Source organism: Candidatus Dependentiae bacterium (genome assembly GCA_020431705.1).
Lineage (GTDB): Bacteria > Babelota > Babeliae > Babelales > Vermiphilaceae > JAGQHQ01.
In genome coordinates this window covers 1-57,671 of the sequence record JAGQHQ010000001.1, presented here as the reverse complement: position 1 = coordinate 57,671, position 57,671 = coordinate 1, and the positions used below count along the sequence as shown (strand labels likewise).

Here is a 57,671-nt window from a genome sequence, read left to right as displayed (position 1 = left end):
AAGTGGTTTGAGTGCGGTAATATGCAAACAAAGGTCGTGCGCAAATGCTTTTACATCATCAGTATTTGCAACAAAATCCGTTTCGCAATTAATTTCAACCATAACGCCAATTTGACTACCAGGATGAATATATGCGTGTATAATACCTTGTGTTGTTTCTTTACCAGAACGTTTTGCTGCAACAAGAGCACCTTTTTTGCGAAGCAAATCGATTGCCTTTTCAATATCGCCACCAGTTTCTTCAAGTGCTTTTTTACAGTCCATCATACCAAGGCCGGTAATTTCGCGTAATTTCTGCAACGCGGTCATATCGATCTTTGCCATAGCTTTCCTATACTAGATTATTATAATGATTGTTTCCTACTGTCTAGTCTGCCATAATGAACGTTTTTATCAATAAAAATCCCCGGCAGGCTAACAACCTTGCTGGGGATTTTTATAAGATTATTACGGTGGAATATTATTTCATGTTGAGTGGTGCAAATGTTCCGCCAGGACCAGCCGGACCAATAACACATGGTCTATTATGTTTTATACGATCAATGGTAACTACAGTGTTACAGTCAATAGGCTGTATCACTTCTTCTCCACCACGAGCAATATTTACTTTTTCACAAAAAATTCGATAGTGTGATTGTGGCCTGAAGGCCATACCCCATCGGTAGGTAGTTCGTATACCTTCTGGGCCTAAAATCATTCTACCTACCTCTTTTTTTGGAGAATATTCTGAGCTATAAATTACGGCGCGTAATTGTAATCTTGCGTTGTCAAAACCCTCATCAGCTTCAATATTGGCTGCAATGGGTCTGATAAGTAGTCCGCCACAAAGGCCCCAAGTACTTGCCATTTTTATGTAGCCTTCAGTTGGATCAATGAAAGGCTCTATGTTTTTTGCAGCTGTAGAACCAACTACTGCTAAAGCGATAAGTGCAATAAGAGTAAAAGGTTTTTGTTTCATAATTTATTCCTTTTTTACTATTTCATGTTAAGTGGTTTCCATTCGCCACCAGCTGCGCCGGGGAGAAAATTCAACCCACAGTGGCCATGCATTTTAATTCGCTCGAGTGTTACTACATCTTGACATTTAACAGGGGTGACTACTTTTTTGTTACCACGTGCGATATTTACTTTTTCGCAATATACACGATAATGAGAGAATTTTTTGAATGGTGTCCCCCATCCAAAGCGAGCATGAATACCTTCTGCCATAAGAGGTGCAGAACCAAGTGTTTCATGCGGTGTATATTTAGTGCTAAATGGTACCGAGCGTACCTGTAGGTACGCATCGGTATATCCTTCGTCAACACCAATATTTGCCACAATAGGTTTTATCAAAACACTACCACAACTAAATGCGCGAGCAGATATTTTGATATACTGACCATCTTCACTAAATTGTGGAGAAAACCACTTAGTATGACCAGTACTTACCCATAAAAGCGTAGAAATAAATATGGTAAATATTTTATTGTGTTGTTTCATTATTTTCCTTGCTTGTTATATTTATTTCATTTTTTCAAGCAATGTCTCATGCTTTTCAATTGTTTTTTCTAGATGATCTTTAATTGTTGCATATTTTTTCTGTATTTCTTGCAATTTATTTGTTTGTGCCTGATTTAATTGTTCATCATTTCGTTCAATAAAATTGCTGTACGACTCATGTTGATTTTCAATTTGCTTGAGCTTTCTTTTTAGGAAGCTGACAATTTTTTTATTAACCGCTTTTTGATCTTTGAGCATTACATCATTTTCTTTTGTTGTAGACATTTTTTCTTTTGCTTTTGATTCCATTCTTTTTATGGTGCTTTTTCCTTTAGCTGCCATTGATGTTTCTTTTGTTTTTATTCTTTCTCCATAGTCATTAAATGCTGCATTAGTTCCAAATATTGAACATAAACTAACCAAAATACCTACTGTTACTTGTGATAACTGTTTCTTCATAATAGTTCTCCCTTCTTCTTTAAATAGGGTTATTGATTGTGAACTTTGCCTTGAATTACAATTATAATTGTAATAAATGTGACCTAAAAAAATCAATATTTTTCTATAAATTTTTTTTTTGAATAAGCTGATTTAGAGGAAGTATTGATATTTTTTGGCATTTGGTGGGGAAAAATTATGCAGTTTAAACTAAAAAAACTTACATTTTTTCAGGTTTACTGATGCCCAATAGATCAAAAATAGTAGAAAAGGTATTTTTTAATATATATAAAAGAAGCAATCGAGCGCGGCTTTGATCGATATTATCTGCGTTAATAATGCGGTGATGTGCGTAATAATAATGAAAGATATCTGCAAGCTCTACAACATAATAGGTGAGCAAGTGTGTCTGATAATTATTGCTTATATTTTCTAAAAGTTCTTTGAGTGAAGTAATTTTTTTAATGAGAAGAGCTTCATCTGTACCAAGACGTGCACTGTCGGCGGCTGTAATGTTTTCTAGATCCTTAATTTTTTTAGCATTTGAAAGAACACTGTTAATACGGACATATGCATATTGTACGTAATATACAGGATTTTCATCTGTTTTTTTAAGCGCTAAATCAAGGTCAAATTCAAGCTGTGCATCAGCTTTGCGATGTAGGTAGAAAAATCGGGCAACATCAGTGCCAACAGCTTCAATAACTTCTGAAAGTGTGACCATTGTACCCGTACGTTTTGACATCTGTACTAATTGTCCTTGAGATTTCATTTTAACTAGCTGATATAAAATGACGTTAAGTGGCACATGCTCAAACCCAAGTGCTGTGCGAACGCATTCTAGGCGCATCATATAGCTATGGTGATCGTGCCCCAAAATCATAATCAAATGGTTCGCACCGCGTTTAATTTTATTACGCATATACGCAATATCGGCAGCAACATAGGTCAATTGGCCATCAGCCTTTCTAATTACACGGTCTTTGTCATCGCCAAAATCAGTTGCGCGGAACCATTGAGCACCATCTTGCTCAAACACATAGCCTTTTTTATCTAAAAAGGTAATAGCTTTATCTATAGCATGGGATGTATGTAACGTTTTTTCAGAAAACCATGTATCAAATTCGATACCATATTGTTCAAGAGTTCCTTTGATTGTTGCGAGTAAATGTTCCTTTGCAAAGTTTTCGAAAAAGTGTTCTGATTGTTTCCATAATTGTGTTAGATTATCCTCGTATTCTTTAATGCATTCTTGTGCTAAATCTGCTAGATATTGGCCATGATACGCATCTGCAGGCAATACAGCATCAATGCCAGCGGCTTGTTGACAGCGAATTTTGAATGATATACCTAGTTTTTTTATCTGTTCTCCAGCATCATTGATATAAAACTCTTTATTTACTTGATATCCTAAAAAACGTAAAATGTTACCAAGTACATCACCAATGATACCACCTCTTCCATGCCCTAGATGAAGGGGGCCCGTTGGATTTGCACTTACAAACTCAATTGAGTAATTTTTTTCTTTATATTCATGATCGTTGGCAAAGAATTTTTGTTTGTGCTGAAAAATATCGGCTATAAGCTTATGAAATGCTAATGGAGTAAGCGTTGCATTTAAAAAACATGGGCTAGCAATTTTTAATTTTTCCACGTATTCGTGATAAAATGTGTCAATAATCTCCTGAGCAAGTTCTTGTGGATTGCGTTTTAATACTTTAGCCAAAACCATTGGAGCATTACTGTTTAAATCACCAAATTGCTGTTTATTGGGATTTGCATTGATAGTAAATGTCCCCCTTTGAGCAAGAATATTGTCTATACCGTATTTTTGCTTCAAAAAAGCCGAAAATGTATGTTGTATCTGTTCTATAGTATTATCCATGTCTTAGAGTATAGCGGTAATTGTGGTCTTATACAAATAAATGAGCTAACTGTGCGAGATAATTTTTAACTTAGAATCCTATCGGAATAATGATGAAGGATATGTCATCAATTTTTGATGCAGTCTCGCGGTTTTGATGTATAAGGGTATTAACAATATTGTTCATAGTGTTTGTTTTATTTTTTCTATATTCCAGTAAGACATTTATTAAGCAATCTCCAAGTTTGCATGCTACATCGTTATTTTGAATTGCTTTATGGTTAAATGGATCTTTACGGCCTCTATTAACCAAATTTTCAAAGCCATCAGATGTTAAAATGAGATAACCTTTATTTGTATTATTTGGTATTGAAAATCCGTTGGGTGCACCACGAAGAAAAATGCCATCAAATAATTGAATTGTTTGTACTGTATTTTTGAAATCAAGCGCTCCACTTCCTAGTCCGCCGCATACAAGTGCGGCACCGTTTTTAATGCAATCAGAGCTGAATAGTGCAGATCTTAAATGATCATTAATTGGGTGTCCAAGCAATATTATTTTATTGTTATTTGTATCTAAAAACGAGGTAGTTTTTTCAGTTATTTGACTGTTTGATTTAAATTTTTCATCTATGTTAAATACATCTTTATTGTCGGGAATGAAATAAGCAAGTGCATCACCATGATTAAAGCAGTAGAAATTATTATTACTATTTTTGAGCGCAAAGACTATATTACTACCGCTACACCAAAAACCATCACCATTTTTTTTGTATATGTTATTCATATATTGTTGTACTAGTGGCATAACATCTTGTATAGATTCTACGCTATTACTTTTTGCTAATTTTTTATTTAGAAAATAAGCAAGCGCAAGCGAGCCTATTACGCTTGAAGATGTAAGTGACTTTGCTTCATTATATCCATCAAATATACTGTAGAGTGTATAGTTAGCATTTGGGAGATAAATTGTAGAAATAAAATCTTCGTTTTCATGTGTGCCTCCCGTTCTTGTATATGCCGAGTATTGACATGATGGCTGTTGACTTGTTTTTGAGATTCCTTTTCCTGCATATGGCTGGTTATGCACTTGTGGCAACCTAGTGTACTGTTCTGTAAATGTAGTAAATGAATGATCAATATAACGAGCTTTGTATAAAATAAACCAGGGAATTAATGTATCTAATCCATACAATTTTAAACATGTTGTATTTTTAATAATATCCGCTGTGCTTATAAAAAATTTTTTTATAGATGTGTAAATAGAATCAGGTGACTTTTGTAAGCTATCTTTTAATATTAATAGTGCCTGACTTAGTTTATCATAATGTTTTTTTGTATCACAATAAAAGTATTTGTTATTATTTACTGCGTTTATAACCTTTTGATTAAATTGATTTTGAAACTGCTGTATATTTATACTAATGGGATTAGTGATATTAATATTACTCTTTTCGAGTTGTTCAAGCGTAAGTTTGTTTGCTGCAAGTGCAAGATCATATCCTGAAAGTTTATCTAATTTTTTTTTAAAAAGTGCTTGCATGGGTGTAGAGAAACTAGTTCTAATAGTGTTATCTATATTATCATTTGTAGTATCGTATTTTTTATAACATTTATTTAACTTATTCAAATATGTATAACAGTTATTAGAAGTATTCATATTTTTTATTATGCTAAATATTGATTTTGCAATTCTAATGCCCAATGGAATAAGGTTTGCATATTGAGAAGCAAGCGTATTCATATAGAATACGTAATTTGAGTATGATTGGCGTAAAATACCTATCTTCTTATTCGGCTTTGTTTTTTTTGTTATTGTTATTATCGTCTGTATTTTTTTTTTTATACTATTTATGTATTCTGTTTTTATACTATTTATTTCTTTTCTTAATTCCGTAATTGTTTTACCTGTTGTTTGAAGATTATTACGCAATAATTCATTGATAGATAGATGCACGCTTAGGCGTTCACCAGTGTTTTGACGAATACGATTAGACAGCTCTACGCTTTGGTTATTAAAACTAGTTATATAGGAAAGATTCCTTGTATAAATATTATTACATATAAAGATCTTTGATTCTTTAAGGTGTGTATTATGTATGATACAATCGGCGTGAGTAGAAAAACAATTATATAAATTTGTTATATTTTCAAAATCGAACGTTATTACTGTATTTTCAAGCTCAGACCAGGTACTTGTTGTGTTGTTTTGTTGTATTTCTTTTTCAAAATAATCAAGTGTTTTGGGTATATCACCATAAACACGTTCATGTAAATTACTTAGTTCTGCAGCATTATGTTTTGCTATCGTTATGTTTAATGTTTCAGCCTCGGCATTAATCTTTTTAGTATTATTATAAATATTAGAGGTATTATTAGTAATATGAGTAGTATTATCATCAATACATTTAATACTCTTGTTAATATCAGTATCTTCAGATTCAAATTTCTCTTTGCAAGATTCAAATTCCTTTTTGCAAGATTCAAATTCCTTTTTGCACTGATATAATGAAGAATCTATATTATTTACGAGTCTATTTATTGTTTTCAAACTATTAGTGAGGTCTTTTTCTGTTGAAGCAATGTCGCTTTTTCTAGCAAATACACCCGGTGATATACTGCCTAGTGTAAATAGCATGCCAATACCAGAGGCAACTGCAGCATATACATTATGATTTTTTAATGAATAGTAGGCGCCAACTGTAGAAGCAACTGCGCTTGCACCAAGAATACTTGTGTAGGCTATTGGGTGTTTATAAAGCGTTCTACCAATTGCGATACCAGTTTCTTGTAGTTTATTATAGATTGAGTTGTTAGATTGTGGTGCATAGAAGTCTGTATTGAAATTAACTGTGGTGTCAGGCGCATCATATTTATCTTCTTTCATGCCATGAGCACAGGTTACGTGTGATAATGAAAATAATAAAAGTAAGCTGATTAACATATTTTTTTTCATTTTTTTTCTACCGATACTACAATTAATACAATGTTTTCAATTAGCAAATTATCTTGGCGCATACGTGCAGTCGCATAACGACTAGTAAAATATTATTTATTATATATGAAAATAAAAAAAAGCATAGCGGTTGTGCTCGTTTAGTATATAGGAGACTTTTGAGCGAATTGTGAAATTAAAAAATAAGTAAAAATAGAGAAGGAAAAAGTAAAGAAACGCGAGTTTTGAGATAGCCAAAAACGGTTTCAATAACTTTTCTTTTCTGTAAATCTTTTTTGTAGTATTGATTTAAATAAGGATCCATGTTTTTTCTTTGTTTAGCCAAAAAAAGCCCTGTTGATAGAAGAAAAATTGGAACGAAGCGATGATGTATGCTTACCGATGCCAATGGAATTCCAATAGCTGTTGCATTTTCTGGTGCGAATATTCCCGATATGAACCTCCTTGAAAAAACATTATCGGCAAAACCGTCAATTTTTCGGGAAGAATAAAACTCAAAACTTTGTCTTGATAAAGGTTTTGATTCTGAAAAGAATCGAGATATTGCCGTTAAATTTGGATATATTCCATACGGTCGATCTAGGTATACGTGTGAGAATGCTTGCAACTTGCAGTTCAGATGGCAAGTTGAACGATCGCATTCATGGATAAATCGCTTTCGAAGTCTTTTTGTGGCGCGAGGAGAAAAAACTAAAAAATTTTGAAGTAAAGGTCTTTTATGCCTTTGTTAAAGTAATTTCTTCAAAAATACGACTTTTGGGATAGGCTTTAAAACACTTGAATCCAGAATAATGAAAATAAATTGTTATCATCATTACTTCACTCGCAGTCAATTTTTTTTCTGCCAACATTTTTTACTTGTGCCAGAAGTTTTTTTGCTTCTGTTTGTTTTAAAAACTTGCAAAAATCATCACAACTTCGCAGAAAATAGTTACTAACATTACGGTATCTCCCTTTGGTTTTTACTTATTCCTGGGAGATTACCGTAAATCTTTTTTTCATCAAGTTTCTTTAATAATCGAACTCGCGTTATTTTAGAGTTTTTTCTTCTGCAGGTTTTCCAAATAGCGATATATGGACAACTGCATAAGTATACTTTATGGGTGGATTTTCACCACTTATATAAAAATGACGGTTATTATTGTCAATAAAGCATAATTTGCACCAGTCATCTGACAGGGTATATGTTTTTGACACAAATTCTTGTAGGCAATCAGTTTTGTTTCCAAGGGGAATGAGCCACAGTGCTTTATTATTATTGGAAACGTATCTTTCTTTGGGGGTCACGAGTAGTTGGTTTAATTCTTTTTTTGTTAGTGTTTTAATATTATATCTTTTGTTTAATTCAATCAATTTCTCAGTGTCTTCCTTTTCTTCTTTATACCTAATGTTATTTTTTTTTGATCTTTCTATGTGATCGCTTCGCCTTTCATTTTCTCTCCAATAATCAATGGTATCTTGCATTGTTGCTTCAGGCCTATTCTGTTCACTGTACGGATTGTGCCATATGATGTGATCATTGCAAGTTGTTGGTGTATCTAAATGAGCAGTAGTGCTATATAGCGGTGTTCGAGGAGTTTCCTCCATGCAAAAAACTGCGAAGGTTCCACTAAAAAGTAATGAAAGCGAAATAAAATATATTTTCATGAGATCCCCAACCTATATTTATACATTAAAGAATAAAAATAAAAAATACAATACTATTGTATATATAATAAAAATTTTTAATAAAAGTCAAGTAGTTAAATGGCTTTTGGGGTTGTATTAAGCCAAGTTCCTTGTGTCGATATCTAATTACTTTAAATGAGATCTTTTGCTTAAAATATGTTAAGATAAGCACCATGAAGATAGCTGTTTTAGTTTCTGGTGGGGTGGATAGTTCTGTTGCTTTAGCTTTACTTAGAGAGCAAGGGCATGACTTGACCGCCTTTTATTTAAAAATTTGGCTCGAGGATGAGCTTTCTTATTTGGGGCATTGCCCATGGCAGCAAGATGTGCAGTATGTAGAAAGCGTCTGCAAGCAGTTTAACGTGCCGTTACGTATAGTGTCTCTTCAAAAGGAATATTGGGATCAAGTGGTGACCTATACAGTGAACGAAGTCAAATCTGGCCGTACACCAAATCCAGATGTTTTATGTAATCAGCGGATAAAATTCGGCACATTTTTGAATCATATTGATGATAGTTTTGATAAAATTGCCAGTGGTCATTACGCACAAATAAAAGAAAAAAATGGAGTGGTGGAGTTAGTTCGTGCGCCAGATCCAATAAAAGATCAGACCTATTTTTTAAGTTATTTAACGCAAAAACAGTTAACACGTATATTCTTTCCTATTGGACACTTGGAAAAAAAAGCGGTGCGTAGTCTGGCGCAAAAGCTTAATTTGCCAAATAAAGACCGTAAGGACAGCCAAGGAATTTGCTTTTTAGGAAAATTAAAGTTTAATGATTTTATTAATCATTATCTCGGGCAACAGCCAGGTGACATTATAGAATTTGAAACGGGAAAAAGATTGGGAGAGCATAAAGGCTTTTGGTATCATACTATTGGTCAGCGACGTGGTTCTGGGCTTGCTCATGGGCCATGGTATGTTGTGGCAAAAGATACTCAAAAAAATCGTGTGTATATGTCTAGAGAGTATCATACAACTGAAAAATCGCGTGATTTTTTTGTGGCAGTGCAGTGTAATTGGATTGCAGGTATGTCACCATCGAAAAAGAATATCCAAGTTAAGTTACGTCATGGTGCTAGTATGTATGATGCCATTGTTGATGTTGTTGGTAGTACAGTTGCAGTAAAGCTTGCACAGCATGATCAAGGTATTGCGCCCGGGCAGTTTGCCGTATTTTATGATGATCAGGTGTGTCTTGGTGCAGGAATTATTCATGAAAAAATTTAGTTTTCGACTTTTAAAAAAATTGCCCGCACATGAAAAAAAAATAACGCTTTCCACGTTTATTACATTGGTCCGTATCATATTAACACCTGTTATTGTTGTAGCGATGAGTTTGGGATATTGGTCAGTTGCATTTTTGATGTTTGGTGTTGCAGCATGGTCAGATGTGGTGGATGGTGCATTGGCTCGTTGGCTTAACGAACAAACATTTTTAGGCGCTTGTTTAGATGCTCTTGCAGACAAGCTTCTTACGCTTTCTATTTTTTTTACACTTGCTTTTGTGCAATCTCCCTTGTTTTCATTGCCGTGTTGGTTTGTGTGGCTTGTTCTTATAAAAGAGCTTATTCTAATTGGTGGTGCTACAGTGATTTATAGTGTTCGTGGCAATCTGATGATCGCGCCAACCAAGCTGGGTAAGGCAACTACATTTTTACAACTCCTTTTTATTTTTTGGTTATTTGCGTGCTACTTTTTTAAATGGGTGCCTATTAAAACATATTATGCAATGCTTTGCCTTATGATGATTTTAGTTATACTAACCTTGTTTGATTATGTCCGCATTGGGTTAAAACAATTTCGTTTGCTAATATAGGACGATATGTATAAGAAATGTATCTTTTATTTTATTGCCACAGGTAGTGTGTACTTATTAACTGCTAATAATTTTATTATTAAAAAGGCAAAACGTGTTGTTGTTCCATATAAAGATCAGTGTTTAGAAGCGCTAGGCGATTATTTAAAAAAATGTCCTGCAGTTATTTCTGAAATTGGTTTATTGTTAAAAAAGTATGGCAATGTGCAAAATACTTTAACTACTGTTGTTACTGCAGAATTTGATGGCAAACAGCATGAGCTTTCACAATGCTCGGATAAAAGATATAAAAAAATTTGTGATATGACATACAAAATAAATGAACGGGTATATGAGCTGCAAAAAACTATTATGCAACTCCATAGCGAGTTGGGTCAATATGCTGTGTTACTACACGACAATCAGAACAGTAAAAAAAATAAAAAAAGAGTATAGCAGTTGGTTTGGCAAAATAATTTTTTCTGTTACAGTGAATTTATTTAATAGCATTTTTTAATTGATTTAACGGAGTATTATTATGGCAGCAGGATATAATCGCGTTGTAATGATTGGTAATCTAACACGTGATCCAGATTATAAACAATTAGCTTCAGGCCAAGCAGTTGTTCGTTTAGGGCTGGCATCAAATCGTCAATATAGAAATAGGCAAACGGGAGATATGGTACAAGAAGTATGCTTTGTTGATGTTGATGTATGGGGTGCGCAAGCAGAAAGTTGCCGCCAATATTTAGAAAAAGGGCGCCCAGTGTTGGTGGAGGGACGTTTAAAATTTGATCAATGGGAAGACCAAAGTGGGCAAAATCGCAGTAAGCATTCGATAGTTGCTGATCGAGTTGTATTTTTGTCTGGTTCATCAGATTCTCAATTTGAAGGGCAAGATAAAGCAACTGCAGATAATAATAATAACGAGCAAACTGAGTCAGAAAATGAGATGGAGCGTGAATTAATGGCGCAAATCAAGCGTATTAAAGATCGTGAGGTTCAGCCAACATTGCAAGCAGCTGCAAGGCCTTCAAAGCAAGGGGGAGATACTACAAGCGCGGTAGTTAGTGGCGCAAAACGAGCTGCAACTACTACTGCTAGAAATGTTGAAGAGAATCAGTCAATGTCTTTATCTGAAACTTCTTTTGATTTTGAGGATCAGCCTCCATTTCAAGATGATCTGCCTTTTTAAATGCTCTATAGTATTTAATTTTTATAGCCACTCTTATTTTGGGTGGCATTTTATTTGTTTACAGCATTGACAAATAGAAATATTTTATTCGATAATTAAAGTGAGGCAAGTGGCTATTAGGGGGGGCGTATATATGAAATTTCAGCATTCGATTCGATTGAGTGCCATTACTGTTTTGATGGTATTGCTTGGAAATTTTTTTCTCAGTGCCATACAAAAAACAGATGGAGCTGATTTTTTTGATAGCCTGTTTCCCTCAACTGCGTATAAACAGGTATTGGATACTATCATGCTTGTATGGGAGGATATACGACTATTTAATAGTGGTAGAAGTGGTCTTGATCAGCAAGCATGCGAAGATTTAATTGTTGGTAGATTAGTTCGCTTGAATGAGTATTGTGCTTTGCTTGTACAAGAACGGAGTAAATATACTGTATTGCTAGAAGATGTTGATTATCTGGTACGAGTGCTTAAAGCAACAATGAATGAGTATGATGGTGTAAATCAGACTATTAAGCAATTTTTGAATGAGGCGTTAAAAAAGTGTATGGGTTATTAATAAGTGTATAAAAATTGAGGGGCTCATTAGAGCCCCTTGAAATTGCTTACGTGGCTATTTTATTTTTTGCAAAACAGTTATAGAACTTTTTTATAGCATAACCAACAAAGCCCATACTTATTGCTGTCGTGAAAAAGCCAAGAGCTCCTATCATAGCCGTAGTATCTACTGATTCTAAACTGTCTGGTTTAGTAACTGTTCCGATTAAATGCAAACCAAGCATAGTTCCAGCCAAACCACCTGAAAGACTTGCAAAGACCTCAATTGTATTTTGAGTTTGCTGGCTTAGTTGGTTATATTTTTTTTCTATTTTTTCTGTAAGATTTTCAATTCTTTTTTCAATAGCTTCAACTTGCTTTTCTCCATAACGGTTTTCTGCAAGAAAATTATCCAAGGCATCAAGAGAATCTATGACAGTTACAAGGCCAAACAAAGCTGAAAGAATACCTGTAATTTGAGCAAAGTTACAAGCACCTATAGTGATTGTTGAGGTAGCAAAATTGTTCTTAAGCACATCAATTGATACTTTTACGATTGCAAAACCAGCTGCCGTTAACGTTGTCCCAGTTAAAAATCGCTTAGCAGCTTTTGTGCCAAAAGAATCGTTTTGTTTACCAAATATTGGTACCGAAATCGCTACAAGTCCTGTAAATAAAACAACGCTTAATGTTCTTTTTAAAGATGTATTCATAACCCCCTATACTGTATTTTAATTATGATAATTTTTTTGTTTTTAAATTTTAATTTTGTGATAGATTCTTAGTTTCTTTATCTTCTAAAAATTGAATGTGTCTTTCTGCTTCTTGAAAAGCATCTGGTATGCTTTTTATACATCCAGCAGTTGCTTTAAGGAGAACGCCAGTCAATAGTGCACAACTACATGCTAGTCCTAATCCAACAGCTGCGCCTGTAAATGAATTAGCTATTCCAATGAACCCTGTAGAAAAAAGGAATTCGAGAGATTTTTCTATTGAATATATAGTTCCATGTACTCCAAGCACTGTTGCTATTGCAAGAAAAGGAATGAATGTAAACGCTAGTCCTGCCTCATTTTCGAAAAAAGCACGATCAAATACAGCAAGAGCTCGCTTCACTTTTTTAGATATTGTTGTTTTTTGTTTGGGCGCAATAGTTTCTTTCGTGAATATTGGCGCTGAAATTGCTACAAGTCCTGTAAATAAAACAACGTTTAATGTTCTTTTTAAAAATGTATTCATATAAATATCCTCCAATTTATTTTTGATATTGTGTAACTATTATTAATAATAGTCATTTTTAATTTTATTTCAACTTAAATTAATTGTGTAATTAAATTATTTCATATAGAATCTTTAAGCTGTATGAGACTGGTATTGTGATAATTGAAAATAGGTATTATTACACATAGAAATGTTTTTATTCCAAGGCAATAATACCATTATTTGTTCCGGCCAAGATAACACCGGTCATCCCAATATGCTGTACCCAGTTAAATACTTGTATTTGAGTCAACACTGGGTCAAATAACGATTGCATACTCAAATCGTATACATTCCATCGTATGGTATCAAATGGCAGAACAAGTAATCGATTCTGATTACTAGAGGTTTCTGGCAAATAAACGATAAAGAATCGTCTACCACCATCAGACCAAAATTTAAACGTACGTGGCAGGGTGGTAAAATTATTATCTGTAGTATCAATGCTATTAAAGAACGTAGAGACAAAATTAAATGGTCCAGCATCAGTTGTTCCATTTAATTGATGAACGCTATTGCGTGTGAATGTTTTTAGATTATGTTCATCACGTAAGCTAACTGGCCACACGGTAGAGCGGCTAGTAACATCACTACCACCAATAGTTGCGGCCCATGCATTATCAATACCAGTAATACTTGTATAAAATGCTGGATCAATTTGTACCCAACCTGCATCTGTTTGTGACGTAGCATCTTGTACACCGCCAGCACGAGAAGATCTGTATAATCCGCAGTTAGTGCCAAGTATAAGTTGTTCATCAGTGCCGTCATTATTTGTAGAAACTATTTGCATGCTTGTGAAAAATGGTGTTGCGGTAAAAATTGGTGTGACGTTTGTTTCTGCAATAATGCGGAGTGGTAGCGCAAACATAGTAGCTGTTGTAGTTGCAAATGGAATGCTGTATAAAATAGTTTTAAATGGTGTTGCTGCAGTTGATTTAAATACTAATATATACAATCTGTTACCAGATGTTTTGATATCAATAACTGAACCATCGATGGTGGTAATTTTGTGCCACGTACGCGTAGTAAATGGTGCAGCATTAAGTGTGCCCAAATTTTCTTCGTTAAAACCGTTGCCACCGGCATCGGTAAAGACAAATAATCCCTGTTCAGTTCCAGCAAAAAAATAATTATTATTTTGTCCGCTGTTTTGCCGTGAGTATTCAAGTGCTTTGACTGATCCAGAATTTGCAGGTAAAAATGCAAGCAAATAATTTTCTTGCACTGAAAAATCATTAAATGTTGTTTGTGGTGTTTGTAATGTTGGATTGGTTGTAGTTGCCTGGCTAATTCGTGTAAATACCGTGCGGGTAGCACCGCCAAAAAGTGCGTACCGATTCTGTGTTTTATTGTCTCCAGTAAAGCCACGTGTTGATTGATCCAAATCTAATACTGAGCAACAATCAGATAGTCTTTTATTTAACTGTGCTACTAAACCAATCTGATATTCACCAGTACTCCAGGCAGTAGTGTGTATTTTTTTATTACTTTCTGAATCTATAGCCCATATGTCACCAGTAACTGCATCAACATCAAATAATGAAACACCTGAGTTTCCACCCTTAAAAACATTCAGTGGAAATGCACGCTTTGACCATGGTGTCCATCTAATAATTTTTCCATCTTGATCAAATAATGCCTGTGAATACCAGACGCCAAGATCATTGTTTGCATCAAGTGTTCCACCACGAGAAGCATATACTGCATCGCCAACAACAACTATATCAGAGGTATGTTTATCAACTTGAAATGGTAGCGGTCCAGCCCCAACAAGAGCAGCTGCATCGGTATTTTTTGTTAGATCAGCATTGGCTGCAGCAGCGATTTCAAAGCGTTTTGTTGTTGCATTAAAAGCATTTTTGTTTGCTAAAATGCCTTGGTCTACATGAGTCGCATCACCTTTATCGACAAGTGGTAATGCATATACATTGTTGCCAGCGCCAACTGGTGCTTCGCCATCCGCATCATATACACCACCATTAACAATTAAATAACTCGGGCCGGTGCTTGTATGTAACGTACGAACTTTAAAAATATCGATGGTGCGTTGTGCATTTATTTCTTGTTTCACGCCAACAATTTTGTCATCTTCTCCATTGACTAACGCTCCATCTGGTAAAAAGCTATTAAGCGTACAAATGCTATCTGTCTCATTTCCAACAACAATCGCTTTTGCACCATCATCAGCATTAGTATTAGCTGTTTGTAAGCGCAAACCAACATAAAAACGCTGTAGTTTATCATCCCAGTGCATATCAACAGCGTTTTCTTGGCCGCTTGCAGATACTGGCGGATTAGCAATCATAATTTGTGCCGAATCAACATCAAGTTTCTGTGCTTTGTTTCCAACAAGGCCTGTTGTTGCATCTTTTATTTCTAAAGATAGCGGGTTTTTATGTATTTGAATCAGTGCAATACCGCTATTGGTTGCAGGAAAGTTTCCACCATTTGGCTTGACTGCAGCAAAAATAAAATTATTGTTTGCTGTGATACCAACAATGCCATCAGATGCGTTTTCATCTGTGTCATGTAATGTATCGCTTGCTATACCACTATTACCATCATGTGGAGCAATAATATTGACGGTTGCTAAATCAGCATCAGTAACATATGCAAGGTGTGGGTTTTCATCATTTTCTCGTGCAGCAAGTGCCAAAAATTGTATAGCGCTACCTTCATTTCCAACAATTAAAGATGAAGGGCGTCTGTTTGCAAAGGGACGTAATACACGCGTAAGAGAAGATTGTTCGCTTGAACCTGCAAGGCTGATACTGGATGAAAGGCCAATGTATAAGGTGCCGGTGACAACATCAAAAATTTTTGTTGTGACTGCTGTTGAAAAAGTATCTGTTGTATTTGATGCGTTACCTTTGACTAAAACAGTACCGACTATTTTTTTGGATGAACATAGACAAAGAAATAATAATAAGATAGAAATAAGGTGATTGTGTTTCATATATTTTCCCCGCTGTCTTATGAGAGTGGCTTATGTTTAGGTACCAGTATCAAATAAAGGGAAAATGTTTTGCAATAAAATATCTAATGCATTCAAAAAAGATTAATCAAAGAACCAACTCATATCTATACCAAAGTTGCTGCCACCAGTATGTGTTTTAAATACGCGTGTACCGCCAACTTGCCAATTGAAAAATCCACCAATGCGCGGGCCAATATGATGGCGATTGGTAGAAAAGTCGTATTCAATAAAAAGATGGAATGTGTGGTTTTTCCACTCTTTAAACAAGCAGTCGCTGTTTACGATGCACTTATCAAATATATCTAAATCGCATGGGCAGACAAAATCATCTCTTTTATATGAGAATGAATAACCCACAGTTGCAGAAAAACCATGTAAAACATGATCAGCTTTTAGATACATATGTGCCCCCCACAAAGAACCTTTATCAATGGTTGCAGTGTCTTTTGCAAGCGTAATAAAACCATTCTGTGCAGTGCTTGTTTTCATGCGGATTTCTTTTGTTTTTTTGGCAAATACAGTTCCGTGTACGTGTGCGCCAACAGTAAGCCATTCGTATGCACCAAGTGCAGCTGCAGCATTAAATGGTATCCCCATATGGCCGCCATAACCATGGTCAATACTAAAGGCTTTATTTTGATCTTTTTGTTTACCAGTTCCTATTAAAACACCAACACGTAGCGTAACATCAAAAAAATCTAAAATTTCAGTGTCTTCATAGTGATAAGCGTAACCAAGAAAAAGTGTTGTATCACCAATTGCGGTTTCTTTAAAATCTGTAATATCAAGATTATATCGCGTTAAAATATCATCAAATATATTCAAAAATGTCTGCCACTCTGGGGTGTTGATGTTTGGACATTCAGAATCAGTTGGTGATTGATCTGTAAAGGTAATACAGTTAATTTCTAAATGTCTGATAGGTAGATGTGCTTGTATGAATAAACCACGTGCTAAATTTTGTGTGAAAAAAAGATATGCTTCTGTGATATTAAACTCGCCTCCAAATAGTAATTTACCAAAGCAATCTCGCCCAGGAAGTGCTTCTAAATTAATAAGTGCTAGATCGGCAGGATTAGTAGGATCTTTGTCGGGTACACCTTCGCCAAGCTTATGCATGTTGTGTAAACCACAGATATTTAAAAGTAATAAGTCACAACAATCTTTTTTGGTGCATTTATCTTTTTTTAAATCGTCTTGGTGAGCACGTGCTTTTCGTGTTGAACCATGGGATACAAAAATATCAAAAGAGGTTAGGCCTTTTTCGGCAAAGTGCGGTTCATGGTAAATAGGTAAAAAATTGGTTGCACGGTAGAAATGAGTGTCATCAATTGCGATAGTGCTTTGCAAACAAAAAATTGTTAAACAGGCTGCCAGCAAGAATTTTGAATCAAAGTTTTTCATGGCTACGGTCCTTTTGTTTACTATATGAGTGACTGTTACAGGTATAGAAAAAATACCCGTAAAAATAAAGATTTTTCTGTAAATTTTTGCTATACTAACTCACCAATGCTACAGTATACTACATTTTGATTATGATGTTATAAAGGACATAAAAATGGCCGAAGAATGTGTTACAAAAAATAAAAAAAAGCAGTGTATCCAAATCGATTGTGATATGCCGCAGGAAAAAGCAGATGGTTCAGTGAAAGCCCGAAATTATGATGAAGTTGAGTCTAATAATGAAGTATTGGATGATGATGCGTGTTGCGTGCAACTAGAGCAAATAAAAAATACATTAGTACATGTGACTGCTGATTTTGAAAACTTTAAAAAACGTACAGAAAAAGAAAAAATTGAATGGATTGTTGCTGGTAAAAAACAATTCATTCTTGATGTGTTAGAAATTGTAGATGATTTTGATCGTGCACTTCAAGAACACAAAAAAAAGAAAGATTCGAACTTGGACGCATGGTTGCAAGGATTTGAATTAATTGGCTCTGCGCTTTATAAATTATTAGAAAAACATAATGTGTACGAGATTAAAAACACAACAACATTTGATCCGGAATTGCACGAAGCATTAACACAAGTTGAATCAGATGAACATACATCTGGTAATATTGTAATGGTTCTACAAAAAGGATTTATGTTTGATGATGTTGTCTTACGCCCAGCAAAAGTAAGTGTTGCAAAATAATACGCGCTCTTTATTGCATCAGTAATATGTTTTTTTTCTGGTGTGCAACAACGTGTATTGTTGAGCGCATAAAACATCTTATTTTGAGCCGTAGTATAATACGGCTCATGTGTGTGATGCTTATCGTTACTTATGCGTAACAAGTGCAACAAGTAACTCTATAAAAATTAAAATAATAATTAACACTGTAAGCATATCTTCACGTACAGAGTCTATCTTTTTTTGTAGGACAAGACTAATCTCTTTGATAATATTTAATTTATTATTTACGGTTTTTTTCCAATCATCAAGACCAAGCTTTTCTACTAATAGTTCATACAGCTCAGAAAAATAAGGTTCGCCGACAACTTTAATACTTCCTTCTAATCGTTCAGTTATAACTGAAATTTCCACTTTTAATTTACCTAAATCATCAATTGGACTGCGAGTTAATGTACCAATAAAAGGAAGATATGCTTTGAGTTGTACCTTACGTGCTTTTTCTTCATAGAGCATATTGAGTTGTTGATCCAGTATTCTATCGAAATAATGAAGTTCTAATTGCTGAATGTTTGCAAATTCAAAAAAATCCAAAATTTCTTCGTGTGCTGGATCATATACAAATGCTGCACCGGGATCGATAACAATCAAATCACCTCTAAAATAACCAATTGCATCTTCTAAAATTTCGTTCTTTTGATATTCAGAAAGGGTTTCTGTTTCAAATCTTAATGTAGAGGCAATTACACCGCCATATTGTTTTTTGAGTGTTGGTAGGTCGATTACCTCTGGCTGTGGATTTACTTGCAACACAACATAGGAAGAACGAGTATAAAAAAATTTCGGCTTACTGATAAATCCTTTTATTCGTCTAAAAAGTAAACCTAAATCGGTAACACTTTGTTCTTGAAATTGATTATCAAGCGCCTCAAGTTCTTTATGAATGTCTTGTAAGCTATTATTAAAAGGAATTTTATAAATGAGAGAAATAGCCCCAAAATTATGAATTTTTACGCCAATACAGTGGATGCTCTCATTTGGCTCTGGCAAATCGATGCTTAATGGTATGTGATAGTTTTTAAAATATTTTGGCAATGCGAGCGGGCGTGATGTAATTACTGACGATGATCTAATTTTTTCTAAATTAATATCATCACCAACATCAAAGGCATGGAAAATATAAATATTTCCTGAAAACTGGTGGCTTTTGTGCTTTGTTTTTTTTTCTTGTTCCGGCACTGTAAAATTCCTAATTTATGAGTTGTATTAGCCGTACTTTACCAAAAATGATGATGCTAAATCAAATCAATTTCTTGCAAAAGGCGGTTTATCAACTTTCGATTGCTTATTGTACAATCATGAATCTTTTTATTCACAGTATTTTTATTTGTTAATATCATTAAGTTTACTTAAAGTAGATTATCTGTTGCAACAAAGTTGTTTTTAATTACATTTCGGTTTGTTGAAACAATGCCCAGTTAATTATTATATTTGCTTGTTTTTTATCGAGACTATTTTTTTTATATGGACCAGACAGAAGAGATACTATTTTTTTGTTCTCTTGTTTGTTTAATTTATTAATCACACTTCTTAAATCGTTATCATCTATATTTTTAGTTAAATTGAAAAAAGCAGATCGAAGTTCGTGTTGATCTTTATTTATTTTTTGTTTTTTATCTACAGCACTTTCCAGCTCAAATTCTTTACATTTTTTGCTTGATAGTTTTTGAATAAAATTATAAACTTCATCACTTTCTTTGACCCAATTGTCCTCTATATAATGTTCTTCATTGCTACTTGTTGAGAGACTGTCTTCATCGTCTGACTCAAACTCAGCTGCAAAATTTTCTTCAAAAGAAAAAGAGAATTTTGCTAATTCTCTTTTTTCTTTTCTTCTCTTAGAGCGTGAAGTACTGATATGAGTAAAGATAGCGTTTATAAAACTTTTTCCAATTTTGGGGAATTGTTTACTAGCTTCTTTATGGAGATCCGGTGCAGGGTTAGTGTACTCTCTATTCAAAACAGAACGAGCAGACTGCGATTTTACCTCTTTTTTTTTCATACAAAAAGAGGTGTTTGAAAATAATAAAACTACAAGAACACTTACTACGGTGGTTGTTTTATAAATAGAAGAGTAAGCCATCTCGTTCTCCTAGCTTAAATGTGAAGGTTTGTAAAAAGTTATTGGCGCTTTAAAATTGCTAAAAATGCTTCTTGTGGAATTTCTACAGAACCAACTTGCTTCATTTTCTTTTTTCCCGCTTTTTGTTTTTCAAGTAATTTACGTTTGCGTGTAATATCACCACCATAGCATTTGGCAATAACATCTTTACGCAACGGCGCTAAACGTTCTCGCGCTAAAATTTTTGCACCAACTGCGGCTTGAATAACGACTTCAAATAGTTGGCGTGGAATAGCTTCACGCAAACGCTGTGCCAAATCTCGGCCAATGTAATATGCTTTGTCTGCATGGACAATGCATGAAAGCGCATCGATTGCTTTACCGTTTAACAAAATATCCATTTTGACTAATTTGCCAGCTTGATATCCAGCTTGATCATAATCGAAGCTTGCATAGCCGGAACTAAGTGATTTTAACTGATCATAAAAGTCAGTTGCAACTTCTGCCAAAGGTAAACGATATTTTAATATAGCACGCTCATCGTCAAGATAATTGAGTTCTTTTTGCTCGCCGCGCTTTTCTACACATAGTGTCATGATGGTACCCATATATTGTTTTGGTAGAATAATGGTAGCATCAATCATTGGCTCTTCGATCATTTCGATTTGGCCTGCATCAGGAAATTCTGATGGATTTTCAATTGTGAGTATTGTATCTTTGTATTGTAATTTCACCTTGTATCGTACGCTTGGTGCAGTTATTATAACATTTAATCCGTATTCTTGCTCAAGTCGTTGCTTGAAAACATCCATGTGTAGCAAACCAAGAAAACCGCAGCGGAACCCAAGGCCGAGAGCAGGAGATGATTTTTTTTCAACCGTTACACTCGCATCATTTAATGTAAGCTTTTCAATTGCATCGCGCAATAAATCAAAATCAACATTATCAATAGGAAAAATACCAGCAAATACAACAGGCTGTGCAGGTTTGAAGCCAGTAAATGGTTTAACTTCTTTTTTGGTGTGGTAAATAGTATCACCAACACGTGCTTCTTTGACTGTTTTCATTCCAGCAATGATATAGCCAACTTGTCCAGCATACAGGGCATTGAGTGGAGTCATATCAGGGTACATCAAGCCAATTTCTAGTACTTCATATGAGTTACCGGTTTGTGCCAAACTGATATTGTCTCCTTTCTTTATGGCGCCATTTTTAATTGCCATTAAACAGACAACACCACGATATTCGTCAAACCATGAATCGAAAAGTAATGCTTTTAATGGGTCATCTACAGAGCTTATCGGTGCAGGAACTTTAGTAACAACCGCATCTAAAACGTCGGTAATACCAATGCCAGATTTTGCAGAAGCCAAAACCAAATCGCTATCTTCAAAATCAAAAAGATTATGCATTTGGAGTGCAACACGCTCAGGATCGGCTGCAGCCATATCAATTTTGTTAATAACAGGAACAATAGCCAAATTTTGTTCAAATGCTAAATAAAAATTTGCCATTGTTTGCGCTTCAATACCTTGTGCAGCATCGACTAAAAGCAGTGCGCCCTGGCATGCATAGAGTGATCGTGAAACCTCGTAACTGAAGTCAACATGGCCCGGTGTATCAATTAAATTGAGTAGATAGGTTATTCCGTTATATTTATAGAACATGGAAGCGGTCTGAGCCTTTACTGTAATGCCACGCTCTCTTTCCACTTGTAGCTTGTCTAAAAACTGTTCATTTTTTATACGATTAGTAATAGTACCTGTGTATTCTAATAGTCTATCTGAAAGAGTAGATTTGCCATGATCAATATGGGCGATTATAGAAAAATTGCGGACTCTGTCTGGGGTAAAATCTTTAAGATTTATTTTTTTTAGATCCATAATACCTTAATTGTACGGCAAATGGTTTTTTTCCGCAATATATCTATTTAACAATACACCGAAAAAACTTATCGGGAGAACAATACAACAATATGCTATGTCGTTGTGATACTATTAATTGTTGTGTACATGCTGTTTACTGGTGAACTTACATATTCGATGCATGTATCGATACTAATATCACGATGATCAGAAACCTTTTGTCCAAGATTTATGACATCTTTAAATAGTTGATTAATCTGCGCTGATACAAGCGATACAGGTAGTGTTATGGTACAAAATAAGATAATAAGTAATTTTTTCATAAGCATCCCTAAAGTCCCGCATGGTAATTGTTTGCTAATAGCAATTACTCTTTGATTTTTATCAAGGTAAAAACAATATAATTATATTATCATATATACTACAGGCCAAATTTTTGTGTTTTTTTGATAATATATTTTATATGTTTATTTTCGCGCAAATAAAACCTAAAATAAAAGGATATTGTTAGTGCTGAATTTGTGTAATCTTGCAATTCTCGGTATACTATTAATACGATTTTCTTGTCTTGTATAAAAATACTGGTCGTTGTTATCAAAGAGGGTTAAGTCTATGGCGTCGGCAGATAATCAAAGAAGCAACACACATAAAAATATTCAACCTGTTTTAATTGAAAAAGAATTAAAGGATTCGTTTCTTGATTACGCCATGTCGGTGGTTGTCAGTCGCGCATTACCAGATATTCGTGACGGTCTAAAGCCCGTGCATCGAAGAATTTTATATACTATGCATCAGCTGGGTTTCCATTATAACAAGCCATACCACAAATCAGTTCGTGTTGTTGGTGATGTACTTGGTAAATATCATCCACATGGTGACCAAGCGCTATATAATGCAATGGTTGGTCTTGCTCAAGATTTTTCAAAGCGATATCCACTTTTAGATGGCCAGGGTAACTGGGGATCTATTGATGGTGATAATGCAGCGGCAATGCGTTATACCGAAGTTCGTATGGCAAAAATTGCGCAAGAAATTTTAGCCGATCTAGAAAAAAATACGGTATTGTTTGTACCCAACTTTGATGATTCAACAACTGAACCAGTTGTATTACCAAGCAAGCTACCAAATTTGTTGGTAAATGGCACAACGGGTATTGCTGTGGGTATGGCAACATCTATTCCGCCACACAATTTGCGTGAAGTGGTTGATGCATGTTTGGCATTATTGCAGAATCCGCAGATAGCTGAAGAGGAGTTATTTAAATTGATACCAGCACCAGATTTTCCAACTGGTGGTGTTATCTGTGGCAGAGCTGGTGTTGTAAGGGCATACAAGACTGGGCGTGGTAAGGTTATTGTGCGCGCCGTTGTTGATGTGCATGAGGAAAAAAAAGGTACGCGTATTATTGTCAGTGAGTTGCCATATATGGTGAATAAAGCTGACTTAATTATGAAAATCGCAGATTTAGTGCGTGATAAAGTTATTGAAGGTATTAGCAATATTAGAGATGAGTCAGATAGGCGTGGTATGCGTTTGGTGATCGACTTAAAACGTGGTGAAATTCCACAAGTTGTACTCAACCAGTTATACAAACACACAGCAATGCAATCATCTATTTCTATTTTGATGTTATGTTTGCTTGATAATCGCCCACTTATTTTTACACTACGCCAACTTCTTGAACAATTTTTATTCCACAGAAAACAAGTTGTTTATAATCGCACAGTATTTGATTTAGAAAGAGCACAAGCACGTGAGCACGTGTTGGTTGGTTTCATTATTGGGCTAGATAACATTGATGCAGTTGTTGAAACGATTAAGCAGTCAAGTGGACCGCAAGAAGCAGTGGAAAAACTACATCAACGTTTTAAGCTAACGGCTATTCAGGGTAAAGCGCTTTTGGAGATGCGCTTGCAAAAACTTACTGGTCTTGAGCGAGAAAAGATTCGTCAGGAAATGGACGAAGTCAAAAAGACGATTGCGTACCTTACACTGATTTTAGAAGACGAGAGTGTTTTGCGTCGAGAAATTATCAAAGAGTTACAAGAAGTGCGTGAGGCATATGGTGATGATCGCCGTTCTCGTATTGAAGGATCGGTGGATGTATTGACTGAAGCTGATCTAATTCCAGATGAAGAAGTGGTAGTTACGTTGACGCGAAAAGGATACGTAAAGCGCGTACTGCTTTCCACGTATGGCGTGCAGCATCGTGGCGGTAAGGGCAAAATGGGTATGGCGGCGCTTGAAGATGACTTGATTCAAGATTTATTTGTTGCAAAGAATCATGATGAATTATTGTTCTTTACCAACTTGGGGCGTGTGTATAGCTTAAATGTATTTGAAGTGCCAGAAGCATCTCGTATTGCAAAAGGTCGTGCAATTGTAAACTTGCTTCCGCTTGCACACGGAGAAAAAGTAGTGAAATTACTCTGTACAAGAGAGTTAGAAGATAACTATGTTGTATTGCTTACCAAAAGCGGTATTATCAAGCGAACTGAAGGTGATAAATTTACAAAAATTCGCTCAACGGGTATTCGTGCAGTAACGCTTAAAGATGAAGATGAGCTAGTATTTTGTTCACTTAGTTCAGGCGATGATACAATTATTATTGCAACAGCTCATGGACAAGGTATCCGCTTCAAAGAAGGAGAAGTACGTTCAATGGGACGTCAGGCAGCTGGTGTTATTGGTATTAGATTGAAAGACAATGATGTTGTTGTTGGTATGGAGATCATTGGTGCTGATTCTGGGGATATTCTGTTTGCAACGCAGCGTGGCTATGGTAAACGTGTACAAGCAGATGATTTTCGCATTGCACATCGTGGCGGTGTTGGCGTACGTACAATTCCGGTTGATACGCGCAACGGGCAAGTTATTGGTTTGGCAATTGTTACTGATAAATCGAACTTATTATTGATTGATCAATCTGGTAAGATTATTCGTCTTCCTTCAAAAGAAATTCGTACTATGGGGCGTCAGGCAAAAGGTGTGCGACTGATTAAGCTTGATAAAGACCAACTACTTTCTTCTGTTGTAGCATTTGAAGAAGTTGAAGAAGTACCAGCACCGGGAAGTACAAGTGAGGGAAGTGGTGTTATTCGTTTGGAAGAAGAAGATGCATCTGCACCAATGACAATGCCAGGTGTGATTACGCCTGCTCAACCAACTGAAGGATTGCTGGTTGAAGGAGAAGGTCTTTCTGATGATATCCTACCTGTGCAAGAAGATATTGACGAAATGGCTCAAGAGCAACTTTCTTATGATCAAATAAATCCAATCATATCGCCGCAGCAAGAACCTGAAGAGGTTGAAATGTCGGCATTAGAAAAAGCAATGATTATTAGCGATGAAGATGATATTTTGCATATGATGCCGCAAGGAATTGATGATGATTCTGATGATCCATTGATGCAGTTTTAATGCAGAGCATTTATCTTAAAGTAAAACATGGATAACTGTTATATTATTCTTCATCTCTCATTAATAGAAGGTATTGGTCCGGCGGTTGTTAATGCTGTGCTTAAAAAAATACCAAAAAAATTTGAGTTGATTGATTTATACAAAGTTAAGTTGATTGATTTTGTTAATCAATTTGGTTTGTCGTTGAAGCAAGCTCAAAAGATAGTTAACGGTTTACGTGATACAAAAATACTTGAGGAAGAAGTTAGACTTATCAGAAAATATAATATTAACTGGACTACGTGTTACGATGCAGCATATCCAGAATTACTTAAAGAAATTCATCGACCGCCAATTGTGATTTATTGGCAGGGTAAAAATCTAGATTATTACAAAAAAACAATTGCAATTGTTGGTGCGCGTACAGCAAACCATTATGGTAAGCGAGTTATTGATAGCTTAGTTAGAGATCTTATTTTACATGGCTATGCAATTGTGAGTGGTGGTGCGTTGGGTGCTGATACAATGGCACATCAGGCTGCTTTGGATAATAAAGGGTATACTGTCGCTATTATTGGCTCTGGTCTATTAAAGCCGTATCCACGATCAAATAATAGATTATTTCAAGATATTGTTGCCAGTGGAGGTACCGTTGCTAGTCCATTTCCATTATCATTTGATGCATTTCCTGCAAATTTTCCTGCTCGTAATCGAATTATTTCTGGATTGAGTTCTGGTTGTATTATTATTCAAGCAACAGAAAAAAGCGGCTCAAAAATTACTGCACAATGTGCGTTGGAGCAGGGTAGAGAAGTTTTTGCTGTACCAGGTCAGGTTGATGATTTATTAAGTGTTGGATGTCATCAACTTATTCAACAGGGTGCAAAGCTTGTTAGTTGTGCTGGCGATATTTTGCAGGAATTTGAAGAAAATTATAGATCAAATGCAAAGTATATGCCTTTAGAGCGCGTATTATTGTCTCCTGCTACTCAAGCAAAAAAGAACTTTGCTGAAACTATTGTTGAACAAGTGAACATAGTATGTGCAGAGCAAATAAATATAACCACTTTTCAAGAAAAAATTCTAGTAGCATGTAAAAATGAAGCACTTTCAGTAGATGATTTGCTAGAAAGAACAAATATTTCTTTGAAGGAGTTGAATGGTCTTTTATTTGCTTTGCAGATTGAAGGCAAAATTGCACAAAATATAATTGGTTTGTGGCAGACTCTTTAGTTAAAATATATGGCTACAATAAAAAAGATAATATATAACACTTTTCTATAAACAAATAAAAAACTTTAGTGGTAACCAGTACATTTGTTACCATATACAATAGCTGTGACTTCTTTTGGATACTGTTTTCTAGGGGGGAATAAATCATGAAAAAAGTAATCAAAATGTTTTTTGTAATCGTAATCATCGGTGTAAGTGGATTTTGGTTTATAGTGTATGGTAATAAATATGGAGGACTTACAAGTTTTATTACACAGCAGCTATATTATGCAAAACAGAAGTGGCGAAAAGAATCGGTTTCTCCTGTCGTTAGAATAAAAAAGGATTATATTAGTTTTGTTGATTGGCAACGAAAGTGTAATAATTTACCGTTAACTGATCATATAAAAAATCAAACAAATCAAACAGCACTGACAAAAAAGCAATTTGAAGAAATACTCGATGATTTCATTATCCTAGAAAAAAAACAAACAGAACATGATGATCTTTGGGTAGGCAAAAAAAGACTTGTGCTACATGAAGAGCAAAAATCAAAAAGTGGATGGTGGCAAATAATTATTTCGTGGTTTAGCGCGACTCCATCTTTACCTGAGCAACCGTTTGAACCAGTTGCGCAAAAATTGATTGTTCCGGCAGGTTCTATTATCGCGTTTCATGGTGATTTGCATGGTGATGTTCATTCTGTAATTGAGTTCATTGAGCATCTCAAAGATAAAAAGTATATGGATGCAGATGATCCATTCAAAATTGCCAAAGACAATTTTTATATGATTTTTTTGGGTGATTATGTTGATCGTGGATGGCATGGCTCTGAAGTTATGTATACTATTACAAGACTAAAGGTAGAAAATCCAAACCAAGTATTTTTGGTGCGTGGTAATCACGAGGATAAAGACCTGTATCGGCTCTATGGTTTTAATGATGAATTGCACAATAAATTTGATGTAGGGCAGAGTGATTCTCTTGTTAAAAAAATTAATCAAATGCAAGAATTACTTCCGGTAGTTTTATATATCGGATGCACAGATAGTGACGGTGTGACAAATTTTTTGCAGTGCTGTCACGGTGGGATGGAGCTTGGATATAACCCACAATGGTTATTTAATTTTAATCGATCAATAGCATATCAAACATTAGGTAAACTTGAACGCAAAAGTAATAATAACAAGCTTGAAAGTACAGTGAAAAATGCAGTGAGCGCTCTGGCTGAAAAGTATAATTTTGACCCTCATTATAAAATTAGTATTTATGATTTAAATCCAGAAGAGCTGCAAGATTTTTTACCGGAAAAACCGGTACAGTTGTGGCATTTGTGGGGTGATTTTATTGTTGAGAGTGATGAGGTAGTTGTTGCAAGTAGTGGGCGAGGGACAGGGCTTGCGTGTGGTAAACCATTTACTGATGCAGTGAGAGAGCAACATAGTTCTAATAATTACAAAGTTCGTGGTGTTTTTCGTGCTCACCAACATGGCGATCCAGGTTCAAATCCAATGATGGCTCGTATTTTTAATGACGATAAAAAAGGTGCACGGGAGGATGCAGGAGTAGGTAAATTATGGATACCAAAAGGTACCAAAAAAGGCGGATTATGGGATGGTATTGTATGTACCTTTGCGGTGACACCAAAGAGTGGATATGGATCTGCATATAAAAGAATTAAAGAATTTGGCGATGCATATGGCATATTAACTGTTGCTCAAGATTTTGATGATTGGGTTTTAGAGGTTATTCGTTTGAAGGATAATCAAAAATAGGTATATGCATCAAAAGTAATTTATATATAAGTTGAAAGATATATTATTTTTTATAAACTATAATCCATATATAAATTCAGATTTAATATTCACATTTATAGAATTTTTTATAAAAAATATGCTATTACAAATAAAAAAATTACCATTTCTACTGTTAGTAATTTTTTTTCCTTGTAGTTTTTTTGGTATGAATCGTAAAGTGGAGCCACCAAGTTATTTTGATGAGGGACTAAAAGTTGCTGGTGGATTAGGCAGTATACTAGCCGGTGCCAGTGTGGTTAGGAAAAGCTTCGAACATATGCAGACTATTCCTGTAACATGGACTGTAGAGGGTATAAAGCATAGCGCTAAAATTTTCAAAGACCAGTTTTTTGAGCTCGATAACAAAACACGACTTATGATTTATGGCGGTGCAGCATGTATAGGAATTGGTCTTAGTTTAATGGTATGGGGGTCTGTCAAATCCGGAAGGCTTTTGAAAAGCAAAAAAGAAAATCTGTTTAATACTACAAATCAGACAGACGGTGAAAAACGTTCAATAACTACCACAACTACCTTGCAGCTTTTTGCACAAAAAGACTGTGTTAATGAAAGTTCTAAGAAAATTAATTATAATGTAGAAAACGATACACGATCTATGATTTATGACGGTGCAGCATTATATACAGGAATTAAATTTGGTTTTTTAGTGTCATTGATATCTGTCAAATCCGAAAGGCTTTTGAAAAGCAAAAAAGAAAATCTGTTTAATGCTACAAATCAGACAGACGGTGAAAAACGTTCAATAACTACCACAACTACCTTGCAGCTTGTTACGCAAAAAGACCGTGTTAATGAAAGTTCTAAAAAAATTAATTATAATGTAGAAAACGCTAATAATGAGGCTGAGATCGGCTCAATTATTCAACAAAAGTATAATATTTCTTCTATTTTTACTAGAAGAAAAAAAAATAAATACATGTTTGACATGTTAGTTCCTTTTATAGGAAGGGTTAATAAAAAACAAAAAAGGAGATATACAAGAGAATTTAAAAATATTAGAAAAAAATATAAAATTCTTTCATATTCTTCGGTGCTAGTTTTTCCTGATAATATACAAATAATCTATGATCAAGATACTAAGTGGATCCCACTTCAACCAAGATTTGGAAAGAAACCAATAGAACTGGGAGTTCCTAAATATTATGATCCTGATTACATTGGAGTTCCTAAATATTATGATTCTAAATACAATGTTGCTATTTATAATAGCTGGCATAAAGTAGAAGATATTATTATAAATATGGCAATTAGGGGTTTTCAAAATTTTAGTGAAGATGATTGCTATAAGTATAGTTTACAGCTTCTTGCTGATTATAATATGAAAAAATGTCTAACAAAGGAGGGTGAAAAGGACAATGATTTTGCCAAATTGCGAGAAAAAATATTGCGAGAAGAAATATATTTCAGAACGTTCCCAGCTCCTGGAAACAACAAATTTTATATTGAAGAAGATGTAGATATTCAAAGGGCGCCAGGTGCTTTTTATTTTAACGGAGGTGTTCATTTTAACGGAGGTGTTTATTTTGACGGAAAAGATGTTAAAGCGAATCAATTAAAAGCATTTGAACTATTTAAATATGAGCTTTTTAAAAACATTAAAAATGAAATAAAATTAAAAAAAAGAAAACCCTGTGTTTTTATAAATTATAAAAATGAAAATAATGAAATACAGGAGTATATGGTTATTAAGATGAGTAACAACGAATATAAAATTAAAGCATATAATAGCCGTTTTATGATAATAGAATCGGGTGGTAGTTATGTTTTTACCATTAGGGATGGAGAAAATATACAGGATAGAACGTTGCAAGCAATCAAAATATTACAAGAGAACCTTAAAAGTAAAAAGGCCTGCTCTTATTGTTAAGATGTTCTTTAGATAAAAATGTGGTAATTTTTTGCCTTTTTTTGTACTTATTGTACACTAAGACATAATAATTATAAAAACGTGTGATAATCGTACAAATAGAGCATATAATTGGTTTATTTTAAAAATCATCAAGGATGTTGTCATGCCAGTACCAAAGCGTAAGACTTCCCGATCGCGCAGGGATAAGCGCCATGCCAATAAGGGCATAAAGCAACAAGCATTTACTCAGTGTCATAATTGTCAGGAATTTATTGCGCCACATGTGATTTGTAAAGCGTGTGGATACTATAAAGGTACAAAAATTCTTGCAACTAAATCAGAACGTGCGCTTAAACGCTCTGAGAGTCGTCAGGCGCAGCAAGCTCGTCGGCAAGCAACGCAGCAGGCAATGCAGGCAGCAGCGGAAGAGCACAAAGCGTCGGCTTCAGTGGCGGAGCAGTCTAAAGAAGAAGAGCAATAGTTTTTAAGGGGACATTTCATGATAGCACTAGATGCCATGGGCGGTGATTATGCGCCACGTGAAACAGTTATTGGTGCTATTAATGCCTCCAAAAAAGGTGTGTATGTTTCTTTGTTTGGTGATGAAGCACAAATTATTCCGATTTTAAATACCTTCTATCCCGCGTGGCGGAAGAAGCTTCCTATAAAAGTTGTTCATTGTGCTGGACAAATTAGAATGGATGATGTGCCAACTACAAGTATTATCAAGCAAAAAGATGCTTCGCTTGTTCGAGCTTTGCACGCAGTGCGCAATGGGGAAGTTTATGCAGTAGTAACTGCTGGTAATTCTGGCGCAGCGCTTATTGGTGGTACGCTCATTTTGCAACGAGTTTCAGGAGTTTATCGTCCGGCGTTGGGGGAGTTTTTGCCAACAAAAAATGGATCTCTTTTTTGTCTTGATTTGGGTGCCAATACTGATTGTAAGCCGCAGTATTTATACCAATTTGCGTTGATGGGGCATGTATATGTTTCATTAACAAAAAATATACAAAATCCTCGTATTTCTTTACTTTCAAATGGTTCTGAAGCTTACAAAGGTTCGCAGGTTGTTAGAACAGCGTACCAATTGCTTGAGCAATCGTCACTGAATTTTATTGGCAATGTCGAGGCACGCGATTTATTTGATACTGCAGCAGACGTTTTGGTGTGTGATGGATTTGCGGGTAATGTTATGCTTAAAGCAATTCAAGGCACTATGAAGGCTGCAAAAAGTTGGATGCAAGAAGAAATAAAAAAACTTTCATGGTGGCGAAAAATATTGTTTGCACTAAATAGACATATTTTCAAAAAAATTAAGCGTAAAGCTGATTATCAACATACGGGAGCGTCACTCCTTTTGGGAGTTAATGCCCCATTGCTGGTTGCACATGGGTGTTCAAATGCACTGGCGATAGAGAATGCATTGTTGCGCGCGCATGAGCTTGTTAAGCAAAAGTTTGTAACGCAATTTAATGCGCAACTAGCAATTGCATTAAAAAACCATAGCTTGCACTATGAAGATTCTTCTTTGCTCAAACGTACCGTAAAATCGGTGTTGCGTTTACAATAATACTTTGTGCTACTACTATATGTGTGCTTAATATGTACCTAGCTATATAAAAAAATATTGAAATAAGGTGAAATGGTTTGCTGTGTTGAGGCCACATTATTTTTTACTGTGTATACTTTTAATGAGCGCTATATACGCACCTGCGCGTTATTTTCCTTGTGGTCGTTTTTATCGAAGATCGGTTACAATGCTGCTTTCTCGTTGCTTGTTTTTACAAAAAAGATACAAACATTTTTTCAGTAAACGACGAGTAACGATTGGAAATATTGATACTACTTTAAAAGAATGTAAAGAAGATCAAATTGATTGTATACCGCAGAATAAAGCCCAGCTAATTGGACGTGCTATCACTCATTTATACAGTGTTCCTGGGTTTTCTCGTGCATTTTGGATGTATGTTAAGGCAATATTTTTTGATAATGAGAGTAGCATTAAGGGTATTGAGTATGAGTTCGAGCGAGCGCTCAATCTCTATGATAATGGTTATGATGTTCAAGGATTCAACTTTATCATAAGTGCAGAGAGTTCGGCGTTGGTGTATTCTGGCCAGGAAAAAAAATCTATTTCCCGTGAATTTGATATTATTGCTCAAAAGTTCGATAGCGCTGGTAAACCTATTGATACAGTATGGATCGAATGCAAAAACTGTGATTGGAAAAAAATTATTAAATCAACGCTTTTTTTTGACAATTTTAAACAACAACTTGCAGAGCAAAAAAAAATAGTTAATGTCTACAATGAAGGTAGAAATCCAGAGCAAATGGTTACCCATCAGTTGAGCTCTAAAAAATCTCTTCCTAAAAAAATAAGGCAATTCTTGGCCGATCAAGGAACGGTTTGCCACGTAGCTGAAATGGAAGAGAATGATAGCGCAAAATAGCTGCTAGTTGGCCATTAATACGCTTTATGCTATAGTAGACTAAATAGTGCTTAGGATAAAACCTCTATGTGCGTTAATGCAAATATCTTGGTCATTTATAAAATAGACTTTTTATGTGCTTGTGACGTGCATTACATTTTTAGCAGGAGCGGATTATGACGGTAAAAGAAGCAATACAACAGATTTATAAGTATATTTTTGTGCCAAAAGTGCAGCAAGCAAAATCAACTAAATATGTAAAAGAAGCAGTTATTCTACTGTTTTTAGCTAGTGCTATGATTGGGAGTTTTTATTTATATCGTTCTTGGAAAATGAATGGTGAGCGGGCTGCACAAAAAGCTTTTGCAGAATGTTTGCAAGAATATCAACGAGCATTTGAAGGATCTGATGAGGCGTGGTCTGAGGTTGTAATGGTGTGTAAGCTTGGTTATGAGCGCCATAGTAGTACCAACATAGGGCCATTCTTTTTGGGGTTGCAAGCAGATGCTCTTATAATGGACAATAAAAAGCAAGAAGCACTTGAGTTGGTGAGTCAGATGATTGACATATTTTCTTCGGCTAATCCAGTGGCTAATCTGTATAAAACCAAACGCGCACTACTTAAACTAGACAGTACAAACATAGCTATGCAGCGTGAGGCTCGTCAGGAATTACAAGTACTGGCTTACGATCAAAACAATAAAAATGCTGATCAAGCCTATTATTATCTTGGTTATGATCATTGGATAAATAATAATGTTGATCAAGCACAAAAGGTGTGGCAAGAGTTAATCATAAAATTTAAAACTGATGATCCAAAAGCAAGTTCAATGTGGGCATTGCTAGCAGAACAAAAACTACAACAAATTGCTTAATTATGAATAACAACATTAGAGTGCGTTTTGCACCATCACCAACGGGTGATTTACACATTGGTGGTTTGCGCACTGCATTATTTAACGAGCTTTTTGCACGACATAACAACGGTAAATTATTGCTTCGCATCGAGGATACAGATCGAGAACGTTCAAAGGCAGTATACACTGATTCAATTATAGAGTCGCTCAAATGGGCCGGTATCGTGTTTGATGAAATACCCATTGTGCAATCTGAGCGTATTTCTCATCACAAAAAAATTATTGAAATACTTATACAAGAGGGTAAAGCATATAAATGCTATTGTACACCTGAAGAAGTTGCTCAGCGGAACAGAGAACGTGGCAATGAGTCTCTGTACGATAACAAGTATGATCGGTATTGCTTATCTCTCGATACAATTTTTTCGAAATCATTCAATATAAATGGACAGGCAGGAGGAAATAAACCTTTTGTCGTGCGTTTTAAGTTGCCATTTGAAAAAGGACCAATAGCTTTTACTGATTTAATCAGGGGTGAGGTGACGTTTGATGTAGAGCAATTAGATGATTTTATTATTACACGCTCAGATGGGCAACCAATGTATAATTTTGTCGTGGTTGTTGATGACCATGATATGCAGATATCGCATGTTATTCGTGGTGAAGATCACATTTCAAACACACCAAAACAAATACTGCTGTATCAAGCATGTGGGTATGCTGTACCACAATTTGCACATTTACCATTAATTTTAGGTCCTAGCGGCAATAGATTAAGTAAGCGAGACGCAGCAACATCAACGTTAGAATATCGCCAGAATGGTTATTTACCTCAAGCGTTGATTAACTACTTGGCACGGCTTGGTTGGGCGCATGGTGACCAAGAAAAATTTTCTAAACAAGAAATGATTGGTCTGTTTGAACTTAAAAATGTTGGCAAATGTGGTGCGCGATTTGATCAAGAAAAACTTGATTGGTTAAATGGTGTATATATGCGTGAGATGTCTGCACAAGCTCTTTTGAATCTCATAATAGCAGATATTGATCCTGCCGTAGAAAAAAAGACACCGTATTTTTCTGAGCAGCAGCGATATGCACTTATTGATATTTATAAAGAACGTGTAAAAACAGTTGCTGAGATTGTACAGTCAATTATTTCTGTTCACAGTGCACCATCATCTTTTGATGTTGATGCGTTAGAAGAGTGGATTACACCTGCTATACGAACTCATTTAGTCAGTATCATTGCAATACTTGAGGCAGTTGATCCATTTACAATAGAACTAGTATCACAAGCGATTAAAAATATGGCAAAACAATTAAATGTTAAACTGGTGATGCTTGCTCAACCGATACGTATAGCTTTGCTTGGTACAAGTTCTGGACCTGGAGTATTTGATTTGGTTGCTACACTAGGTAAACAAGAGACAATTGATCGCCTGAAAAAGTTATATAGCATACAAATAAAAAAATAACTACAAAACTTGAGAGTGAGGTTGTGTATGAAAATAGGAATGCTATTTCCTCCACAAGGAAGTCAGTTTGTTGGTATGGGCAAGGAGCTCTATGACAACTCTCGTATTATGCAGGAATATTTTGAAGAAGCGTCAAGCTGTTTGGATATTAATTTTGTGAAATTGTGTTTTGCATCGTCAGATGCTGAAATTAATGGGTTAAACAATGCATATACATCACTTTTTTTGGTTAGTTCTGCATTGTGGGCAGTATTAAAAGATCGTGATGTTCAACCAGATATTGTGCTGGGATATAATGCTGGCGAATATGCTGCGTTACACGCTGCGGGTAGTTTAAGTTTGCCTGATGGGTTGTATTTACTCAATAAATATGCCACTCTTTATCAAGAGCTATTGAGTGATTTGGATGTTTCTGTGCTGCGTATTACTGGTTCTTCTTCAAAGATCATAGAAAAAGCATGTAAGGATACGAGCTCAAAGAAAGAGTTTGTGCATATAGCCGTGTATGAATCGGCAACACAACACATAGTTGCTGGACATACACCTGCAGTTGTACGTTTGAGTGATGTGGTGAGGCGTGAGAATGGCATAAAAATAAAAAATGAGAGCATTGCTATTGGATTACACTCGCCATTAATGCAGCCAGTTGTAGCTAGTATCAAAATGTATTTAGAAAAAATTGATTTTAAAGATGCCACCATTCCGATTATTACCAATGCTGATGCACAGAAGACAAGCAGTGGTGATGATATTAAAGAAAAAGTTATCGCACAATTTCATCAGCCAGTTCTTTTGGTACAAAGCATGGAATTACTCGCAGAGTGTGATTTGGTTATTGAAGTTGGACCAGGAAAACAAATGACGAGCTTGTTCAATCAGCGGTATCCTGATATACAAACAGTAGCGATTAATACGAAGTCTGATCTTGAGCAATTACAAATGATATTAGGTGAAGAATAATGGAATTTGATAAAAATGATACAATGGAAAAAGTAGCTGCAATTGTCATGGAGCAGTTGCATGTGAGTAAAGAGGATATTCAAGAGGCATCAGAGTTTCATGATTTGGGTGCTGATTCACTTGATATGGTAGAAATTGTTTTAAAACTAGAAGATGTATTTGGCATGAAGATTGGTGAAGAGGATGCCGAGCGTTTTCATAATGTAGACGAAGTTGTTGATTATATTCATAAAAGGCGTACTAAATAGTATGTAGCAAGTATATAAAGAAAAGCCTTCATGCTATGGGGGCCTTGAATATTCCTATGTTATTATGCGTATTACATTAACGTATTTTTTGTATGCCGTACTGTGCTTTATTAGTTTTTTGAGGAATTTCAGTTGCTTTCATACCGCCGCCTTTGCGAGGTGATATAACAATTTTGTATTCTCTACGTGCAATTACTTTGTTATTCTCATCCATTTGCTCTAACACAACCCATGTGGTACCTGGCTCTACAGCATCATATTCCCACTCGTATTCACTACGGGCACGTTTGCTACGCGGTGTATCTTTCTCATCAAATTTAAGTATCGTTGGGTTTGGTTCTCTGACCATGCGCCACGAATAACCACGTTTACCGCGCTTAACTTCAATTTCTACTTCTTGGCCAACACGTTTTCTGATAATCATCTTTTCATGTTTTATGCCATCAGTTCCTTTGCCCCATTGCCAATTCCAGTGAACACAGGATGTTGAACTTACTGTTAATGCAACACTAAGTGCGACGAGTATTACTTTGCATATATTTTTCATGGAGTCTCCTTTTTATGGTAAACACATACATGTTTAATAACACTGATCAGGTTACAAAGGTTGATGATACAATGCAACAGAAAAATACATTTTTGATTTTCGTGGTATACTCGATACCCAAAAAAGGTTTTTAACTAAAAGGGATTGTTTACTATGTGTTATTTTTTGTGTTGCCATAGAAATGTGTTCGGTTGTATTTATTTTTTTTTGTTAGTTGTTTGTATGGGTGCTACTTCTAATTTTTTTGCTATGCAAGAAGATAGTGAGGGAGTTACGGTACAACAATTGAGGCAGTGGAAACAAGAAGACAAAAATTTTGTATATACTACACCACTTATTAATGCGGTGCGATCGTCAGATATAAATAGTGTTATTAATCACGTTAAGCAATATAGCCAGCAAGTTAATGGTGATGTAAGAAAAATAAAAACATATGTGAGGCAAAAAGATTTTCGTGGACGTACTGCACTTGATTTTGCCCTGCATGATAAAAGAGTGCAGACTGCTGTTTATTTGGCACTGCTTAGGCATTATCCAATAGAAAAATTTCCTGTTGACGATCTATACTACACAATTGAGTGTAAAAAAGAATGTAGTGTAGAAGAAGTACTCAGTAATTTACGTGAAAAAAAAATAACTGATATTTCCAAGCAGCATATAGTGCCGCTTATTATGAAAATAAAGAAAAAAAATGGTGAGAAAAATTATAGTCGCAAATGGTATGTGCCAAAGCCAGATGAAGCACATGCTTATTGGGAAACGTACTTTAGTGATAGTAGATTTTATAATATGATATCAGAAAATAAAGAAGTAGAAGAAGAGGCTCAACAAAAACAGTGGGCAGAATTTTCAGAATATTTTATAGAAAAAAATTTTGAAGCAAAAAGAAAAGAAGAGGAAAGACACCCTCTTGGTTTAGGAAATTTGATTTGGAAGTTTATTACTGGTTCATAAATACATATCGTATTAAAAGGCAACGCCAGTTTTTAGCCATAAACTCCATTGAGAAAGTGAGTTTTTGTTAGGTTTTGTAAATCTGCGTCGGTGTGCACTTTCAAATTCTATTTCGCCACCAGCACCAATAAAAAATGTATTAATCCATGGGCATGTGTGTGTTACATGATGATAATCAATATACGCGAATAATTTGTGAGTAAATGCGCGTGGATTTGCTGCAGATTTACGATCAAGGTCGGTATTTTTTAGAAATATAGGTGAAGTTGCATCAACTAATGTTGCTTGGTTGACAAATAGTCCTGGTGTTGCATCGCCAGTATTGTTGCCATTTATGGTTGCATTGCTTTGCGTAGCATTGCTATTGCCAGCACCAGTATCAACATTCTGTAATCCTTTTAGTCCAATGGTACTTTCTTCTAGTTTATCGGTAATGCAAATACTTTCTTTAGTGCGTATCCAGCCATTATAGCCAAAATCCCAATTAAACATTGGGCCGGTATAACCAACCATAAAAACAAAGTCAAACTGCAGACCAGTTTTTACATTACAATTGAGGGTTGTTTTGTTTGCAAGTGGTACCAACTTACCAATGTAATTATTCGCATCAAATTCTTTTACTAAAATATATCTACTGGCAACATTACTTACATTCTGTTTACACATATCAGTACAACAATCAATGGAAATGTCAAAACAACGGCGTTGGCATGCATCAAATAAATGAGTGATATTTAAATCTGTGTATAGAGAAATAGAACGATCTGCTCCATATTCCCACACCATCACGTGTCCGGTAAACCCGAAACCAAACTCCCAATGGTGGCCATTGCCTACAATTGGTTCAAACATATATTCACCAGTGGGGCGATTGCCTGTTGGTGCAACGAAGCGAAGATTTAATCCCGCATGTCCAGTTTCGCGGCTTATAAAATTCCATCCAGCAGCAACATGCACATCGGCAACATGAAACTCATTACGTGCACATTCAGAAATTTTACATACATCTAATCCTTCAGTTAGATCGCCAAAGGTTATATTACCTCGAATAGCTTCGGTAAACGATGTGACTGGTGGTGTAATACTTGTTGTATCCATATACAATGCAGAAAATGCTGTTGAATTTCCATTATTTGAAACAATTTCATGTAATTCAATGTTTGAGCGTGCCCAGTTAATTGGCGCAAGTATACGAACATAAAAAGATGTACATCCAAGGTATAAATCAAGATCGATACTAGTATTTTTTAATTTTGGTTTGATTTTTACTGTGCTAAAAAATGTTGGTGATAATCCAAAGTAATCGGCTAGCATATGATTGGTATCACGATTGGTAACTTGGCTACCAGAAATAGTAATGGTATCACAACCAAAAAAATATTCAGCAATACGAGCTGGGCGGAATGTGTGTGAGTACGCCGGTGTTACGTTAAAAGCACCATACAACCATTTATCTGTTTTTTTGTTAATATAGTGACGCCATCCAACCAATTCCCGTGCTGCATTAGTACCAACTGAACGTGGTTGTAAAAATGTTTTACCGCTTAATGGTCCTGTGGTGTTAGCATGTGTGATAAAAAAAGAAAAATAAAAAACAACCACGCAGAGCAATCGGACGGTATGTTTCATATTTCTACTCCCCCTTGATCCATCTGCTACATACTCTACTATATCATACTGATGCATTACAACGGTTTTGAAAAATTTGTTTTAAATAAAATAATGTGCGTTATGAGCAAAAAAAAAGCCAAGAAAAAAATTCTTGGCCTTTAGAATGTTTTTGGAAACTATTAATTAAATGAGACGCCGCCCTTAAACCACACACCCCATTCAGATGGTGTGCATTGTTGGCATGATGTGCATCCAGTACCATCGCATGATGGCTGACAGTTTGTTTTTACCCACTCAACTTTACCGCCTATACCTATGTACGGGAACCAATTGCCATGATCAAACCAACTGTATGTCATATCGAAGAACAACGTGTGTGAAATACCTCGCGTGCGTGATCCATCGAAATTGATATCTTCAGTATTGAAGAAAATAGGTTCTTTAGATGTTTTTGTTTGTCTTCCTGCCTGGCCAACTTGGCGATCTAAAATATCGGCATTTACCGTTGAGTTGTCAGCAACTGCTCTTGCAAATTGTGCATTATCAACAAAAGGATTTCCTGTTGGGCGAATATTATTATTTTCGTCGCCACCAAGATCACCATTAAGCGCGATGAAGTTATTAGTTCCTTTATGAATTGTTGCCTTACTTTGTGTGCCGGAAAGAGCTACCGGATCATTGGCAGCACTACCAACAATGGTAGGAACACTACCACGCAAGAATCCATATACATGCGCATCCCCTTTGAGTGCCCATACATCACGTTGTGAGTCAAGTTGATGAGGACATTTGCTATTAATACGTATACGTTCGCACGCACGGCCCCAGAATCGGTACCCTATATCAAAATCAATATTTTTTTTGTGTATGTTAAACATTGCAGTCAGTTGCCCTTGTACGCTAGCAGTTACATCAACACATGCGGCAGTTAAGTTAGCAACAGGGGTAAATACATTTTTAAATTGTGCAATTGGTGCTTCACTACCTGATTGATTACCGAGCATTGTATTGGCAAATAGATTTGTAACTGGTGTGCCAAGTTTCATAGCAAGCATATAGCGGGAGTTACAGCCATTTGATTGAAGATCAAATGAGCGAATTTGTTTTGTTTTGAACAGGTGAGTTGCATGTCCGTCAAGGTGTAAGGTGATATCGGTGTCACTTTCTTCATCGTGCCACAAGTGATGTTGCGCGCTCATTCCAATACCAAGCTCTGGGTGGTGGCCGTTACCAACAATTGGCTCAAAAAGATACTCACCTTTTGGGCGAGTTCCAGCGGGTGCACCTACTAATGCATATAAGCCGAGTGAATAATCGTCAGATTGTATACCATTAAAACCTAAAATAAAGTAAATGTCAGAAAAACGTGTTTCAGTGCAGCGATTATTCCATCTGCTGTAGCATAGTGGATTAAAAGTAACAGTTAAGCTAAGATCAGTTAATGTTTCTGAAGGGTTGGCGCTTGGCGCATTGAGCCTTGGTGTGCCATGGTGTGACATAAAACAGGTAACATTATCAACTAAATCATCTTCACGGTTTGGAATGGTACTAAAATATCCGCGATCATAATCTGCATCGCCAAAGCGAATAATATTTTCGTTAAAACACATTTCCCATTTACTGTGAACAAATGGTGCATGTACTTCAAAGTAGGCACCTTCGATCCAGTGGTCAAAGCCAATATGTGCATTAAAATCTACAATGAAGTTAGAAATACGCGGCTTGAAGAATATCTCACTTTTAAAATCGGTTGGTAACCCAAAATAATCAGCAAGCCAATCTTTTTCGTCTCTGTTTGATATGCGGCTACCAGATACACGTAAAAATGGACAGTTGCAATCGTCATTTAAATTACTTTTATCAAACAAACAGCGCACGATATCGTTTCTTTTAAATGAGCGAGTGTAGCCAAATGTTGTATTAAAGGTGCCGTACCAATCGTCCTTATCATTTTGATTGATATGTTCTGTTATACCAGCAATACGCGGCAATGCTAATGTTTGTGTTCGGATACTATAATATGGTGTTACGCTATAAATAACTGATGACGACGCTAGCATCATTGAAATGAAAAAAAAAGATGCCCAAAAATATTTTCGAGATTGCTGCATTATCATTACTACTCCTTATTTACTACTCCGTATCAATAATGTAGAGTAAAACACTTATCCATAGTTGACAAAATAATACATCAAATGTCAATACTATTATCGTTCTTGTTTTTATATTGCTAAAAATACATATGAATAGATCAAATCAAAAGTACAAAAAGACCTGATTACAACCAGGTCTTTTTGTACTTTTGATTTACTAAAGTTATTTATTTTCAAATGCTTTAGATGCACCCTTTTTTACTTTCTTCTTCTTCAGATAGATGCACCCCTTTTTTTCTAGAGGCCATGTATGTACTAAGACTTATTGGCATGCAAGCTAGTGCAGAAAAAGCAAAACATTTACCAGCAGTGTCCGTTTTATTTTTTAAAGCAAAGTAAAATGAGGCAAGAAGTGATAACCCACCAGCACACGTGAATGAATATTTTACTATGTTTTTTGTTATTTCCTCTGCACCTTTGCCTATACCTATTTTGTCATTTATATAAGAAAATAGTGAACCATGTAAATAAGTAGAAAAAATAGATGTTAAGATAAGAATAGAAAAAAAGATCTTTGTACTAAATTGTGGACACGTTTTCATAAAAAATTCAACCCTAATAAAAAATATACATTATATATCATATTCCCAACAATCTTACGTCTTTACTTAAAAATTTTCTAGTGAGACTTTCAAGCTTAATAAGTTATTGAACTAATAGTATTGCATGAATATTGATTATTGTAAAGTATAGCGTATTTTTAACCATGAAGAATTTGCATGCTGCTGTTTTGTTTATATGAACAAGGGGCTTTCGTTCGGTTTTTTTGTGAACGTAAGACCCCTTATTATATGTTATGTCGTTTGTTATATATTTGAATGAGCACAGGGAAAAGTAAACGCTTATCACGCGTTAGTCAAAAGACACACCACCTTTTAACCAAATACCCCATTCGGTAAAGTTACATTTCAAACATTCATAACATGGCAATTCGCATGCGTCACTACATGAGCCACATTCAGATCCAAAACTGCATGGGTTCCTGTCGCTGAATGTTGGTGCTGGTTTGCAGTTGGTTTCTGGGCAACATTTTTTACTGCGAGAAAATTCAACTTTGGCACCAAAGCCAAGGTGTGGTTCCCAGCGTTCTAAATCTGTCCATGTATAACTCAAGTGAGTAAAAATTTTGTGTGAGCATCCTTTTGTTTCTGCAGCACAAAAATCAACATCGTTGATACTTAAGAAAATAGGATTATTTGATGTATTAGTTTGGTTATTACCATTATTATTGCTTATATTCTCATTTCTTCGGAAGTGGATATCATCATCCTCTCCGGTATTGTGGAATGCAAACTGCGGGTTGTCAATATTTTGGTTCCTACGAGTATCTGGTGCGGTAAAATTAGGAGTGTCTGCCAGATTGCTACGGCCGCTGTTGCAATTTCTACCAATAGGTACGTTGCTGCCTGCATGCAACGTTGCCTTGCTATTAGATGCAGAGAGTGCTATTGGGCTATTATTTGCTCCTGGATTATTGGTGGCTCCCCCTCCTTCTTCAGTAGCATTATTAGGTGTGAATCCGATTACGTGCGCATCACCTTTGAGTACCCATGTGCGCTCTTCTCGCTCAAGAGGACAAGGGCAATCGCAGTTTACTTTTATTTTTTCGCACGTTCTACCCCAGAAGTTATACCCAATATCCCAAGAATAACCTTTGTAGGTATAGTTAAACATTGCCGATGCATCACCTTGTACACCAATACTCACATCAACATCGCAGCAGGTAAGATTTGCTACTGGGCGGAACACACGTGCAAATTGTGCAGAAGGCATTGATGGATTTGGATTTGCAGCATTAGGATCTGTTGAAGCGAATAGATTTGTTACTGGTGTGCCCATTTTTGCTGCAAGCATATAGCGAGAATTGGAACCATTGATTAAATCAAAAAAACGACGTTGGCGAGTTTTGATCAAATGTGTAATATTTGCCTGGAACCAGAGGCTAAAGTGTGATTCTTGATCATCACGCTCCCATAACATCACGTGACCATTCAAACCACCACCAATTTCCCAGTGATGTCCGTTACCAACAATTGGTTCAAATAGATAGGAGCCTTCTGGTCGATTACCCGTTGGTGCTGCAAACCGAACTTCGATGCCAAGATGGTGATCATAATCTTGTAGGAAGTCATAACCAATAGCAACGTGCAAATCAGAAAGACGTGTTTTGGTAAGTTTACCGCAGGTTACCATGCGAGCACAGTTTAATTTTTCAAATTCAACGTTACCATTAGTTGCTGTACCTTCTCCGTTATCTGAGTCATTGTTATTGGGTATAATTCCATTCAGATCTGGTACACGGCATGTATTCACAAAGTCCTCAAAACTGTCGAGTAAGTTTGCACGAGGTATTTCAGCATCACTAAAATAACCTTCTTCATGTGGTAATGTACCTTTGTTAATAATGTGCTCAGAATAACCAAGGCGATAGCGAATGTGTTCTACTGGTGCGTGGATTTTAATATACATACCATCATACCATTCGTTTAGCCCAATGAATAAGTTAAAGTCAATGCTTGCAGAATCAACTCGTGGGTCAAAAGTAATGTATGACTTAAAATCTTGTGGTAGTCCAAAATAATCTGCTAACCAATCTTTTGGTGTTCTGTCAGAATAACATTTGCCAGAAATATTGATTGTTGGGCAATTGCAGTTGATTAAATCGTCACCAAAAAGTGCCGGTGCAATAGTGTTTTCTGAGTGGAATGTTCTATTGTATTGTGCTGTTATAGCACATGTTTTATAAAAACTTTCTTTATCATACATGTGTATATGATTGGTACAACCAGCAAGTTCTAATGCCGTATCAACGCTGCGTGAACGCGGTCTAATTAATGGTGCAACTTTACCACTTGCTTGAGTCAATACTGCGCTTATCAGTAAAGTACTGAACGTGTATTTTTTTAGTTGAGTTCGCATTGGGTTACTCCTTGTTTACGGTGATGTTACCACCGTCGCCTTGTGTTATATAATTAATCAAATGATATTCCACCTTTTGCCCACACACCCCATTCAGAAATATTGCATTTCATACAACTTTCACAGTGGTCTTTGCAACAACAGCATCCACCGTCTGCGCCATCGCATGAGTTAGTACCTTCTTGTGAGCAGCACTCTTTATTTTGCGCAAATTCAGCTTTTGCGCCAACACCAATGTATGGTATCCATCCATTTTCTCTTTCTTCAAAACGGTAGCTAATGTGCGTAAAAATTTTGTGAGACATACCACGTGTTTCTGCATTACACAAATCAATATCATCTACCGTTAGGAAAATAGGATCTTTTGAGGTGCTTGTTTGGTGATCATTACCTGCAGATATATTTCTTGCAAAAACAATGTTTTCATTTGCGCCGTTACCGGTAACTAAACGAGCAAACTGAGCGTTGTCTATTTGTTGATTTCTTCGTGTATCAACTGATTGTCCTGCGGACTCTGTGTTACAAGCTGATCCTATTGATGTATTGCTGCCTGAATGAACGTTTGCTTTACTATTGGTTGCAGATAGTGCAACAGGTAATGATCGGAGTGCTTCTGTAGTAGCGTTGTTTGCACCAAATCCGTATACATACGCATCACCTTTGAGAGTCCAGGTGTTTGGTTCTTTTTCAAGTGGGCATGGGCAATCACAGCTGAATTTTATTTTTTCGCACCCTCGTGCCCAGAAGTTATATCCAATATCCCATGAGAATTTGTTACATGTATAATTAAACATTGCAGTTACATCACCCTGTACACTGCTACTGACATCAACATCACAGCAGGTTAAGTTTGCTACTGGGCGAAAAACATTTTTAAACTCAGCAGACGGTTGTATACTTCCGGTTTGATCACCTGCTAATGTATTTGCCCATAAATTTTGACCTACGGGTATACCAAGTTTTGCTGCAAGCATATAGCGAGAGTTGCCGCCATTATGTACTAAATCAAAAAATCTTTTTTGGTGTGTTTTAAACAGATGGGTTACATGTGCATCAATCCATACACCAAAACTTGATTTTTCATCATCACTTTCCCACAAAATTTTGTGCATGCTTATACCACCACCAAGCTCCCAGTGGTGGCCGTTACCAACAATTGGCTCAAAAAGATATTCACCGCTAGGTCGCGTGCCAGTCGGTGCTGATGCGCGAATTAAAATACCAATGTGATAGTTTTTATTCTGAAAAAAATTCCAACCCAAAGCACATTGTAGATCAGAAAGTTTTGTTTCATTGAGTTTTTTACATCCGGAAATTTTTGCACATGTTAGTTTTTCAAATTCAACATTACCTTTTTTTGCTGTTGATGTGCTGGCATTAAATTGTCCATCAAGTGTTGGGACTTTGCAATCAACAATAAAATCCTGAAATGTGTTAAGTAAATTATCGCGTGGTATAAAAGCTTGGCTAAAGTAGCCTTCATCGTGGCCACGTGTTCCAGTTTCTTTTACCGTTTCACTCATATTTAAGCGATACTGTGCACGTTCAATTGGTGCATGAATTCTAAAGTATGCATTTTCCCACCACTCATTAAGGCCAATATACAAATTAAAATCTACGCTAAACGTTTCTATGCGCGGTTTAAAGGTTATTTCTGATTCAAAATCTGATGGCAAACCAAAATAATCAGCTAACCAATCAGTTGATGTGCGGTTGGTGCTGCATTTACCAGATACTCTTAGTATTGGGCGTGGGCAACTGCAATCTACATCGCCGTTAAATAAACATGGAATAATTGTTTTGTTTTCTCTGAATGAGCGCGTGTATTGTGGTGTGATAGCAAGACTGCCATATATTTCTTCTTTGTCATATAGATTAACGCTATGCGCCCAACCAGCAAGTTCCAATGCAGAATCAACCGAGCGAGAGCGGGGGCTAATGAGAGGAACAACACCACTTGTTGCCTGTAGGATAACCATGCTAGAAAGTAAAGCAAGGTATATATATTTTTTGAGCATTGTTTGCATGCTACAACTCCTTTTTTTTAATATAATGCATGTAACTGGTGCGCAAAATTATCGTGCGCGATATGTCAACATAATCAAATGATACTATCAGATAGCAAGATTTTGTTGTGCTACCTCCTCCTTCCGCTTTTCTATAATATCAAAAGAGTTTTATTTTACTGTTTTTTGATAAATCATTTTTTACACTAGATCAAATTTTTATATATTTCAATAAAAAAAGGCTCGGAATTAACCGAGCCTTTTTCGTACTAGCTTTGTTTATTAACTGACTTAAAATCAGTTATACGAATACCTTAGTCAAAGGATACGCCACCTTTAACCCAGACACCCCATTCAGAGAAGTTACATTTCATGCAACTATCGCAAGAGGTATCACAGCATGAGCTGCATGAGCCACAGTTTCCTGTGCTGCAAGAGCTTGAAGTTGTTGAGCAAGAGCTGCTGTCTGTTGAAGTGCAGCAATCTTTGCTTGAAGAAAACTCAGCTTTTGCACCAACACCTACGTATGGTGTCCAGCGATCTGTATCTTGCCATGTATAACTCAAGTGAGTGAAGATTTTGTGCGATTGACCTTTGGTGCGTGCACCGCTCAAATCCATATCGTCTATTGTTAAAAAGATAGGATTTACCGATGTTCTTGTTTGAGATCTAGTGTATGTTGTACTGGAACTTCTCAAATTGTTAATATTTTCACTAGCTGTATTATCTGCTACAACCCGAGCAAATTGAGCATTATCAATATTAGGATTGAGGCTTGTCGCATCAGAGCAGCTAGTTCCTATGGGAACATTTGCACCTGCATGAATAGTAGATTTACCAGCACCAGTTTGTGTTGCTGAAAGTGGTATAGCAGTATTTTGGGTTAATGCACCTCCATCTGCTAAAGCGGAGAAGCCATATACGGATGAGTCACCTTTGAGCGCCCATGATTTTGGTTCTTTTTCAAGTGGGCATGGGCAATCGCAGTTTACTTCGATTTTTTCGCAGCTTCGGCCCCAGAAGTTATACCCAAGATCCCATGCAAAGCCGCCATTAGTGTAGTTGAACATTGCTGTTACGTCACCTTGCACGCCAATGCTTACATCAACATCACAGCAAGTGAGGTTTGCAACTGGGCGGAATACATTAGCAAATTGTGCAGAAGGTGCAACACTCCCATCATTGTCACCTGCTGCTGGATTACCAAACAGATTGTTAACTGGTGTGCCAAGCTTCATTGCGAGCATATACCGTGAGTTACCACCCTGATTTACCAAATCAAAAAAACGACGTTGGCGGGTTTTGAACATGTGTGTTACGTTTGCATCAACCCACAAGCCAAAATGAGACTCTTCATCATCACTTTCCCAGAAAAGAATGTGACCACTCAAGCTACCGCCAAGTTCCCAGTGATGCCCGTTACCAACAATTGGTTCGAACAAGAAGCATCCTTCTGGACGAGTACCAGTTGGCGCAGAAGCTCTGAGTGCAATACCCATGTGGTAATCTTTGTCTTGCAAGAAGTTCCATCCAATAGCAGCCTGTATATCAGAAAGCTGAGTTTCTGTTAGCCGTTTGCAGGTAGACATTTTTGCGCAACTCAGTTTTTCAAATGTGACTTTAGAGCTTATTGCATCTGTGTTGGCGTTTGATTCTTGACCGCTTAAACCAGGAACTTTACAGTCTGATACAAAGTCTTCAAACTTATTGAGCAAGCTTGCACGAAGGATATATGCTTCACTAAAGTAGCCCTCTTCATGGTTTTTAGTGCCTTCAGTTTTTACTGTTTCCTTGAAGCCAAGTTTGTAACGAGCGTGTTCAATTGGTGCATGCATCCTGAAGAACAAGCCTTCCCACCATGAATTCAAGCCAATGTAGAAATTGAAATCTACACTAAACGTGTCAACATTTGGAGAAAATTGAACTTCTGATTCGAAATCTTGTGGCAAGCCAAAGTAATCTGCCAACCAATCATTAGCACCTCTGTCTTCGGCACATCTACCTGAAATTTTCAATGTAGGGCATGAGCTGCAATCCACATCACCACCAAATAAACAAGGTATGATTGTTTTATCTTCTCGGAATGAACGGGTGTATTGCGGTGTAATTGCAAGTGTGCCGTAAATACCTTCCATGTCATACAAATTCACATGATTTGTCCAGCCAGCAAGTTCTAGTGCTGAATCAACAGAACGGGAGCGAGGGCTGATAAATGGAGCAACTTTGCTTGTTGCTCCGATGACTGCTGAGCCCAAAAGCACAGCAAAGCAAAGAGACTTTTTGAAGATTCCTTCCATAACATAACTCCTTAACCCAACTAGTATGGATCGCATATATAATTTATGTAAGTATACGTGTGTCGGTTTTTGTTAAATGAAAACATTAGAACTAATTATTGACTGCTCCCTCCTTTCGTTTCATTTACTCTATCTTTACTTTTTATAGCACAACAAATGATTGCTCGAGATACTAAAATAATTTTAACCTTAGAGCAAATTTTTGTATATTTCAATACATCGTCTGGCTTACTGCCGTGTGTCAACATATCTTGTCACCGGTTACATTATAGTATGCTAGAATTTTTTTTGTAAAGAAAAAAGTGTAAAAAGATAGTCTGGGTCAGAGATCCGGAATGATCATGTTTATGAAAGTACCTTTATATGCTGTGTTTCTACGCCTGGATACTTGTACACCTTCTTGTAGAGAGTCTTCCGCTGAGTAGTTCTGGTCATCTTTTTATTTTACAAAAATTTCTCTGTGAAAACCTCGTTGCTTTGCAAAAATATTTTTTTGACTTAGATGTTTTTTCTGATGTGCTTCATGGTGTAACTGCGTGTGTAGTTGCATTATTTTTTTTCAGGAGGTGGTTTACATTGCTATATGCGGGCTATCAAGAAATAAAAACTAATCGAATGAAAATATTTACCCAAAAAATATTGTTGCTCGTATTATTTACCGGCATTGCTGATGGTATAACATCGTTTTTTTACTTTGTGTTCAAAAACTATGGTATGCCACCACTTCCTGTATATGTTGGTTTTGCTTTTACAGCGGTAGCTCTGTTTGTATCAACTTATGTTGGTGAAGTGAAGAATAATAAACGACAAATTACGCAAAGTAATTTTTTACTTTTTGCATGCATACTTGGAATAGTACAAGGTATTGCATTGCTGCCAGGTATTTCTCGGCTTGCAACTACGTACACGGCAGGGCGATTGTTAGGTTTTTCTCATCGCAATTCTTTTGCAGTATCATTTATGATCCAGTGGCCGTTGATTGTTGCAGCTTCAACAGTTGGTATATATAAGCTGTATAGTGTCGGCTTATTAAGTCAATTATTGCATCTGCAAATACTACTGGTTATTGTTATAGGAGGAGTTGGCGCATGGTATGCTCTTATACTAACCGAGTATTGTGCAAGAAAGAATAAGCTGTATTTCTTTAGTGTGTATCTATTAATTATTGTAGTATTATTGCTGTTATCGGATTTTTAAATAATAATTCTCACGTTCATACAGAGCTTGTCGAAGCGTGTTAATATTTGTATTCTTCGACAAAATAATGGCGAGCGATGGGTTTGACGTAGCGCATGGGGGAAGCAACATGTTTCAATTAAAAGTGAGAGAGTTAAGTGTAATTGTGTTGAGCGCAATAACTGTCATATTATTTTTTTCTTTATACTCATATAATCCACACGATTCGTCTTTGTTCTATTACACAAGTCAAGAATTACCTATTACCAATTGGTGTGGCGCAGTTGGTGCGCATATTGCCGCCTTCTTTTTTTATTTATTTGGTGCAGCATCATTTGTACTCGTTGCTATTGCCATATTTGTCATATATATACTTTTTGCACGTCATTCATTTGTAGATGAGTGGGATAGATTAACTGCACTTGCCACAAGTGTTTTTATTGGCGCAAGTGGTTTTAGTATGTATGGTATTGGTGGCGGACGTATTGGTACACATGTATATATGACGCTTTTTTATCTTTTTGATGATATTGGTACTACTGTGTTTTTATATACCATGGTATTAATGTGCTGTGTGATTGTATTGCGAGATTCATTTTTTAGTATCATATATTTTGGATTTTGTGTTATTCAATTTTTAGTGAGCCCCCGTTTTTTGATTCCAGTATATCGTATGGTTGCTACAGTGTTCGTGTGTGTAACTAGTATGGGGATCTGGTGTTTTAACAGCATGAAAAAAGTATTTGAAGGTTTTGCTGTTGATGAATCTGATCAATCATTGATGGCTTTTGAATACGATTTTATTGATGACGAAGAAACAAATTTTGACGCTTTTTCTGGCATAAGCTGTGCACCCTTAATTCAATTTAATGTACAAAAAAAAGAGTGTGAGCAAGATCAATATTCATTGACAATACAAAAAAGACAAGAAGTGTTGAGTGCGTTGCAGCACTCGCTGAGTACAAATACTAATGGGCAAATATCTGTACAAAATAACGAAGGCAGATCACAACAACCTTTGCACTATAATATGCAGCAAGTTGATGATGCTCAGCAACAAGAAGTAACCGATGCACATGTACAAGATACAAGCGGTCATATAGCGTATGGACAAGAAATTGACCATGTCAGCTCTTTTTCGTTCCAAAAACAAGACAGTTATCGATTGCCAAGTGAAAGTATTTTTATTGGTGTGCAAGATGAAAAAAATAATGTCTCTATTATGCACCAGCTAGAGCAGCGTGCACGTACGTTAGAGAAAAAATTAGAACGGTTTGGCATTAGTGGTAATGTCATTGCAATCAAGCGTGGGCCAGTTGTTACATTATTTGAATATAAACCAGACATTGATGCAAAAATTAGTAAAATTATTGCTCTTGAAGATGACCTTGCAATGGCTCTGCAAGCGCTTTCAATTAGAATTATTGCGCCAATTCCTGGTAGGTCTGTTGTTGGATTTGAGGTTGCAAATACACATCGCACGGATGTATTGCTTGCAAAAGGTATTCAGTCAGATAAATATAAACAGTTTGAAGGTTCATTGCCATTGATTTTAGGAGAGGATACTGTTGGTAATGATGTTGTAGTTGATTTGGCGAAAATGCCACACCTTTTGATTGCTGGTTCCACGGGTTCGGGTAAATCAGTCTGCTTAAATGCGATGCTTATTAGTTTATTGTGTAATAAATCGCCAGATGATTTACGGCTTATTTTGATTGATCCCAAAAGATTAGAGTTTGCAAGTTATACTGATATTGCACATCTTATTTTTCCAATTGTTACCGATCATAAAAAAGCTTCATCAGTATTGCGTTGGGTAGTTCAAGAAATGGAACGGCGTTATCAATTGCTTGCTGAATGTGGTGTGCGTAGTATTCATGATTATCGTGCATTGCAAAAAGATGGCGAAGAAATAATGCCGTTTATTATTGTGGTTATTGATGAGTTAGCAGATCTTATGATGACAGCAAGTAATGAAGTAGAAGATTTGATTACGCGGATTGCGCAAATGGCACGGGCTGCTGGTATTCATGTTATTTTGGCAACGCAGCGTCCATCAGTTGATGTTATTACGGGATTGATAAAAGTAAACTTTCCTAGCAGAATCTCATTTCGTGTAACATCAAAAATTGATTCACGTACTATTCTAGATGGACCTGGAGCAGAAAAATTGTTGGGATGTGGTGACATGCTTTTCTTAGATTCACATGCGGCAAAAGTTCATCGCGTACACGGCTCATATGTTTCGGACGATGAAATTATGCAAGTGACTAATCATATTCGTGCTCAAAGGCCAGTGCAGTATCAGGAGTTGGCGCCTGTGTTGAACGACGATACCAATAAATTGTCTGGTGAAGATGATCAATTGTATAATGATGTGTTAAATTTTTTAGATACAATTGATGAGATCTCAATCTCATTATTGCAAAGAAAATTCCGGATAGGGTATAATAGATCGGCACGTATTATCGATATGCTTGAAGCACAAGGCATTATTGAGCCTCCACATGGCGGTAAGGCAAGGAAAGTGAATCGTTAATAGTTACTGTGTACGTTATTGTATAACAATCATTCCTTGACAAATGTTAAAAAAGAAGCCATTTTCTCTGCATCATCGTAAATAAAATATATATAGTTTTCAGTTTAACATCGTTTATAAGAAAAAACGGAGAATGTCAATGCGTTTTGATGAGCATTTTTTAAAAGGGGCGCTTGTTGAAAGTGAAATCGTTCAAGATTCGTTTCCAAGGCAAGCTAACTTTAGCGTTGATACACGCACGTTGCAAGAAGGCGATATCTTCGTTGCATTACCAGGAGTTCATCTTGATGGTCATAATTTTTTAGAGCACGCTTTGCAAAAAGGTGCGGGCGGTCTTATTATCGAGCGAGATAAAAAAAACCTGCTTGATGCAATCAAAGGACAGACTAAGAATAAATTGGTTATTATTGTTCCAGATACATTGCAAGCATTAATACGATTGGCAGCGGTATGGCGTGCGCAGTTTATGTATCCAGTTGTTGCAATAGCCGGTTCGGTTGGTAAAACAACAACAAAAGAAACAATTGCAAATATTTTGGCCATTAATGGTAATACATTTTTGGTTTCTCATGGCAACCAAAATACTAAAATTGGCCTTGCGCTGAATATGTTACGCATGCGTGACGAACATGAGATGGCAATTTTTGAAGTTGGCGTAAGCAAGCGTGGTGAGATGGCTAAACTTGCTGATATGTTACGCCCAACAACTGCGTTAATTACAAGTGTATGTCATAGTCACATGGAAGGGCTAGGGTCTCTTGCTGATATTGCATTAGAAAAGCGTGATATCTTTAAATATTTTGACGAAGATAGTATTGGTATCATTTGTGGTGATCAACCAATTATTGCGAGTGTTGGATATTGCCATCCAGTAGTGAGGTTTGGTGCAAAAACAGTTAATCAAATACAAGCACGCAAAGTACATCTAGGCAATGATCATATTAGTTTCGTATTGAAAGTGTATAAGGAAAAACACCGAGTTGTATTAAAACAAATGCACGAAGGTGCGGTGTTTAATTCACTTGCTGCAGTTGCAGTTGCGTATTTGCTTAATGTTCCTGTTAAAACAATTGTTGAAGGTATTCAAATGCCGTTGGTTGTTGCTGGGAGATTTGAATCAAAAAAAATTAAAGGTAGTATGGGTGGTACAATTATTGATGATTGTTACAATGCAAATCCGGAAAGTATGAAGGCTGCGTTGCTTGCGTTTCAAAAAATTGATGCGAAAGCAGAAAAAATTGCGGTGTTAGGCGATATGCTTGAACTTGGTGTTAATAGTCCTTTTTGGCATCGCCAATTGGGTAGATTTTTACGCAAAGTTCCGTCTCTTAATCGTGTTATTTTAGTTGGCGATATGGTTAAATGGACGGAAAAAACAATTCCTGTTCAACTGAAAGTTGAAGTTGTGTCAACATGGAAAGAAGCTGTAGAAAAACTGAGGGGTATGTTGTCAAAAGAAAGTGTAGTGCTTGTAAAAGGGTCACATGGTATGAAATTACATAATATAGTAGCAGAATTTACCTAAACTTAGCGCAAACGGATTTTTTACTTGATGATAAAAAAAGTTAAACATATACCTGTACTAGTTAACGAAGTTTTAAAATACCTTGATCCACAACCGGGTAAAATATATTTAGATGTAACATTTGGCGCGGGTGGGCACACCCGCGCACTTTTAGAGCATGAGAAAAGGTGTAGCGTTATTGCACTCGATTGGGAACGTGAGGCGCTTGATGTATATGGTGCGGTGTTGCAAGAGAAATTTGGTGATCGTCTTCGTTTGATTTGGGGAAATTTTGCGTTATTATATAAAATTTTGAAAAAGGAAGGCATATGCCACGTTGATGGTATTTTAGCAGATTTTGGTCCTTCAACGATTCAGCTAAAAAATAAAGCAGGGTTTTCTTTTGCATCGGATACATTACTTGATATGCGTATGTCACCAGCTCACCAAAAAACAACCGCACAAGAAATTATTAATACGGCGACAGAAAAAAAACTACGAGATATCTTTTGGGAATTTGGGGAGGAGCCGTTTGCTAAACACATTGCGCGAGCAATTGTTATGCATCGCAAGCAAAAAAAAATCAAAACAACTGCTCAGCTTGCACAGTTGATTGAAACTATTAAGCCAAAACGTCTGGGTAAAAAAATTCATCCAGCAACAAAAGTTTTCCAAGCGTTACGTATTTATATTAATAAAGAATTGGAAAATATTAGTGCATTTTTGGCTAGTGCGCTTGATGTGCTTAAGCCGGGCGGTAGATTAGTTTGTATCTCATTTCACTCGTTGGAAGATCGTTTGGTGAAGCGATTTTTTAATCAGCATGAACGGATGCAACAATTGACTGTTTTGACCCCAAAGGTAGTGACTGCAACTGAAGTGGAATTATTAGAAAACCCATCGTCACGCTCAGCACGTTTACGAGCGGCCCAAATGATGTAATATAGTTTTTGTTGACAAAAAAGGCTCATATTATAAAATGTTACTGCAGTTGAAATAAATAAGCAACATACATGGAGATGGTAACACGTATCTCGTAAGGATTGCGGCCATGAAAATAACCGAAGTTAAGGTGTATCCGGCAAAAGATAGTGGTAGACTCAAAGCATATGCTACTGTTGTTTTTGACAGTAGTTTTATTGTTCGTGATTTAAAGGTTATAGAAGGTAATAAAGGTTATTTTGTGTCGATGCCTTCGCGCCGCAGAAAAGATGGAACCTTTAGGGATATTGTGCATCCACTCAACTCAGAAATGCGTAAAACGATTGAGCGAGTCATTGTTGATGAATATAAGCGTGTTTTGGAGTTTGGAGGTGCTGCAGGGCAGTCTGATGGGGACGCTCCTGATTATGATGACGCCGAGTAATAATTGTAGTAAACTACGATAACATAAAACTTTTTGGGGCGTAGCCAAGCGGTAAGGCACCGGTCTTTGGTACCGGCATGCGTAGGTTCGAATCCTACCGCCCCAGCCATACATGTGCTACTATGTATATAGCACATTAGATAATTTATATAGATGACGTACTTTGCGTATACTAAAAACTATGAAAAAAAATACATTATATCTTGGCTCAAAGTCTCTTTCTCGCCAGGAACTTCTCAAACAAGCGCACATTTCTTTTACGTTAGTTAATCAAGATGTTAACGAATCAGTTTGTGATTGGAATTTATCACTTCCAGAAGTAGTTCAAAATATTGCTATCTATAAAATGCAGCATACTATTCTGCCTGATGGCGACGATGAAGGTGATATCTGCTTTGTTCTAACTGCCGATACGCTTTCTCAAGATCCGAATGGTTCTATCGCTGGCAAGCCAAAAGATCGTGCTGATGCAATACGTATGCTTCGGCAGGCGCAAGAAGGCTATATGAAAACCGGTACAGCTTTTTGTTTGGATAAAAAAATTTGGCATGAGGGGAAATGGCATAAGCATGAGCGTATTATTGAGTATGTAGAGGGGCGGTATATTTTTAATGTACCAAACAATTGGATTGATACCTATTTAGATACGTCCGATCGCTATAGCATGTCTTCTGGAGCATTAACTATTGAAGAATATGGCATTTTGTTTTTTAAGGAAGTTCAGGGTTCGTTTACCGCAGTTGTCGGTCTGCCGATGTATGAATTAAGACAAGCCTTAGAAAAAATTGGATTTTTTTTATAAGATGATTTTTTTATATGAAAACATATCTTGCTTGCTTGGTAACCTGTTTTACTTTTCTTGCTCTAATTGAGCTTCAATTTTTTTTCTGCGCTCTCTGATTTTTGCAAGTCTTACCTCATGTGTTGGGTGTGCTCTTGATAGAAAGTTTCCGATTTTAATTGGATCTAATGATTTTATTGCTTTAAATAATTTTTTGAAAAATGATTGTATGTTAGCTCCATTTTTTTCTTCCTCTATCTCATACGCAAGTATTTTTTCATAATCTCTTAGAGTTACGATCGCATTTTCAGGTGTATCGTTTGTTCCAATCGAATCATCGGCTTTTTGTTCCCGCCTTTTTTTGTAGTGTCTATATGTTGCGATATTTATACAATTCAAGGCTAAGCCCGATAGTAAGTTGTTGGTTAAGTGTTTCCACCACGCAGATGGCTTGCCTCTTGGTTTAAGTTTTAATAAGCAAAAGCCAATTGCTGTAATAGCGGGTATAGATAAAGAGGCCATTAATCCGCGCAATGCATCATTGTTTTTTATATGATTAATTTCGTGTTCAAGAGTTCCTGATAGGCCACCACTGAGCTCAAGTTCTATATAATCACATCCATCAATTATTGTTTCCAATTCGTATATGAGGTTTGTTATATGAGTTGGATCCATCTGATCGTCAGTTAGTGTTCTTTTTTTCTTTACCAGAAACATATTTACCCCTATGGTGTTGAGCTCATTTGCTATTTCTACACCGCGATAAATTGTATCACCAATATTTTTCCATTGTTCTTGCGAAAAGAAGCGACTTGGACATTTATTTTTTATACAGTACTGTACCTTTTCGTAAAGTTCATTAAACTTACCCGTTACGAGTTGAATATCTATTGGGTACTCAATCATAATGTACCGTTTTCCGTTCACAGTCGTAGCTGAAGCTGGGCTTCCTATTTTTTTTAATCGAGGCTTGTTTTTTACAATAACAGTTTCGGGATTTTTGACAGTTGCCTGTTTTAGTTTTGCTTTTACCAATTGTATAAGTGTTGGAGATGCATCTGGTAGCCCTTCAAAGTATTCTGTTGAACCATTTAAATTAAAATAGACCAAAGTTTTACGATATGCTAAGTGGCCAATTGGTCCAACTGCTAATCCGTACTTTAAAGCACTAATGTCATCACGCCAAGTTTTTGAATATACATTTTTCCATTTATTTCCGTGACCAGAAAACCGTGGCCTTTTAAGGCCGGGGATGAATGGTCTCCCTTAGTGGGCGGATATGAGTA

Annotated in this window: 48 protein-coding genes and 1 tRNA gene (1 of these 49 running past the window's edge); 25 read left to right on the top strand and 24 right to left on the bottom strand. The window is 36.1% G+C overall.

Going from position 1 to position 57,671, the window contains the following annotated elements; translation table 11 throughout:
• The 8 genes from tsf to KC460_00210 form a co-directional block, all read right to left on the bottom strand.
• Window positions 1-324: the 5' portion of a translation elongation factor Ts gene (gene tsf, locus KC460_00245; protein MCA9769786.1), read on the bottom strand. The gene continues 273 nt to the left of window position 1, outside the view; only the first 324 of its 597 coding nucleotides appear in the window; its start codon is at window positions 322-324; its stop codon lies beyond the left edge, outside the window.
• A gap of 136 nt (window positions 325-460) precedes the next feature.
• Window positions 461-958 (bottom strand): hypothetical protein, encoded by a 498-nt coding sequence (locus tag KC460_00240; GenBank protein ID MCA9769785.1) that lies wholly within the window; start codon window positions 956-958, stop codon window positions 461-463.
• Between the two features lie 17 nt (window positions 959-975).
• Complete coding sequence (locus tag KC460_00235) at window positions 976-1,482, bottom strand: hypothetical protein (protein ID MCA9769784.1); 507 nt, start codon at window positions 1,480-1,482, stop codon at window positions 976-978.
• Between the two features lie 21 nt (window positions 1,483-1,503).
• Window positions 1,504-1,941 carry a hypothetical protein gene (locus KC460_00230; GenBank protein ID MCA9769783.1) on the bottom strand — a complete coding sequence of 146 codons (438 nt, stop codon included), beginning with the start codon at window positions 1,939-1,941 and terminating at the stop codon, window positions 1,504-1,506.
• 199 nt (window positions 1,942-2,140) lie between these two features.
• Complete coding sequence (locus KC460_00225; protein MCA9769782.1) at window positions 2,141-3,805, bottom strand: arginine--tRNA ligase; 1,665 nt, start codon at window positions 3,803-3,805, stop codon at window positions 2,141-2,143.
• 70 nt (window positions 3,806-3,875) lie between these two features.
• On the bottom strand, window positions 3,876-6,740 hold the full coding sequence (locus KC460_00220) for a protein phosphatase 2C family protein (protein MCA9769781.1): 2,865 nt from the start codon (window positions 6,738-6,740) through the stop codon (window positions 3,876-3,878).
• Window positions 6,741-6,915: 175 nt separating this feature from the next.
• Window positions 6,916-7,347, bottom strand: a complete 432-nt coding sequence (locus KC460_00215) for a hypothetical protein (protein MCA9769780.1) — start codon at window positions 7,345-7,347, stop codon at window positions 6,916-6,918.
• A 422-nt stretch (window positions 7,348-7,769) separates the two neighbouring features.
• Complete coding sequence (locus KC460_00210; GenBank protein ID MCA9769779.1) at window positions 7,770-8,387, bottom strand: hypothetical protein; 618 nt, start codon at window positions 8,385-8,387, stop codon at window positions 7,770-7,772.
• A gap of 194 nt (window positions 8,388-8,581) precedes the next feature.
• Here KC460_00210 and mnmA point away from each other — a divergent pair, with 194 nt between their 5' ends.
• From mnmA to KC460_00185, 5 genes are all read left to right on the top strand, one after another.
• Entirely contained in the window at window positions 8,582-9,640 is a 1,059-nt protein-coding gene (mnmA, locus tag KC460_00205; GenBank protein MCA9769778.1) for a tRNA 2-thiouridine(34) synthase MnmA, read from the top strand.
• Window positions 9,627-10,229, top strand: a complete 603-nt coding sequence (locus KC460_00200) for a CDP-alcohol phosphatidyltransferase family protein (GenBank protein ID MCA9769777.1) — start codon at window positions 9,627-9,629, stop codon at window positions 10,227-10,229. Before mnmA ends, KC460_00200 begins: the two co-directional genes overlap by 14 nt.
• Before the next feature lie 6 nt (window positions 10,230-10,235).
• Window positions 10,236-10,664, top strand: a complete 429-nt coding sequence (locus tag KC460_00195; GenBank protein MCA9769776.1) for a hypothetical protein — start codon at window positions 10,236-10,238, stop codon at window positions 10,662-10,664.
• 82 nt (window positions 10,665-10,746) lie between these two features.
• Window positions 10,747-11,403, top strand: coding sequence for a single-stranded DNA-binding protein (gene ssb, locus KC460_00190; protein ID MCA9769775.1), 657 nt, complete (start codon window positions 10,747-10,749; stop codon window positions 11,401-11,403).
• Window positions 11,404-11,536: 133 nt separating this feature from the next.
• Window positions 11,537-11,962 carry a hypothetical protein gene (locus KC460_00185; GenBank protein ID MCA9769774.1) on the top strand — a complete coding sequence of 142 codons (426 nt, stop codon included), beginning with the start codon at window positions 11,537-11,539 and terminating at the stop codon, window positions 11,960-11,962.
• A gap of 46 nt (window positions 11,963-12,008) precedes the next feature.
• On the opposite strand, the gene KC460_00180 is transcribed toward KC460_00185, so the two are convergent.
• The 4 genes from KC460_00180 to KC460_00165 all read right to left on the bottom strand — a co-directional run bounded on the left by KC460_00180 (window position 12,009) and on the right by KC460_00165 (window position 17,584).
• Window positions 12,009-12,653, bottom strand: coding sequence for a hypothetical protein (locus KC460_00180; GenBank protein ID MCA9769773.1), 645 nt, complete (start codon window positions 12,651-12,653; stop codon window positions 12,009-12,011).
• 49 nt (window positions 12,654-12,702) lie between these two features.
• Window positions 12,703-13,179: a hypothetical protein gene (locus tag KC460_00175; GenBank protein ID MCA9769772.1), complete on the bottom strand. Its 477-nt coding sequence runs from the start codon at window positions 13,177-13,179 to the stop codon at window positions 12,703-12,705.
• Between the two features lie 178 nt (window positions 13,180-13,357).
• The gene (locus KC460_00170; GenBank protein MCA9769771.1) at window positions 13,358-16,159 is read right to left on the bottom strand and encodes a hypothetical protein; all 2,802 of its coding nucleotides are present in this window, start codon (window positions 16,157-16,159) and stop codon (window positions 13,358-13,360) included.
• A gap of 102 nt (window positions 16,160-16,261) precedes the next feature.
• Window positions 16,262-17,584 (bottom strand): hypothetical protein, encoded by a 1,323-nt coding sequence (locus KC460_00165; protein MCA9769770.1) that lies wholly within the window; start codon window positions 17,582-17,584, stop codon window positions 16,262-16,264.
• 154 nt (window positions 17,585-17,738) lie between these two features.
• Between KC460_00165 and KC460_00160 the strand changes: the two genes are divergently transcribed.
• Window positions 17,739-18,320, top strand: coding sequence for a nucleotide exchange factor GrpE (locus tag KC460_00160; GenBank protein MCA9769769.1), 582 nt, complete (start codon window positions 17,739-17,741; stop codon window positions 18,318-18,320).
• A gap of 126 nt (window positions 18,321-18,446) precedes the next feature.
• Here the strand turns inward: KC460_00160 and KC460_00155 are convergent, their stop codons facing one another.
• The 4 genes from KC460_00155 to KC460_00140 all read right to left on the bottom strand — a co-directional run bounded on the left by KC460_00155 (window position 18,447) and on the right by KC460_00140 (window position 22,609).
• On the bottom strand, window positions 18,447-19,538 hold the full coding sequence (locus KC460_00155) for a hypothetical protein (GenBank protein ID MCA9769768.1): 1,092 nt from the start codon (window positions 19,536-19,538) through the stop codon (window positions 18,447-18,449).
• A gap of 208 nt (window positions 19,539-19,746) precedes the next feature.
• Complete coding sequence (locus KC460_00150; GenBank protein ID MCA9769767.1) at window positions 19,747-20,442, bottom strand: hypothetical protein; 696 nt, start codon at window positions 20,440-20,442, stop codon at window positions 19,747-19,749.
• Between the two features lie 38 nt (window positions 20,443-20,480).
• The gene (gene lepA, locus KC460_00145) at window positions 20,481-22,304 is read right to left on the bottom strand and encodes a translation elongation factor 4 (GenBank protein MCA9769766.1); all 1,824 of its coding nucleotides are present in this window, start codon (window positions 22,302-22,304) and stop codon (window positions 20,481-20,483) included.
• Between the two features lie 95 nt (window positions 22,305-22,399).
• Complete coding sequence (locus KC460_00140) at window positions 22,400-22,609, bottom strand: hypothetical protein (GenBank protein MCA9769765.1); 210 nt, start codon at window positions 22,607-22,609, stop codon at window positions 22,400-22,402.
• 289 nt (window positions 22,610-22,898) lie between these two features.
• Here KC460_00140 and gyrA point away from each other — a divergent pair, with 289 nt between their 5' ends.
• From gyrA to acpP, 11 genes are all read left to right on the top strand, one after another.
• Window positions 22,899-25,706, top strand: coding sequence for a DNA gyrase subunit A (gene gyrA, locus KC460_00135; GenBank protein ID MCA9769764.1), 2,808 nt, complete (start codon window positions 22,899-22,901; stop codon window positions 25,704-25,706).
• A gap of 27 nt (window positions 25,707-25,733) precedes the next feature.
• A complete protein-coding gene (dprA, locus tag KC460_00130; GenBank protein MCA9769763.1) occupies window positions 25,734-26,918 on the top strand; it encodes a DNA-processing protein DprA in 1,185 nt (394 codons plus the stop codon).
• Between the two features lie 146 nt (window positions 26,919-27,064).
• Window positions 27,065-28,672 (top strand): serine/threonine protein phosphatase, encoded by a 1,608-nt coding sequence (locus KC460_00125; protein ID MCA9769762.1) that lies wholly within the window; start codon window positions 27,065-27,067, stop codon window positions 28,670-28,672.
• A gap of 187 nt (window positions 28,673-28,859) precedes the next feature.
• Window positions 28,860-30,581 carry a hypothetical protein gene (locus tag KC460_00120; protein MCA9769761.1) on the top strand — a complete coding sequence of 574 codons (1,722 nt, stop codon included), beginning with the start codon at window positions 28,860-28,862 and terminating at the stop codon, window positions 30,579-30,581.
• Between the two features lie 145 nt (window positions 30,582-30,726).
• Window positions 30,727-31,044, top strand: coding sequence for a 50S ribosomal protein L32 (gene rpmF / locus KC460_00115; protein ID MCA9769760.1), 318 nt, complete (start codon window positions 30,727-30,729; stop codon window positions 31,042-31,044).
• A gap of 18 nt (window positions 31,045-31,062) precedes the next feature.
• Entirely contained in the window at window positions 31,063-32,133 is a 1,071-nt protein-coding gene (gene plsX, locus KC460_00110; GenBank protein MCA9769759.1) for a phosphate acyltransferase PlsX, read from the top strand.
• Window positions 32,134-32,254: 121 nt separating this feature from the next.
• Window positions 32,255-33,013: a hypothetical protein gene (locus tag KC460_00105; protein MCA9769758.1), complete on the top strand. Its 759-nt coding sequence runs from the start codon at window positions 32,255-32,257 to the stop codon at window positions 33,011-33,013.
• Between the two features lie 155 nt (window positions 33,014-33,168).
• A complete protein-coding gene (locus KC460_00100) occupies window positions 33,169-33,867 on the top strand; it encodes a hypothetical protein (GenBank protein MCA9769757.1) in 699 nt (232 codons plus the stop codon).
• A gap of 2 nt (window positions 33,868-33,869) precedes the next feature.
• Complete coding sequence (gltX, locus tag KC460_00095) at window positions 33,870-35,324, top strand: glutamate--tRNA ligase (GenBank protein ID MCA9769756.1); 1,455 nt, start codon at window positions 33,870-33,872, stop codon at window positions 35,322-35,324.
• A 27-nt stretch (window positions 35,325-35,351) separates the two neighbouring features.
• Window positions 35,352-36,284: an ACP S-malonyltransferase gene (locus tag KC460_00090; GenBank protein ID MCA9769755.1), complete on the top strand. Its 933-nt coding sequence runs from the start codon at window positions 35,352-35,354 to the stop codon at window positions 36,282-36,284.
• The gene (acpP, locus tag KC460_00085) at window positions 36,284-36,532 is read left to right on the top strand and encodes an acyl carrier protein (GenBank protein ID MCA9769754.1); all 249 of its coding nucleotides are present in this window, start codon (window positions 36,284-36,286) and stop codon (window positions 36,530-36,532) included. Before KC460_00090 ends, acpP begins: the two co-directional genes overlap by 1 nt.
• A 76-nt stretch (window positions 36,533-36,608) precedes the next feature.
• Here acpP and KC460_00080 read toward each other — a convergent pair whose 3' ends face one another.
• Window positions 36,609-37,079, bottom strand: a complete 471-nt coding sequence (locus tag KC460_00080; protein MCA9769753.1) for a hypothetical protein — start codon at window positions 37,077-37,079, stop codon at window positions 36,609-36,611.
• A 153-nt stretch (window positions 37,080-37,232) separates the two neighbouring features.
• Here KC460_00080 and KC460_00075 point away from each other — a divergent pair, with 153 nt between their 5' ends.
• Window positions 37,233-38,033: a hypothetical protein gene (locus KC460_00075; GenBank protein ID MCA9769752.1), complete on the top strand. Its 801-nt coding sequence runs from the start codon at window positions 37,233-37,235 to the stop codon at window positions 38,031-38,033.
• Window positions 38,034-38,045: 12 nt separating this feature from the next.
• On the opposite strand, the gene KC460_00070 is transcribed toward KC460_00075, so the two are convergent.
• The 6 genes from KC460_00070 to KC460_00045 form a co-directional block, all read right to left on the bottom strand.
• Entirely contained in the window at window positions 38,046-39,662 is a 1,617-nt protein-coding gene (locus KC460_00070) for a hypothetical protein (GenBank protein ID MCA9769751.1), read from the bottom strand.
• 161 nt (window positions 39,663-39,823) lie between these two features.
• Complete coding sequence (locus KC460_00065; GenBank protein MCA9769750.1) at window positions 39,824-41,761, bottom strand: hypothetical protein; 1,938 nt, start codon at window positions 41,759-41,761, stop codon at window positions 39,824-39,826.
• A gap of 218 nt (window positions 41,762-41,979) precedes the next feature.
• A complete protein-coding gene (locus KC460_00060) occupies window positions 41,980-42,339 on the bottom strand; it encodes a hypothetical protein (GenBank protein MCA9769749.1) in 360 nt (119 codons plus the stop codon).
• A 310-nt stretch (window positions 42,340-42,649) separates the two neighbouring features.
• Window positions 42,650-44,716 (bottom strand): hypothetical protein, encoded by a 2,067-nt coding sequence (locus KC460_00055; GenBank protein MCA9769748.1) that lies wholly within the window; start codon window positions 44,714-44,716, stop codon window positions 42,650-42,652.
• A gap of 53 nt (window positions 44,717-44,769) precedes the next feature.
• A complete protein-coding gene (locus KC460_00050) occupies window positions 44,770-46,743 on the bottom strand; it encodes a hypothetical protein (protein MCA9769747.1) in 1,974 nt (657 codons plus the stop codon).
• A 293-nt stretch (window positions 46,744-47,036) separates the two neighbouring features.
• On the bottom strand, window positions 47,037-49,019 hold the full coding sequence (locus KC460_00045; protein MCA9769746.1) for a hypothetical protein: 1,983 nt from the start codon (window positions 49,017-49,019) through the stop codon (window positions 47,037-47,039).
• Window positions 49,020-49,382: 363 nt separating this feature from the next.
• Here KC460_00045 and KC460_00040 point away from each other — a divergent pair, with 363 nt between their 5' ends.
• From KC460_00040 to KC460_00010, 7 genes are all read left to right on the top strand, one after another.
• Window positions 49,383-50,216, top strand: a complete 834-nt coding sequence (locus KC460_00040; GenBank protein MCA9769745.1) for an undecaprenyl-diphosphate phosphatase — start codon at window positions 49,383-49,385, stop codon at window positions 50,214-50,216.
• Between the two features lie 109 nt (window positions 50,217-50,325).
• Complete coding sequence (locus KC460_00035) at window positions 50,326-52,734, top strand: DNA translocase FtsK (GenBank protein ID MCA9769744.1); 2,409 nt, start codon at window positions 50,326-50,328, stop codon at window positions 52,732-52,734.
• 139 nt (window positions 52,735-52,873) lie between these two features.
• Entirely contained in the window at window positions 52,874-54,259 is a 1,386-nt protein-coding gene (gene murF / locus KC460_00030) for a UDP-N-acetylmuramoyl-tripeptide--D-alanyl-D-alanine ligase (GenBank protein ID MCA9769743.1), read from the top strand.
• A gap of 27 nt (window positions 54,260-54,286) precedes the next feature.
• Window positions 54,287-55,180, top strand: coding sequence for a 16S rRNA (cytosine(1402)-N(4))-methyltransferase RsmH (gene rsmH / locus KC460_00025; protein ID MCA9769742.1), 894 nt, complete (start codon window positions 54,287-54,289; stop codon window positions 55,178-55,180).
• A 109-nt stretch (window positions 55,181-55,289) separates the two neighbouring features.
• Window positions 55,290-55,604, top strand: coding sequence for a septation regulator SpoVG (gene spoVG / locus KC460_00020; GenBank protein MCA9769741.1), 315 nt, complete (start codon window positions 55,290-55,292; stop codon window positions 55,602-55,604).
• A gap of 34 nt (window positions 55,605-55,638) precedes the next feature.
• A tRNA-Gln gene (locus KC460_00015) sits at window positions 55,639-55,713 on the top strand.
• Window positions 55,714-55,785: 72 nt separating this feature from the next.
• Window positions 55,786-56,406: a Maf family protein gene (locus tag KC460_00010; GenBank protein MCA9769740.1), complete on the top strand. Its 621-nt coding sequence runs from the start codon at window positions 55,786-55,788 to the stop codon at window positions 56,404-56,406.
• Between the two features lie 48 nt (window positions 56,407-56,454).
• On the opposite strand, the gene KC460_00005 is transcribed toward KC460_00010, so the two are convergent.
• Window positions 56,455-57,495: a M48 family metalloprotease gene (locus KC460_00005; GenBank protein ID MCA9769739.1), complete on the bottom strand. Its 1,041-nt coding sequence runs from the start codon at window positions 57,493-57,495 to the stop codon at window positions 56,455-56,457.
• Window positions 57,496-57,671 lie beyond the last annotated feature (176 nt).

Bases quoted from the DNA above. Each gene is read 5' to 3' on its own strand.
- KC460_00210 (MCA9769779.1), bottom strand. From the start codon at position 8,387: ATGAAAATATATTTTATTTCGCTTTCATTACTTTTTAGTGGAACCTTC.
- KC460_00235 (MCA9769784.1), bottom strand. From the start codon at position 1,482: ATGAAACAACACAATAAAATATTTACCATATTTATTTCTACGCTTTTA.
- KC460_00040 (MCA9769745.1), top strand. From the start codon at position 49,383: ATGCTGTGTTTCTACGCCTGGATACTTGTACACCTTCTTGTAGAGAGT.
- KC460_00140 (MCA9769765.1), bottom strand. From the start codon at position 22,609: ATGAAAAAATTACTTATTATCTTATTTTGTACCATAACACTACCTGTA.
- rsmH (MCA9769742.1), top strand. From the start codon at position 54,287: ATGATAAAAAAAGTTAAACATATACCTGTACTAGTTAACGAAGTTTTA.
- KC460_00195 (MCA9769776.1), top strand. From the start codon at position 10,236: ATGTATAAGAAATGTATCTTTTATTTTATTGCCACAGGTAGTGTGTAC.
- KC460_00150 (MCA9769767.1), bottom strand. From the start codon at position 20,442: ATGGCTTACTCTTCTATTTATAAAACAACCACCGTAGTAAGTGTTCTT.
- KC460_00120 (MCA9769761.1), top strand. From the start codon at position 28,860: ATGAATCGTAAAGTGGAGCCACCAAGTTATTTTGATGAGGGACTAAAA.
- KC460_00125 (MCA9769762.1), top strand. From the start codon at position 27,065: ATGAAAAAAGTAATCAAAATGTTTTTTGTAATCGTAATCATCGGTGTA.
- KC460_00045 (MCA9769746.1), bottom strand. From the start codon at position 49,019: ATGGAAGGAATCTTCAAAAAGTCTCTTTGCTTTGCTGTGCTTTTGGGC.
- rpmF (MCA9769760.1), top strand. From the start codon at position 30,727: ATGCCAGTACCAAAGCGTAAGACTTCCCGATCGCGCAGGGATAAGCGC.
- KC460_00065 (MCA9769750.1), bottom strand. From the start codon at position 41,761: ATGATAATGCAGCAATCTCGAAAATATTTTTGGGCATCTTTTTTTTTC.
- KC460_00010 (MCA9769740.1), top strand. From the start codon at position 55,786: ATGAAAAAAAATACATTATATCTTGGCTCAAAGTCTCTTTCTCGCCAG.
- KC460_00170 (MCA9769771.1), bottom strand. From the start codon at position 16,159: ATGAAACACAATCACCTTATTTCTATCTTATTATTATTTCTTTGTCTA.
- KC460_00220 (MCA9769781.1), bottom strand. From the start codon at position 6,740: ATGAAAAAAAATATGTTAATCAGCTTACTTTTATTATTTTCATTATCA.
- KC460_00225 (MCA9769782.1), bottom strand. From the start codon at position 3,805: ATGGATAATACTATAGAACAGATACAACATACATTTTCGGCTTTTTTG.
- KC460_00100 (MCA9769757.1), top strand. From the start codon at position 33,169: ATGACGGTAAAAGAAGCAATACAACAGATTTATAAGTATATTTTTGTG.
- gltX (MCA9769756.1), top strand. From the start codon at position 33,870: ATGAATAACAACATTAGAGTGCGTTTTGCACCATCACCAACGGGTGAT.
- KC460_00070 (MCA9769751.1), bottom strand. From the start codon at position 39,662: ATGAAACATACCGTCCGATTGCTCTGCGTGGTTGTTTTTTATTTTTCT.
- KC460_00075 (MCA9769752.1), top strand. From the start codon at position 37,233: ATGTGTTATTTTTTGTGTTGCCATAGAAATGTGTTCGGTTGTATTTAT.
- mnmA (MCA9769778.1), top strand. From the start codon at position 8,582: ATGAAGATAGCTGTTTTAGTTTCTGGTGGGGTGGATAGTTCTGTTGCT.
- KC460_00160 (MCA9769769.1), top strand. From the start codon at position 17,739: ATGGCCGAAGAATGTGTTACAAAAAATAAAAAAAAGCAGTGTATCCAA.
- KC460_00105 (MCA9769758.1), top strand. From the start codon at position 32,255: ATGAGCGCTATATACGCACCTGCGCGTTATTTTCCTTGTGGTCGTTTT.
- KC460_00185 (MCA9769774.1), top strand. From the start codon at position 11,537: ATGAAATTTCAGCATTCGATTCGATTGAGTGCCATTACTGTTTTGATG.
- gyrA (MCA9769764.1), top strand. From the start codon at position 22,899: ATGGCGTCGGCAGATAATCAAAGAAGCAACACACATAAAAATATTCAA.
- KC460_00080 (MCA9769753.1), bottom strand. From the start codon at position 37,079: ATGAAAAATATATGCAAAGTAATACTCGTCGCACTTAGTGTTGCATTA.
- KC460_00175 (MCA9769772.1), bottom strand. From the start codon at position 13,179: ATGAATACATTTTTAAAAAGAACATTAAACGTTGTTTTATTTACAGGA.
- ssb (MCA9769775.1), top strand. From the start codon at position 10,747: ATGGCAGCAGGATATAATCGCGTTGTAATGATTGGTAATCTAACACGT.
- KC460_00240 (MCA9769785.1), bottom strand. From the start codon at position 958: ATGAAACAAAAACCTTTTACTCTTATTGCACTTATCGCTTTAGCAGTA.
- KC460_00050 (MCA9769747.1), bottom strand. From the start codon at position 46,743: ATGCAAACAATGCTCAAAAAATATATATACCTTGCTTTACTTTCTAGC.
- acpP (MCA9769754.1), top strand. From the start codon at position 36,284: ATGGAATTTGATAAAAATGATACAATGGAAAAAGTAGCTGCAATTGTC.
- KC460_00090 (MCA9769755.1), top strand. From the start codon at position 35,352: ATGAAAATAGGAATGCTATTTCCTCCACAAGGAAGTCAGTTTGTTGGT.
- KC460_00035 (MCA9769744.1), top strand. From the start codon at position 50,326: ATGTTTCAATTAAAAGTGAGAGAGTTAAGTGTAATTGTGTTGAGCGCA.
- KC460_00230 (MCA9769783.1), bottom strand. From the start codon at position 1,941: ATGAAGAAACAGTTATCACAAGTAACAGTAGGTATTTTGGTTAGTTTA.
- KC460_00165 (MCA9769770.1), bottom strand. From the start codon at position 17,584: ATGAAAAACTTTGATTCAAAATTCTTGCTGGCAGCCTGTTTAACAATT.
- lepA (MCA9769766.1), bottom strand. From the start codon at position 22,304: ATGGATCTAAAAAAAATAAATCTTAAAGATTTTACCCCAGACAGAGTC.
- KC460_00180 (MCA9769773.1), bottom strand. From the start codon at position 12,653: ATGAATACATCTTTAAAAAGAACATTAAGCGTTGTTTTATTTACAGGA.
- KC460_00200 (MCA9769777.1), top strand. From the start codon at position 9,627: ATGAAAAAATTTAGTTTTCGACTTTTAAAAAAATTGCCCGCACATGAA.
- spoVG (MCA9769741.1), top strand. From the start codon at position 55,290: ATGAAAATAACCGAAGTTAAGGTGTATCCGGCAAAAGATAGTGGTAGA.
- dprA (MCA9769763.1), top strand. From the start codon at position 25,734: ATGGATAACTGTTATATTATTCTTCATCTCTCATTAATAGAAGGTATT.
- KC460_00060 (MCA9769749.1), bottom strand. From the start codon at position 42,339: ATGAAAACGTGTCCACAATTTAGTACAAAGATCTTTTTTTCTATTCTT.
- plsX (MCA9769759.1), top strand. From the start codon at position 31,063: ATGATAGCACTAGATGCCATGGGCGGTGATTATGCGCCACGTGAAACA.
- murF (MCA9769743.1), top strand. From the start codon at position 52,874: ATGCGTTTTGATGAGCATTTTTTAAAAGGGGCGCTTGTTGAAAGTGAA.
- KC460_00055 (MCA9769748.1), bottom strand. From the start codon at position 44,716: ATGCGAACTCAACTAAAAAAATACACGTTCAGTACTTTACTGATAAGC.